Source organism: Pantoea sp. X-Soil-OKNW-713, assembly GCF_059730685.1.
The window spans coordinates 2,577,674-2,635,344 of sequence record NZ_AP035995.1 but is presented as its reverse complement, the minus strand read 5'-3'; the positions used below and the strand labels follow the sequence as shown (position 1 = coordinate 2,635,344).

The 57,671-nt window shown below is 54.9% G+C and carries 48 protein-coding genes and 1 tRNA gene (2 of these 49 running past the window's edge); 30 read left to right on the top strand and 19 right to left on the bottom strand.

Features of this window, described 5'->3' with window-relative positions; genetic code table 11:
• Nucleotides 1–171 carry the 5' portion of an ATP-grasp domain-containing protein gene (locus AC6I8R_RS12455; protein ID WP_497832398.1) on the bottom strand. Its footprint begins 1,011 nt before the window's first position, so 171 of the gene's 1,182 nt are visible here — the first part of the coding sequence; the start codon lies at nucleotides 169–171; its stop codon lies off the left edge, out of view.
• Nucleotides 172–527: 356 nt separating this feature from the next.
• Here AC6I8R_RS12455 and AC6I8R_RS12450 point away from each other — a divergent pair, with 356 nt between their 5' ends.
• The 9 genes from AC6I8R_RS12450 (at nucleotide 528) to AC6I8R_RS12410 (ending at nucleotide 9,166) form a co-directional block, all read left to right on the top strand.
• Nucleotides 528–1,496 carry an HNH endonuclease signature motif containing protein gene (locus tag AC6I8R_RS12450; protein WP_021182891.1) on the top strand — a complete coding sequence of 323 codons (969 nt, stop codon included), beginning with the start codon at nucleotides 528–530 and terminating at the stop codon, nucleotides 1,494–1,496.
• 142 nt (nucleotides 1,497–1,638) lie between these two features.
• A complete protein-coding gene (locus AC6I8R_RS12445; protein ID WP_013509526.1) occupies nucleotides 1,639–2,361 on the top strand; it encodes an RNA polymerase sigma factor FliA in 723 nt (240 codons plus the stop codon).
• A 49-nt stretch (nucleotides 2,362–2,410) separates the two neighbouring features.
• Nucleotides 2,411–2,914, top strand: coding sequence for a flagella biosynthesis regulatory protein FliZ (gene fliZ / locus AC6I8R_RS12440; protein WP_497832397.1), 504 nt, complete (start codon nucleotides 2,411–2,413; stop codon nucleotides 2,912–2,914).
• Nucleotides 2,915–3,045: 131 nt separating this feature from the next.
• Nucleotides 3,046–4,032: a D-cysteine desulfhydrase gene (locus tag AC6I8R_RS12435; RefSeq protein ID WP_021182893.1), complete on the top strand. Its 987-nt coding sequence runs from the start codon at nucleotides 3,046–3,048 to the stop codon at nucleotides 4,030–4,032.
• A gap of 101 nt (nucleotides 4,033–4,133) precedes the next feature.
• Nucleotides 4,134–4,934, top strand: coding sequence for a cystine ABC transporter substrate-binding protein (gene tcyJ, locus AC6I8R_RS12430; RefSeq protein WP_021182894.1), 801 nt, complete (start codon nucleotides 4,134–4,136; stop codon nucleotides 4,932–4,934).
• Entirely contained in the window at nucleotides 4,934–5,602 is a 669-nt protein-coding gene (gene tcyL / locus AC6I8R_RS12425) for a cystine ABC transporter permease (RefSeq protein ID WP_021182895.1), read from the top strand. Before tcyJ ends, tcyL begins: the two co-directional genes overlap by 1 nt.
• The gene (gene tcyN / locus AC6I8R_RS12420) at nucleotides 5,599–6,351 is read left to right on the top strand and encodes an L-cystine ABC transporter ATP-binding protein TcyN (RefSeq protein ID WP_415174489.1); all 753 of its coding nucleotides are present in this window, start codon (nucleotides 5,599–5,601) and stop codon (nucleotides 6,349–6,351) included. The genes tcyL and tcyN overlap by 4 nt, the downstream gene beginning before the upstream one ends.
• Before the next feature lie 225 nt (nucleotides 6,352–6,576).
• The gene (locus tag AC6I8R_RS12415; RefSeq protein ID WP_497832396.1) at nucleotides 6,577–7,668 is read left to right on the top strand and encodes an acyltransferase family protein; all 1,092 of its coding nucleotides are present in this window, start codon (nucleotides 6,577–6,579) and stop codon (nucleotides 7,666–7,668) included.
• 415 nt (nucleotides 7,669–8,083) lie between these two features.
• On the top strand, nucleotides 8,084–9,166 hold the full coding sequence (locus tag AC6I8R_RS12410; RefSeq protein WP_021182899.1) for an acyltransferase family protein: 1,083 nt from the start codon (nucleotides 8,084–8,086) through the stop codon (nucleotides 9,164–9,166).
• 132 nt (nucleotides 9,167–9,298) lie between these two features.
• Here AC6I8R_RS12410 and putA read toward each other — a convergent pair whose 3' ends face one another.
• A complete protein-coding gene (gene putA, locus AC6I8R_RS12405; protein ID WP_497832395.1) occupies nucleotides 9,299–13,243 on the bottom strand; it encodes a trifunctional transcriptional regulator/proline dehydrogenase/L-glutamate gamma-semialdehyde dehydrogenase in 3,945 nt (1,314 codons plus the stop codon).
• 301 nt (nucleotides 13,244–13,544) lie between these two features.
• Here putA and putP point away from each other — a divergent pair, with 301 nt between their 5' ends.
• Both putP and phoH read left to right on the top strand, forming a co-directional pair.
• Nucleotides 13,545–15,029 carry a sodium/proline symporter PutP gene (gene putP, locus AC6I8R_RS12400; RefSeq protein WP_497832394.1) on the top strand — a complete coding sequence of 495 codons (1,485 nt, stop codon included), beginning with the start codon at nucleotides 13,545–13,547 and terminating at the stop codon, nucleotides 15,027–15,029.
• Between the two features lie 726 nt (nucleotides 15,030–15,755).
• Nucleotides 15,756–16,544, top strand: coding sequence for a phosphate starvation-inducible protein PhoH (phoH, locus tag AC6I8R_RS12395; RefSeq protein ID WP_013509516.1), 789 nt, complete (start codon nucleotides 15,756–15,758; stop codon nucleotides 16,542–16,544).
• A 114-nt stretch (nucleotides 16,545–16,658) separates the two neighbouring features.
• Here the strand turns inward: phoH and AC6I8R_RS12390 are convergent.
• Nucleotides 16,659–16,746, bottom strand: a tRNA-Ser gene (locus AC6I8R_RS12390).
• Between the two features lie 245 nt (nucleotides 16,747–16,991).
• On the opposite strand from AC6I8R_RS12390, the gene phoA reads away from it, so the two are divergent.
• Entirely contained in the window at nucleotides 16,992–18,398 is a 1,407-nt protein-coding gene (gene phoA / locus AC6I8R_RS12385; RefSeq protein WP_415174493.1) for an alkaline phosphatase, read from the top strand.
• A 57-nt stretch (nucleotides 18,399–18,455) separates the two neighbouring features.
• Here phoA and AC6I8R_RS12380 read toward each other — a convergent pair whose 3' ends face one another.
• From AC6I8R_RS12380 to pth, 3 genes are all read right to left on the bottom strand, one after another.
• On the bottom strand, nucleotides 18,456–18,878 hold the full coding sequence (locus AC6I8R_RS12380) for an NUDIX domain-containing protein (protein WP_415174494.1): 423 nt from the start codon (nucleotides 18,876–18,878) through the stop codon (nucleotides 18,456–18,458).
• Nucleotides 18,879–19,204: 326 nt separating this feature from the next.
• Nucleotides 19,205–20,296 carry a redox-regulated ATPase YchF gene (ychF, locus tag AC6I8R_RS12375; protein WP_021182906.1) on the bottom strand — a complete coding sequence of 364 codons (1,092 nt, stop codon included), beginning with the start codon at nucleotides 20,294–20,296 and terminating at the stop codon, nucleotides 19,205–19,207.
• Nucleotides 20,297–20,407: 111 nt separating this feature from the next.
• Complete coding sequence (gene pth / locus AC6I8R_RS12370; protein ID WP_013509510.1) at nucleotides 20,408–20,995, bottom strand: aminoacyl-tRNA hydrolase; 588 nt, start codon at nucleotides 20,993–20,995, stop codon at nucleotides 20,408–20,410.
• A gap of 263 nt (nucleotides 20,996–21,258) precedes the next feature.
• Here pth and ychH point away from each other — a divergent pair, with 263 nt between their 5' ends.
• A complete protein-coding gene (ychH, locus tag AC6I8R_RS12365; protein ID WP_021182908.1) occupies nucleotides 21,259–21,534 on the top strand; it encodes a stress-induced protein YchH in 276 nt (91 codons plus the stop codon).
• Between the two features lie 2 nt (nucleotides 21,535–21,536).
• Here ychH and AC6I8R_RS12360 read toward each other — a convergent pair whose 3' ends face one another.
• The 4 genes from AC6I8R_RS12360 to lolB all read right to left on the bottom strand — a co-directional run bounded on the left by AC6I8R_RS12360 (nucleotide 21,537) and on the right by lolB (nucleotide 25,498).
• The gene (locus tag AC6I8R_RS12360) at nucleotides 21,537–22,706 is read right to left on the bottom strand and encodes a GGDEF domain-containing protein (RefSeq protein WP_497832393.1); all 1,170 of its coding nucleotides are present in this window, start codon (nucleotides 22,704–22,706) and stop codon (nucleotides 21,537–21,539) included.
• 228 nt (nucleotides 22,707–22,934) lie between these two features.
• A complete protein-coding gene (prs, locus tag AC6I8R_RS12355) occupies nucleotides 22,935–23,882 on the bottom strand; it encodes a ribose-phosphate diphosphokinase (RefSeq protein WP_021182910.1) in 948 nt (315 codons plus the stop codon).
• A 138-nt stretch (nucleotides 23,883–24,020) separates the two neighbouring features.
• On the bottom strand, nucleotides 24,021–24,878 hold the full coding sequence (ispE, locus tag AC6I8R_RS12350; protein WP_497832392.1) for a 4-(cytidine 5'-diphospho)-2-C-methyl-D-erythritol kinase: 858 nt from the start codon (nucleotides 24,876–24,878) through the stop codon (nucleotides 24,021–24,023).
• Nucleotides 24,875–25,498, bottom strand: coding sequence for a lipoprotein insertase outer membrane protein LolB (gene lolB / locus AC6I8R_RS12345; protein WP_021182913.1), 624 nt, complete (start codon nucleotides 25,496–25,498; stop codon nucleotides 24,875–24,877). The genes ispE and lolB overlap by 4 nt, the downstream gene beginning before the upstream one ends.
• A 217-nt stretch (nucleotides 25,499–25,715) precedes the next feature.
• Here lolB and hemA point away from each other — a divergent pair, with 217 nt between their 5' ends.
• The 6 genes from hemA to kdsA are packed head-to-tail and all read left to right on the top strand — an operon-like array spanning nucleotide 25,716 to nucleotide 31,018.
• Nucleotides 25,716–26,972, top strand: a complete 1,257-nt coding sequence (gene hemA, locus AC6I8R_RS12340) for a glutamyl-tRNA reductase (protein ID WP_208724135.1) — start codon at nucleotides 25,716–25,718, stop codon at nucleotides 26,970–26,972.
• 35 nt (nucleotides 26,973–27,007) lie between these two features.
• The gene (gene prfA, locus AC6I8R_RS12335; protein WP_208724136.1) at nucleotides 27,008–28,090 is read left to right on the top strand and encodes a peptide chain release factor 1; all 1,083 of its coding nucleotides are present in this window, start codon (nucleotides 27,008–27,010) and stop codon (nucleotides 28,088–28,090) included.
• Complete coding sequence (prmC, locus tag AC6I8R_RS12330; RefSeq protein WP_415174497.1) at nucleotides 28,090–28,923, top strand: peptide chain release factor N(5)-glutamine methyltransferase; 834 nt, start codon at nucleotides 28,090–28,092, stop codon at nucleotides 28,921–28,923. The genes prfA and prmC overlap by 1 nt, the downstream gene beginning before the upstream one ends.
• A 10-nt stretch (nucleotides 28,924–28,933) precedes the next feature.
• A complete protein-coding gene (locus tag AC6I8R_RS12325; RefSeq protein ID WP_021182917.1) occupies nucleotides 28,934–29,332 on the top strand; it encodes a SirB2 family protein in 399 nt (132 codons plus the stop codon).
• Nucleotides 29,329–30,138 (top strand): invasion regulator SirB1, encoded by an 810-nt coding sequence (sirB1, locus tag AC6I8R_RS12320; protein WP_021182918.1) that lies wholly within the window; start codon nucleotides 29,329–29,331, stop codon nucleotides 30,136–30,138. Before AC6I8R_RS12325 ends, sirB1 begins: the two co-directional genes overlap by 4 nt.
• Nucleotides 30,139–30,163: 25 nt before the next feature.
• On the top strand, nucleotides 30,164–31,018 hold the full coding sequence (gene kdsA, locus AC6I8R_RS12315; RefSeq protein ID WP_021182919.1) for a 3-deoxy-8-phosphooctulonate synthase: 855 nt from the start codon (nucleotides 30,164–30,166) through the stop codon (nucleotides 31,016–31,018).
• Nucleotides 31,019–31,138: 120 nt separating this feature from the next.
• Here kdsA and chaA read toward each other — a convergent pair whose 3' ends face one another.
• Nucleotides 31,139–32,230 (bottom strand): sodium-potassium/proton antiporter ChaA, encoded by a 1,092-nt coding sequence (gene chaA, locus AC6I8R_RS12310; protein WP_021182920.1) that lies wholly within the window; start codon nucleotides 32,228–32,230, stop codon nucleotides 31,139–31,141.
• A 367-nt stretch (nucleotides 32,231–32,597) separates the two neighbouring features.
• Here chaA and chaB point away from each other — a divergent pair, with 367 nt between their 5' ends.
• Complete coding sequence (gene chaB / locus AC6I8R_RS12305) at nucleotides 32,598–32,828, top strand: putative cation transport regulator ChaB (protein ID WP_021182922.1); 231 nt, start codon at nucleotides 32,598–32,600, stop codon at nucleotides 32,826–32,828.
• 237 nt (nucleotides 32,829–33,065) lie between these two features.
• Nucleotides 33,066–33,743, top strand: a complete 678-nt coding sequence (locus tag AC6I8R_RS12300) for a gamma-glutamylcyclotransferase (RefSeq protein ID WP_021182924.1) — start codon at nucleotides 33,066–33,068, stop codon at nucleotides 33,741–33,743.
• Here the strand turns inward: AC6I8R_RS12300 and AC6I8R_RS12295 are convergent.
• The 8 genes from AC6I8R_RS12295 to AC6I8R_RS12260 all read right to left on the bottom strand — a co-directional run bounded on the left by AC6I8R_RS12295 (nucleotide 33,740) and on the right by AC6I8R_RS12260 (nucleotide 42,722).
• Entirely contained in the window at nucleotides 33,740–35,152 is a 1,413-nt protein-coding gene (locus tag AC6I8R_RS12295; RefSeq protein ID WP_497832391.1) for a serine/threonine protein kinase, read from the bottom strand. The two genes, AC6I8R_RS12300 and AC6I8R_RS12295, sit on opposite strands and share 4 nt — an antisense overlap.
• A gap of 60 nt (nucleotides 35,153–35,212) precedes the next feature.
• Nucleotides 35,213–36,163 (bottom strand): hypothetical protein, encoded by a 951-nt coding sequence (locus AC6I8R_RS12290; RefSeq protein WP_021182926.1) that lies wholly within the window; start codon nucleotides 36,161–36,163, stop codon nucleotides 35,213–35,215.
• A gap of 14 nt (nucleotides 36,164–36,177) precedes the next feature.
• Nucleotides 36,178–36,954, bottom strand: a complete 777-nt coding sequence (locus AC6I8R_RS12285; RefSeq protein ID WP_021182927.1) for a PP2C family protein-serine/threonine phosphatase — start codon at nucleotides 36,952–36,954, stop codon at nucleotides 36,178–36,180.
• Nucleotides 36,951–38,069: a type VI secretion system-associated FHA domain protein TagH gene (gene tagH / locus AC6I8R_RS12280; RefSeq protein ID WP_021182928.1), complete on the bottom strand. Its 1,119-nt coding sequence runs from the start codon at nucleotides 38,067–38,069 to the stop codon at nucleotides 36,951–36,953. The genes AC6I8R_RS12285 and tagH overlap by 4 nt, the downstream gene beginning before the upstream one ends.
• Before the next feature lie 35 nt (nucleotides 38,070–38,104).
• Nucleotides 38,105–38,803, bottom strand: coding sequence for a type VI secretion system-associated protein TagF (gene tagF, locus AC6I8R_RS12275; protein ID WP_021182929.1), 699 nt, complete (start codon nucleotides 38,801–38,803; stop codon nucleotides 38,105–38,107).
• 13 nt (nucleotides 38,804–38,816) lie between these two features.
• Nucleotides 38,817–40,931 carry a type VI secretion system membrane subunit TssM gene (gene tssM, locus AC6I8R_RS12270; RefSeq protein WP_036625092.1) on the bottom strand — a complete coding sequence of 705 codons (2,115 nt, stop codon included), beginning with the start codon at nucleotides 40,929–40,931 and terminating at the stop codon, nucleotides 38,817–38,819.
• Nucleotides 40,931–42,145: a type IVB secretion system protein IcmH/DotU gene (icmH, locus tag AC6I8R_RS12265; protein WP_497832390.1), complete on the bottom strand. Its 1,215-nt coding sequence runs from the start codon at nucleotides 42,143–42,145 to the stop codon at nucleotides 40,931–40,933. Before icmH ends, tssM begins: the two co-directional genes overlap by 1 nt.
• A gap of 85 nt (nucleotides 42,146–42,230) precedes the next feature.
• A complete protein-coding gene (locus tag AC6I8R_RS12260; protein WP_200864649.1) occupies nucleotides 42,231–42,722 on the bottom strand; it encodes an SH3 domain-containing protein in 492 nt (163 codons plus the stop codon).
• 493 nt (nucleotides 42,723–43,215) lie between these two features.
• Between AC6I8R_RS12260 and AC6I8R_RS12255 the strand changes: the two genes are divergently transcribed.
• From AC6I8R_RS12255 to flhA, 9 genes are all read left to right on the top strand, one after another.
• On the top strand, nucleotides 43,216–44,436 hold the full coding sequence (locus AC6I8R_RS12255) for a nitrate- and nitrite sensing domain-containing protein (protein ID WP_497832389.1): 1,221 nt from the start codon (nucleotides 43,216–43,218) through the stop codon (nucleotides 44,434–44,436).
• A 264-nt stretch (nucleotides 44,437–44,700) separates the two neighbouring features.
• Entirely contained in the window at nucleotides 44,701–45,951 is a 1,251-nt protein-coding gene (locus AC6I8R_RS12250; protein ID WP_497832388.1) for a CmpA/NrtA family ABC transporter substrate-binding protein, read from the top strand.
• Between the two features lie 11 nt (nucleotides 45,952–45,962).
• On the top strand, nucleotides 45,963–46,838 hold the full coding sequence (ntrB, locus tag AC6I8R_RS12245; protein ID WP_415174501.1) for a nitrate ABC transporter permease: 876 nt from the start codon (nucleotides 45,963–45,965) through the stop codon (nucleotides 46,836–46,838).
• 12 nt (nucleotides 46,839–46,850) lie between these two features.
• A complete protein-coding gene (locus AC6I8R_RS12240) occupies nucleotides 46,851–47,639 on the top strand; it encodes an ABC transporter ATP-binding protein (protein ID WP_415174502.1) in 789 nt (262 codons plus the stop codon).
• A gap of 10 nt (nucleotides 47,640–47,649) precedes the next feature.
• Nucleotides 47,650–51,714, top strand: coding sequence for a nitrite reductase large subunit NirB (gene nirB, locus AC6I8R_RS12235; RefSeq protein ID WP_497832387.1), 4,065 nt, complete (start codon nucleotides 47,650–47,652; stop codon nucleotides 51,712–51,714).
• Nucleotides 51,711–54,314 (top strand): nitrate reductase, encoded by a 2,604-nt coding sequence (locus tag AC6I8R_RS12230; RefSeq protein WP_497832386.1) that lies wholly within the window; start codon nucleotides 51,711–51,713, stop codon nucleotides 54,312–54,314. Before nirB ends, AC6I8R_RS12230 begins: the two co-directional genes overlap by 4 nt.
• A gap of 11 nt (nucleotides 54,315–54,325) precedes the next feature.
• Nucleotides 54,326–55,141 (top strand): uroporphyrinogen-III C-methyltransferase, encoded by an 816-nt coding sequence (gene cobA / locus AC6I8R_RS12225; protein WP_415174505.1) that lies wholly within the window; start codon nucleotides 54,326–54,328, stop codon nucleotides 55,139–55,141.
• Between the two features lie 192 nt (nucleotides 55,142–55,333).
• The gene (gene flhB, locus AC6I8R_RS12220; RefSeq protein WP_021182940.1) at nucleotides 55,334–56,488 is read left to right on the top strand and encodes a flagellar biosynthesis protein FlhB; all 1,155 of its coding nucleotides are present in this window, start codon (nucleotides 55,334–55,336) and stop codon (nucleotides 56,486–56,488) included.
• Nucleotides 56,481–57,671, top strand: partial view of a flagellar biosynthesis protein FlhA gene (gene flhA, locus AC6I8R_RS12215; protein WP_021182941.1) — the 5' portion only. 897 nt of this gene lie beyond the right edge of the window; the window shows 1,191 of its 2,088 coding nt (coding positions 1–1,191); it begins with the start codon at nucleotides 56,481–56,483; its stop codon lies beyond the right edge, outside the window. Before flhB ends, flhA begins: the two co-directional genes overlap by 8 nt.

Genomic DNA, 57,671 nt, shown 5'->3' with positions numbered 1-57,671 from the left:
CTGCACGTCACCATAGTTAACAGGACTGCTGTCATCTGCAAAACGATGGCCAGGGTCTTGGGTTTTGCTGCCGCACACCGCCGTGCGGTAACCGTGCTGGCGTAATACATCCAGAAAGGGCAGTGAGGCGAATCCCGCATCAAGCAGCAGCGCCCGGGAGGGTGAAGACATGGCGTCCAACCTTAGCCTGAGTAAATTTAACCGTCTTATTTTATTCAGGCTTGGGTCAGTGCAATGGCATAAACAGACAGGGTTTTTGGCTCAATTTGCCTTTTTCAACACGTTTGCTTCCAGCAGTAGAGGGACCACCTCGCTTAAACGGGCGCGCCAATCCGAAGACGGGAAGCCCAGTTCGTCCAGACGTAAACTGCACAGGACTGAATTGCGTGGGCGCTTTGCCGGTGATGGCCACTGTTCGCTACCATAAAAAAGTAACCAACCTGTTACAGAACCCTGCAAATCTGCCGATAACTCCCTTCAGAATCACACGAATTTTTGCCGTACTTTTTCCATTTTCTGGGGTGTCTATGCGCTTCAATTATGACTTGTTACCCGGTGAGCTACTGACTTTCGAAGAGATCGCGTTGCGCTACATGCAGCAAAATCCTGATGAGAAAGAGCTTACCGCCCGTGGGTTGCTGAGCCCGTCAACCAGCTATCGCAATTTGGTGATCCGCGCGGTGTTCGCTCAGCAGGAGATCAATAGCCCGATCGAGGATCTGCTGTTTGTCTCGGACGACAACGAACGCAAAAACTATCTGCGTCGCTTTGAGCATTACCTGAAGAACCAGCAGGCTTTCCTCTATTTCCGCCGCACTGACGAAATAAAGAAAGAAAATCGCTGGAAGGTCGTCGGGGAAACCCGCGTTTACGCGATGCTCGATCCCCATTCGGCAGAGGCGCAGAACCTGCTGGCAAGCCGTGGCTTTAAGCTGGTGCTGATGCGCCAGAATGAAGACGACGAATATTGGCAGTTGTTCGACCCGCAGGCTCATCCCTGTTTTCCATTATCGCGCAAGGTGCAATTCCTGGTGGTGCTGAGTACACCGCAACATAAAGTCCCGATTGCGGTGATGCCCGGTACTGAAGTCGGCAGGCGGGTTAAAGCGCGAGTATTCCAGCGTGCCAGTCAGGCCGAGTTTAGCGCGGCGGTTAAAGCGCGCTACGGCGCTTGCGTGATCACTGGCACGCGATTGACTGAACGACACAGCTGGCCGTGGGTCGAAGCCTGTCATATCGATACTCAGGAAAATGAAGAAGGATTTCTCGCCGATAACAGCGTGGATAACGGTTTGTTCCTGCGTAGTGACTTACAGCGGCTATTTATTAACCGTATGTTAAGCATCGATGCGGAAACCGGTCAGGTGGTGTTCAACGCGCAACTTGAAAGCGATGGCAACATTAGCCCTTTCTATCAGTCGCTTGAGGGGAAAACCTGCGTGTTATGGGACAACGTACCGCCCGGTACGCGCCAGCGCCTGCGTAATCTGCGTTAGGGAAGTCTTGGATGGCGGCCTGCTGTGCCGCCATCAATTACAAATTGAAATAACCGCGCTTTGCCCGCCTATTCCTCCAATCAAAACGCCCTACAGAATTAGATAATCATGCCGATAACTTTACTAACGCAGGGTAGTCAACGTGAACGATCTCTATACCGCCGATGGCGTGATGGATAAACATTCGCTCTGGCAGCGCTACGTTCCTCTGGTGCGGCACGAAGCGCTTCGCCTACAGGTACGGTTGCCCGCCAGCGTTGAGCTTGACGATCTGTTGCAGGCCGGTGGCATTGGCTTACTGAATGCCGTGGAACGCTACGACGCGTTACAGGGCACCGCCTTTACCACCTACGCCGTGCAGCGTATCCGGGGAGCAATGCTGGATGAATTGCGCAGTCGCGACTGGGCACCTCGTAGCGTACGCCGTAATGCGCGCGAAGTGGCTGGCGCCATGCATCAGGTAGAGCAAGCGATGGGGCGCGCGGCTACCGAGCAGGAAGTGGCTGATCAATTGAATGTTTCGCTGGAGGAGTATCGGCAGATTCTGCTCGATACCAACAACAGCCAACTCTTCTCCTACGACGAGTATCGGGAAGAACACGGTGACAGCGCAGAGCTGGTGACGGAAGGGCATGAAGAAGCCAACCCGCTTCATCAACTGATGGAAGGGAATCTGCGTGAGCGCGTAATTGAAGCGATCGAGGCATTGCCCGAGCGTGAAAAATTAGTGCTGACACTGTACTACCAGGAAGAACTGAACCTGAAGGAGATTGGCGCGGTGCTGGAAGTGGGCGAATCCCGCGTCAGCCAACTGCACAGTCAGGCGATCAAACGCCTGCGTGCCCGTTTAACGGGAGCGCGCTGACAGAATCAGTTCCTGGGGATCCAAAAAAAATAAAACCGGGGACTCAGCAATGGGAGCCAAATCCAAAGCCAGACCTTTAAGTCGCTACCTTAAAGACTACAAGCACAGCCAAAGCAATTGTTCACATTGTGGCAAGGTTCTTGACCGTATGGCGTTAGTGTTCCGCGGCCAGACCATCAATAAAGAGGCCATTGCTCGCATGGACCAAATGATTGACGATCAGGTGTGGATGAAACTCCAGCCGGAATTGACTGCGTTGTGCCGTTTTTGCAGCGATATTTTTTGTAATACTCATCCGAATTACTTCGATATCATGGCGTTCAAGCAATACCTCTTTGAACAGACTGAGATGAGTCACAGCACCATCCGCGAATACGTGGTGCGTTTACGTCGACTCGATGACATGCTCAAGGCGAAAAATTTCCCGGCAGAACGTTTGCGGGGCAACAGCTGGCATGAGTGTCTGGAGAACGATTTACCTGATGCCGGTAATAATAATTACCGCATCGCTTTGCGTAAATATGACCAGTTTTTAGGCTGGCAGCGCAGCTAACTGTGATCCTCCCCCTGTTGTTGTCGAAGACGCCAGCAACAGGGACTGCACCCGGTGAATTCCGGGTGCGACTTTTCTCATCTTCTGCAACACTGTAAGAATAATTGCAATTTGCCCGAATGGAGGCTGCATTGTCCTTACATCTTTTGCACCAATTCCCTCGTCTTGAGCTGCTGGGTGCGCCCACGCCGCTAGAGCATTTGCCCCGTCTTTCTGACTATCTTGGGCGTGATATTTTCATTAAACGTGATGATTTCACCCCGGTGGCGCTCGGTGGTAACAAGCTACGCAAACTCGAATTCCTCGCGGCCGATGCGCTGCGCGAAGGCGCGGATGTGCTGCTGACGGCGGGTGCAATACAATCTAACCACGTACGTCAGACGGCGGCAGTGGCGGCACGTCTTGGTCTGAAGTGCGTGGCGTTGCTGGAAAACCCGATTGGAACCACGGCACAAAACTACCTGAGTAACGGCAACCGACTGCTGTTGGATCTTATGGACGTCGAGGTGGTGATGGTCGATGCGTTGCATAATCCGACGGCACAGTTGGCGGAGCAGGCTGAACGTCTCGAAGCACAGGGTTTTCGTCCTTATGTGGTACCGGTGGGCGGTTCCAATGCGCTGGGTGCACTCGGTTATGTGGAATGTGCCCAGGAAATTGCGCATCAAAGCGAAGGCGTGGTGGATTTTGCCGCCGTGGTGGTGGCATCCGGCAGTGCCGGTACCCATGCTGGCCTGGCGGTTGGTCTGGAGCAACTGCTGCCGGACAGCGAGCTGGTGGGTGTGACGGTGTCGCGCAAAGTGGCAGATCAACTGCCCGTGGTTGAGCGCATCCGCACGGCACTGGCGCAGCAGCTGGAGGTTGCAGCGCGCGCGCCCATTACGCTGTGGGATGAATATTATGCTCCGCGCTACGGCGAACCGAACGAAGAGGGGATGGAGGCGGTGAAGCTGCTGGCGCGGCTGGAAGGCATCATGCTTGACCCGGTGTATACCGGAAAAGCGATGGCCGGTTTGATTGACGGCATCAGCCAGAACCGTTTCCGTCGTGAAGGCCCGTTGTTATTTGTCCATACCGGCGGATCACCCGCGTTATTTGCTTATCATCCTTCGGTCTGAGACGCAGGTAAAAAAAGTTTTATAATCCGGCCGTTATTTGCCTGACCCGGTGAAATAACGCACACAACACACACAACTCACAAATAATAAATGGGGTATTTATGGCTTTCTCACAGGTTCGTCGCCAACTGGTGATGGGAGTGATGGCGGTGGCGCTGGTCGCCGGTTTCAATGTGAAAACCTTCGCGGCAGAAAATCTGCTGAATAAAGTGAAAGAACGCGGCACGCTGCTGGTGGGGCTGGAAGGAACCTATCCGCCGTTCAGCTTCCAGGATGAAAACGGCAAACTGACCGGTTTCGAAGTGGAATTCGCCCAGCAACTGGCGCAGCATCTTGGCGTGAAAGCCAGCCTGAAACCAACCAAATGGGACGGTATGCTGGCCGCGCTGGATTCAAAACGTATCGATGTGGTCATCAACCAGGTCACCATTTCGGATGAGCGTAAAAAGAAATATGACTTTTCCACGCCGTACACCATTTCCGGTGTGCAGGCGCTGACGCTGAAGAAAAACGCGGGCAGCATTACTAAGCCGGACGATCTCTCCGGTAAGAAAGTCGGTGTGGGTCTCGGCTCCAACTATGAACAGTGGCTGCGTGATAACGTGAAGGGCGTGGATATCCGCACCTATGATGATGACCCAACCAAATATCAGGACCTGCGTTCAGGCCGCCTTGATGCCATCCTGGTGGATCGTCTGGCCGCGCTGGATCTGGTGAAGAAAACTGGCGATACCATGGCAGTGGCAGGCCCGGCCTTCTCGCGTCTGGAATCTGGCGTGGCACTGCGTAAAGGTAATGATGATCTGCTGAAAGCGATTGATGCGGCGATTGCTGATATGCAGAAAGATGGCTCCCTGAGCAAACTTTCCGAGAAATGGTTCGGCGCGGACGTTACTAAATAATGCAGGAAAGCCTACAACTGGTGCTGGATTCAGCACCATTTTTACTCAAAGGCGCGGTGTTCACACTGCAACTGAGTATCGGCGGCATGTTCTTCGGGCTGATACTTGGTTTTGTGCTGGCATTGATGCGCCTGTCGCACTTCTGGCCGATTAACTGGCTGGCGCGATGTTATGTGTCGATCTTTCGTGGCACGCCGCTTATCGCCCAGCTGTTTATGATCTACTACGGCCTGCCGCAGTTTGGTATCGAGCTGGATCCCATTCCTTCCGCCATGATTGGTCTGTCGTTAAACACCGCCGCTTACGCCTCGGAATCGCTACGTGGTGCGATTGCTGCGATTGAGCGGGGTCAGTGGGAAGCGGCGGCCAGTATCGGTATGACGCCGTGGCAAACGCTTCGTCGCGTGATCCTGCCGCAAGCGGCACGTACCGCGCTACCGCCATTGGGCAACAGCTTTATCAGCCTGGTGAAAGATACCTCGCTGGCGGCCACGATTCAGGTGCCGGAGTTGTTCCGTCAGGCGCAGTTGATCACCTCGCGTACCCTGGAGGTGTTTACCATGTACCTTGCGGCGTCGGTGATTTATTGGGTGATGGCGACGGTACTCTCCGCCTTGCAGAATCGACTGGAAGCGCATGTTAATCGTCAGGATCGGGAGGCGAAATGAGTGCCATTGAAGTACGTCAGCTGGTGAAACAGTTTCACGGCCAGACGGTGCTGCACGGTATCGATCTGGACGTGGCTTCTGGCGAAGTGGTTGCGATTATCGGGCCGAGCGGTTCGGGTAAAACTACCTTATTGCGCAGCATCAACCTGCTGGAAGTGCCGGATAGTGGCACCATCCGGGTGGGCGAGATTGCCGTCGATGCTGCTCTTGGCATCAACAAACAGAAGGAACTGGTGCGCCGTCTGCGTCAGCAGGTGGGATTCGTATTCCAGAATTTTAATCTGTTCCCCCATCGTTCGGTACTGGAAAACATTATCGAAGGGCCGGTGATCGTCAAAGGTGAACCGAAAGCGGAGGCCATTGCGCGTGCACGTTCATTGCTGGATAAAGTGGGGCTGCACGGTAAGGAAGAGAGCTTCCCGCGACGCTTGTCCGGTGGACAACAGCAGCGTGTGGCGATAGCGCGCGCACTGGCAATGCGCCCACAGGTGATTCTGTTCGACGAACCCACCTCAGCGCTTGATCCTGAGCTGGTGGGGGAGGTACTGAATACCATCCGTGCGCTGGCGGAAGAGAAGCGTACGATGGTGATTGTCACCCATGAGATGAGCTTTGCCCGCGACGTCGCTGACCGTGCCATCTTTATGGATCAGGGCCGTATCGTTGAGCAGGGGGTGGCGAAGGCGCTGTTCAGCAATCCGCAACATGCCCGTACCCGACAGTTCCTCGATAAATTCCTTAATCAATAATCTTAAGCGCCGTGGATGATTCACGGCGTTTTCCTTATTTTCCCACATCAGTTTCTTCCGAAAAAAATCAGCCTTATTTTGTCATTGTGCTGATTTTTAAGTATTTATTTTATCTTCATTTACTCTGCTGGGTTCTTGCGGTCTTTTTAAGAGTGGTACTGATTGTGATGAATTAATAAATAAAAATAATTATTTACAAATTCATGACACAATCAGGACTTAACAATGACGTCTGCCAGGCAAGAGGTACTCTGGATCAATACGCTAAAAGGCGGCTGTATTTTGCTGGTGGTTCTGCACCACGCCATCATCACCACCTTTGCCCCATCGTTGCAGTATCTGACCGCCGGGATCATCCCTGCTGAAGGCTGGGTGACCTTTAATAAATACCTCTCCCCGTTACGTATGCCTGCTTTCTTCTTCGTCTCTGGCCTGCTGGCGGCGAGCGCCATCAGTAAAAAAAGCTGGCAGGAAGTGTTTACAAAGAAATTCAGCAACATACTGTATCTTTATCTGCTGTGGGGCGTGATTCAGTGGCTGTGCATCCACTACATTTCAACGCATATGATGGGTGACCGCTTATCGACGGCGAAAAACGCCGCCTACGCGGATTCTCCACTTCAGTTCATCAAGTTGCTGCTGCTGTCGATGACCAGCCTTTGGTATCTTTATGCGCTGGCAGGCTTTTTCCTGTTCACCAAGCTGTTTCACCGCCAGAAGGTGGCGCTGGTGCTGCTGGCAATGGTGGCTAACTATGCTGCACAGCTCAGTCTCATCCCCGGTTGGGGCCCCGCCAGCGTGGCTCAGAACTATCTTTACTTTCTGCTTGGCGTTTTCTTTAGCGAGAGATTGATCGCCATCAGCCACCTTGAGCGGCAACACTGGCTGCTCCTGGCCGGTATCGCGTTAATCGGTGTGGCGCATCATGTCGGTGGTAGTTACAAGAATCCCTTCTATAGCCTGCTGACCATCGTGTTTGGCATAGTGTTGTGCCGCTTCCTCAATCAACGTTGCAATATGGCGTGGCTTAACTGGATTGGCCGGAACACGCTACAGATTTATGTGCTGCACCGCATCTTTATTGAACTGCTGGGATTAAGTGCGCTAACGCTCGCTTTGCACTATGGCTGGTTTGGTAACACCACCTTTAGCTGGGCATGGGCATTACTGATGCCGTTGGCAGGGGTAGCCGCCTGTACTTCGCTGTCATTAGTGGTCTGGACGCTATTAAATCATGGTCCGGGGCGGATGCTGTTTCTCTACCCACGTTTACTGCGTAAGCAAGCCACTGAAGCAAAATCATCGCCGTTATCCTGATGAAATACAGGCCAGTGAAAACTGGCTATTTCGCCATTTATAAGCAGCACAGGCAGAATTTTTTTTCTTAACTCACTGCCACATGCTGTTTATTTTTACTTTTATTTGATTATCGTGTGGATTGAAAGCAGGTGAATAAATCTTAATTATTGACCGCGTTTATTTGCGATTGATGTGTATCAATATTCACTTTAACGTTTAAATAAATGGAGAAAATTATTAGCCTGCTTAGTTATGCTGGCCGGTGTCATGACGTAACGCATTGTTATATAGGGCCAGTAAAAATTTTTTAAGACTTTCGCTACAGTCAGATTGCCCCGCCTGTTTGATAATCCCTCTCACTATTAAAAATGTCATACCTCATTTCTCGGCGTCAAATTTCGCGTTCAAGACTGACACAGCGGGAGTTAATCATATGAATAACACCAGGACCGATGAGATATTATGGGTGAACACCCTTAAAGGCACCTGCATTTTGTTAGTGGTGCTCTACCATACGGTTTTACCCGGATTCGAAAATACCGTGCATTATCTGTCGGCAGGCTGGCTGCCAGCGGAAATTTGGGTGAAGTTTAATACCATTCTGTCGCCACTGCGTATGCCTGCCTTCTTCTTTGTGTCGGGACTGCTGGCGGCGAATGGCATCATGAATCGTCCGTGGAAGCAGGTTTTCACCAGCCGCATTACCAATCTGTTCTATCTCTATATTTTATGGGGATTTATTCAGTGGTGGTCCATCGATGGCATTTCATCGGAAATCACCGGGCAACGTATTTCTGACAATACCAATGCGGCCTATGCCGGATCGCTGTTGGAGTTTCTGAAGCTCACCTTTATGGCGATGAGCACGTCATGGTATCTCTACGGTCTGGGCATTTATTTCCTGTTAGCCAAGATCTTTCGTGAGCAGAGAATGGCGTTGCTGGCGGTGGCGGTGGTGCTGAATTATCTGGCGGTAGTGAAAATTATCCCGTACTGGGGACCGCAGAGTCTGGCGCAATATCTTCTGTTTTTCCTGCTGGGAGCGTTCTGGAGTCCACTGATGCTGCGACTCAGTAGCTGGAAGCGGGAAAATATGGTCCCCTGGGCACTGCTGGCCGCCTTTGCGGGGGTAAACATTATCTTTGGTGTCGGCAGGAACCTGTTTCTGTGCATCATCGCGGTGCTGTTAAGCGTGGCGATTTGTCGCTGGCTGAATGCGCATTTCCGCATGACCTATCTGAACTGGATTGGCCGCAATACCCTGCAAATTTATGTTATTCATCGCATATTTATTGAATATTTTGGCATGTCAGCCATTTTATTTGCGCAGCGCCATCATCTGTACGAGCAGGCGTGGTTCTCGATACTTTGGGCGTGCTTGTATCCCATTGCCATCGTAGCCATCTGTTCGTTGTGTTCGGTGTTGGTGTGGTCACTGACCAATCGAGGGTTGGGGCAGTCGCTGTTTGTGTTCCCGACATTAATTGGTATGAAGCGAAGAAAGACAGCCGCATAACGAAAAGCAAGCACATTCCGAAGCGGCGCGATTTATCGCGTATCTGTTAAAACAGCACGATAAATCGCGCCGCTTCGGGTTTGTCTCTACATGCTTGCCAGCATAACGGGCAAGCATGTTCTGTTTATGATGTTAACCGATGGTCATCAGACTGGCGTTGCCACCGGCGGCTGCGGTGTTGACGCTGAGCGAACGCTCAATCAGCAACCGTTCCAGCAGCAAATTGGTTTCCCCACGGGCGAAGCCCTGCACGGAAACAATAGCACCTTCACGCGCTGCGACCTGCTCGCACAGGCTGCGTAACTGATCGGCATCACCGTGGTAGATCACCGCATCAAACTCTGCGGCCAGCAGATCTTTTGCCAGCGTAATACGCTGCTGTACCGCCGCTGGTAAGGCAGCACGCAATGAACGATGTAGCTCGTCATCCGGCCATAGCGCCTGACTACCGACGCTGGTGACAGCCGCCAGTTGCGTCAGTGCATCCTGTTGGTTGTCGGCAATACACAACACCTGCTCACGCGGCAGCAAAGTAAAGGTATTGCGCTCACCGGTAGGACCTGGCAACAGACGGACGGTACCGGCCTGTGCCAACTGGTCATAGCGTTGCGTCAGGGCCAGCAGCTCGGGTTTGTCCTGCGCCCATTGTTGCAACGCCTGGTGTGCGCTCAGCAGGGTGGTACGCAAGGTGCTATCCACCGGACGTTCAGCATCCTGACGATCAAACGTTGTGAGCAGCGCGCCATCCGGGCGGTTCGCCAGCAGGCGATACAGATACAACGGGCCACCCGCTTTCGGTCCGGTACCCGATAAACCTTCACCACCGAACGGTTGTACGCCAACCACCGCACCCACCATATTACGGTTAACATAGAGGTTGCCGACTTTGGCCCCTGCGGTCACCTGGGCGATGGTTTCGTCAATGCGCGTATGCACACCCAGCGTTAAACCGTAACCGGAAGCATTGATCTGGTCGATCAGCTGCGGCAGATTATTGCGCGCAAAACGCACCACATGCAGTACCGGTCCAAAGACCTCTTTATCCAGATCGCTGACCTGCTCCAGTTCAATCAACGTCGGTTTCACAAAGGTGCCGGTCGCCCACTCTTTCGTGTCCTGCGGATTTTCCTGTGCAGCCTGGTAGATGGTGAAACCTTTATTGCGCATAGCCTGAATATGGCGCTCGATATTGGCTTTGGCTTCGGCATCAATCACCGGGCCGATGTCGGTCGAGAGGCGTTCTGGGTTGCCCATGCGACATTCCGCCATCGCACCGCGCAGCATTTTTAGCGTGTGTTCGGCGACATCTTCCTGCACGCACAGCAGACGCAGCGCCGAGCAGCGCTGACCTGCACTGTCGAACGCGGAGGCGACGATATCGACCACCACTTGCTCAGTCAGTGCGGATGAATCGACGATCATCGCGTTCATGCCGCCGGTTTCCGCAATCAATGGAGTAGGGCGGCCCTGTGGATCAAGACGTCCGGCAAGATTGCGTTGTAACAGCGTCGCGACCGCGGTGGAACCGGTAAACATCACGCCGCGCACACGGTCATCACCGGTCAACTGTGCGCCGACGGTTTCACCGAGTCCTGGCAGCAGCTGCAACACGCCAGACGGCACACCGGCATCCAGCATAATCTGTACCGCCTGGGCAGCAATCAGCGGCGTTTGCTCGGCAGGTTTCGCCAGCACGCTGTTGCCTGCGGCGAGCGCGGCGGCAATCTGCCCGCTGAAAATCGCCAGCGGGAAGTTCCACGGACTGATACACACCACCGGGCCGAGTGGACGGTGGGTTTCGTTGTCGAAATCGTCACGCACCATACCGGCGTAGTAATAGAGGAAATCAACCGCTTCGCGGACTTCGGCGATGGCGTTGTTATAGGTTTTACCCGCCTCACGCACCAGCAGGCCAATCAGTTGCTGCATCTGGCTTTCCATCATCTCAGCAGCGCGCTCCAGAATGGCGGCACGCTCCTGGGGTGGGGTGGCGAACCAGATCGGGCCGGCATTCACTGCCGCATCCAGTGCTTGTGAGACTTCTTGCGGGGTGGCTTCACGTACGTGGCCCACCACATCGGCTGGCGCAGATGGGTTAAGTACCGGGTTGCTGCTGCCGACAGCCAACTCACCTTCAATCAGCGGTTGGGCCTGCCACGGCTGGCTGGCGCTGTTGAGCAAAGCACTGGAAAGCGAGGCCAGACGGTGTTCGTTGGCCAGGTCCAGGCCGGCAGAGTTAACACGCTTCTCTCCGTACAGCTCACGCGGTAACGGAATTTTGGCGTGAGGCAGCCCCATTGCGCCTTCGCTGGCGCCCATTTTCTCCACTGCCGTCACCGGGTCAGCGACCAGCTCATCAATCGGCAATGAGGTATCGGCGATGCGGTTAACAAATGAAGTGTTGGCACCGTTTTCCAGCAGGCGACGTACCAGATAGGCCAACAGGGTTTCGTGCGTACCTACCGGCGCATAAATACGGCACGGACGATTGAGTTTGCCATCGGCGACTTTACCCACCACCTGTTCGTACAGCGGCTCACCCATGCCATGCAGGCACTGGAATTCGTACTGGCCCGGATAATAGTTATTCCCTGCCAGCTGATAAATGGCCGCCAGGGTGTGAGCGTTGTGGGTGGCAAACTGCGGATAGATCAGATTCGGCACCGCCAGCAGCTTGCGTGCGCAGGCCAGATAGGAGATATCGGTGTACACCTTACGGGTATAGACCGGATAACCTTCCAGTCCGTCCATCTGGGCGCGTTTGATTTCGCTGTCCCAATAGGCACCTTTCACCAGACGAATCATCAGTCGGCGACGGCTACGCTGTGCCAGATCGACCAGGTAATCAATGACGAACGGACAACGCTTCTGGTAAGCCTGGATAACAAAGCCAATGCCGTTCCAACCTTCCAGCTCCGGCTCGAAGCAGAGTTTTTCCAGCAGATCGAGCGACAGTTCGAGGCGGTCAGCTTCTTCTGCATCGATGTTAATACCGATGTCATAAGAGCGAGCCAGCAGCGTCAGGGATTTCAGCGTTGGATAGAGTTCTTCCATGACGCGTTCATATTGCGCACGGCTGTAGCGCGGATGCAGTGCCGACAGTTTGATCGAGATCCCCGGACCTTCATAAATACCACGGCCATTGGACGCTTTGCCGATGGCATGGATCGCCTGCTGATAAGACACCAGATAGGCTTTGGCATCGCTGGCAGTCAGCGCTGCTTCGCCCAGCATGTCATACGAATAACGGAAACCTTTCTCTTCCAGTTTCCGTGCATTAGCCAGGGCTTCGGCGATAGTTTCGCCGGTGACGAACTGCTCACCCATCAGGCGCATCGCCATATCCACGCCTTTACGAATCAACGGCTCGCCGCTTTTACCAATAATCCGGTTGAGTGATCGCGATAAATTCGCTTCGTTATGAGTCGAAACCAGACGGCCAGTGAACAGCAGACCCCAGGTGGCGGCATTTACGAACATCGACGGGCTACGACCGAGGTGGGATTGCCAGTTACCGTTGCTGATTTTGTCGCGGATCAACGCGTCACGCGTGGGTTTGTCCGGAATACGCAATAAGGCTTCCGCCAGACACATCAGCGCGACCCCTTCCTGCGAGGAGAGGGAAAACTCCTGCAACAGACTTTGCACCATCCCGGCGCGACCGGTTGCACCTTTCTGATGCCGTAATTTATCCGCGAGGCTGTACGCCAGTTGATGCGTTTTCTCCGCCAGTGGGGCAGGGAGACGGGCCTGTTCCAGCAGCATTGGCACTGCATCGGTTTCCGGGCGACGCCAGGCGGCGGTGATGGCTGCACGCGTCACCGACTGCGGCAGAATGTGTTCGGCAAAATCGAGGAAAGGTTGCACCGACTCTTCTGACGTTTGTTCTTCCGTCGCGCCCTCGATGAGTTGTAGCGGAATTTCCGGTAATGCGTCACCGGATTCCAGCTGTGTCAGGTAATTAAAAATTGCCTGTTTAATCAGCCAGTGCGGCGTGCGATCAATCTTCTGTGCTGCCAGTTTAATGCGATCGCGGGTAGCTTCATCCAGCTTCACCCCCATCGTGGTGGTTCCCATGCTTGCCTGTTCCTCAAAAGAGTAGAGAGAGTTCTGAAGTGATCTGCACTATTACCCATGTTGCAACTTTGTGCAACCGTGTTAAATGTGTGCCATGTCGTTAGTAGGATGTCTGTTGCAAAATTCTCGCCAGGGTTGCAACTCATCTGCTGGAGGTTTATTTCGGTGCAACCCGCTGTTGCCCCGATCACAACCTGTGAAACGTCGTTAACTCCGCGTATTCAAAGGCATTGTGCCAGACGCCGCTTTGCGGCAGGATACCGCGCCTTTATGGAGATCCAATAACAAGTGGAGAGACGAAATGAGTGTCAGTACACCGATGCTGGTGACTTTTGTTGTATATATCCTTGGGATGGTGTTGATTGGTTTCGTTGCTTACCGTTCAACCAAAAACTTTGATGACTATATTCTCGGTGGGCGCAGCCTCGGAAGCGTAGTCACCGCGCTTTCAGCCGGTGCATCAGACATGAGCGGCTGGTTACTGATGGGCCTGCCTGGGGCGATTTTCCTGTCGGGTATTTCCGAGAGTTGGATTGCAATCGGTCTGACCATTGGTGCCTGGCTGAACTGGAAAATTGTCGCCGGACGCCTGCGTGTGCAAACCGAGCATCATAATAATGCGCTGACGCTGCCGGACTTCTTTACCAGCCGTTTTGAGGATCACAGTAAGATTCTGCGCGTTATCTCGGCGCTGGTTATTCTTATCTTCTTTACCATCTACTGCGCCTCGGGTGTGGTGGCCGGTGCCCGTCTGTTCGAAAGCACTTTCGGCATGGATTATCAGACCGCGCTGTGGGCGGGCGCTGCCGCAACCATTCTGTATACCTTAGTCGGCGGTTTCCTGGCTGTTAGCTGGACCGATACCGTGCAGGCCAGCCTGATGATTTTCGCGCTGATCCTGACCCCGGTGATTGTGATTATCGCGGTGGGTGGCTTCTCCGATTCACTGGCGGTGATTGAAGCGAAAAGCCTCGAAAACCTGAATATGCTGAAAGGCCTGAATTTTGTGGCGATTGTGTCGCTGCTGGGCTGGGGGCTGGGATACTTTGGTCAGCCCCATATTCTGGCGCGCTTTATGGCGGCTGATTCGCATCGCTCCATCCGAACGGCGCGCCGTATCGGCATGACCTGGATGATTCTGTGCCTGGCGGGTGCGGTTGCGGTCGGTTTCTTCGGTATTGCCTACTTCCAGAACCATCCGGAGCAGGCGAGCGGCGTCAGCCAGAATGGTGAACGCGTGTTTATCGAGTTGGCACGTATTCTGTTTAACCCGTGGATTGCCGGTATTCTGCTGTCGGCCATTCTGGCGGCGGTAATGTCAACCCTGAGCTGTCAGTTGCTGGTCTGCTCCAGCGCGCTGACGGAAGATCTCTATAAAGGTTTCCTGCGCAAAAATGCCAGCCAGAAAGAGTTGGTATGGGTTGGGCGCTTGATGGTACTGCTGATTGCGCTGATCGCCATTGCGCTGGCGTCAAACCCGGATAACCGCGTACTCGGTCTGGTCAGTTATGCCTGGGCGGGCTTTGGTGCGGCTTTTGGTCCGGTGGTGTTGTTCGGTGTGTGCTGGCAGCGTATGACACGCAACGGTGCTCTGGCTGGCATGGTGATTGGTGCCGCCACGGTATTGGTGTGGAAACAATATGGCTGGCTGGGTCTGTATGAAATCATCCCGGGCTTCCTGTTTGCCAGCATCGCGATTGTCGTTGTTAGCCTGCTGGGCCGCGCACCCTCGCAGATGGCTCAACAACGCTTTGCCGCAGCGGAAGCGGAATATCTGACCAAATAAATCCTTCTCCCGAGATGTCACCCGCCTCATTAATGAGGCGGGTTTATTGTCGCACGTTTTGCACAAGAAACGTTTCAGTGAGAATAGAAGCCGGGTAAAGGCCATTTACCTCAGTAAGCTCATCCTTTTTCCTTCTTACACCCGATTGATTAATAAATGTACTTTCCACTGACCAGACTGCGAAAACGGAGCAGCGATCTTTCATGTTTTTAGTTGGATTAACTGGTCAGAATGATTTCCGAATCCTCCTAAAAACTTCATGCGCAGTCGAATTAATCAATTACATGATAAATAAAACAAATTTAATTTAAGCTGTGAACTGCTTACGGAGCCTGGTCACTTTTTGTTGGTCACCAGGTAAAATTACTGTTGCAAATTACCGCAAATATGATGCATTTTAATCATAAGCGTTGTCAGATGTGTGGCTAAGGTCACTGGAGTTCGCGCATGATTCGGTCCTTCAAAGGACAGGTAAATACCCTTCAACATACGCAGTTCACTGCGGGGGATTTTTTCCCTCGAAAGTTTCCTCTTCACTTTTCAAGCTTCGTTCTTTTTCAATCTCATATTTCTTACCGGTGCGTAACAGCGTTTGCGCGTTGTTGCACACTATTCTCAATGGCTCGAAACGGCTCTAAAGGAAGCCACGTCAACCTCTAAAGCGTTCACGTCATCGCAACAGGATAATCCTGAAGCGATAAATGAAACCAACTGTAAGGTGCCACTATGGGAAGACAGAAAGCAGTGATCAAAGCGCGTCGTGAAGCCCGCAGAGTGCTTCGTAATGACTCTCGCAGTCATCGTCAGCGTGAAGAAGAATCGGTCACTTCGCTGGTGCAGATGGGTGGGTTGGATGCAATTGGCATGGCACGCGATGTGCGAGACAGTTCACCAATTGAAGCCAGAAATGATGCTCAGGCGCACTATCTTAAAGCCATAGAAACGAAACAGCTTATTTTCGCGACCGGAGAAGCGGGCTGCGGAAAAACCTGGATTAGCGCAGCCAAAGCGGCTGAGGCCCTGATACATAAGGATATCGACAGGATAATCGTTACACGCCCGGTCCTACAGGCGGATGAAGACCTCGGTTTCCTCCCCGGAGACATTTCCGAGAAATTCGCCCCGTATTTCCGACCGGTCTACGACGTTCTGGTTAAACGTCTCGGCTCTTCCTTTATGCAGTACTGCCTGCGCCCGGAAATCGGCAAGGTAGAGATCGCGCCCTTCGCTTATATGCGAGGACGTACTTTCGAAAATGCCGTGGTGATTCTCGACGAGGCACAAAACGTCACCGCTGCGCAGATGAAGATGTTCCTGACGCGTCTTGGTGAGAACGTGACCGTCATCGTCAACGGCGATATTACCCAGTGCGATTTACCGCGCGGAGTGACATCCGGACTCGCGGATGCATTGGGACGATTCGAAGAAGATGAGATGATCGGCGTGGTTCGTTTTGGCAAAGACGACTGTGTCCGTTCGGCCTTGTGTCAGCGTACGCTACATGCTTACAGTTAACCATTGAGATTTGATACACAAAACCCGGCTGCGGCCGGGTTTTTTTGTGCACAACGTATGGTGCACGGGCAAAAAAAAAGTCTGAACGTTAGTTCAGACTCTTCTTCAGAATGATGGCGGTGAGGGGGGGATTCGAACCCCCGATACGTTGCCGTATACACACTTTCCAGGCGTGCTCCTTCAGCCACTCGGACACCTCACCACATTTTGTTTGCCAACCTCAGCGGGTCAACGGGGCGCTACTATAGGGAGTTAGCTGAAAAGGGTCAAGCTCTATTTTCTCCTTTTTTTCTATTCGCTTAAGCTCTGAGCGGATTGCATTAGCCTTGTTCGTTTTGCCGATCCTGTCATCAAAATATTGCGTGCCAGTCACAAAAGTGTCACGGCATTGTCGCAGACTTGTCAGCGGAAACATTTGGTTATATTTGTGAATAAGGATGCTTATAAATGAAAAAGATACCTTTGATTACGGTTCCGCTTATCACTTCATTGTTCGCGACGGCAGCACTTGCTGATGCAACCAGCTACTCGCGCGCCGCCACCGGTGACCTGACTCAGCATGGTGGTGCGCGTCGACTGACCGGTGATCAAACGGAAGCGCTCAAAGCTTCTCTGAGCAACAATACGGCGAAGAATGTCATTCTGTTGATCGGTGACGGCATGGGGGACTCAGAAATCACTGCTGCACGTAATCAGGCAATGGGCGCAGGCGGCTTTTTCCCCGGGATTGATGCCTTACCTTTAACCGGTCAGTACACCCATTACTCGCTGGATAAGAAAACCCACAAACCGAACTACGTCACGGATTCAGCAGCGTCTGCGACCGCGTGGGCCACGGGGACCAAATCCTATAATGGCGCGATTGGCGTCGATGTGAATGGGAAAGACCAAACCACGCTGCTGGAACTGGCGAAAGCTGCCGGTAAGGCCACCGGTAACGTTTCAACTGCGGAGCTACAGGATGCAACACCTGCGGCGTTGATCGCTCATGTCACTTCACGTAAATGCTATGGCCCGGAAAAAACCAGCGAGCTATGCCCGAGCAACGCGCTGGAGCAGGGTGGCAAAGGTTCCATCACCGAGCAGATGCTGAAAACTCGTGCGGATGTCACGCTGGGTGGCGGTGCCAGGACCTTCAGCGAAGTGGCGAAGGCAGGTGAATATCAGGGTAAAACCCTGCGTGAGCAGGCGCAGGCACGAGGTTATCAACTGGTAGATAATCTCGACGGCATGAATGCGGTCCAGCAGGCGGACCAGCGTAAACCGTTGTTAGGGCTGTTCTCTGAAGGCAATATGCCAGTGCGCTGGCAGGGGCCGAAAGCCAGTTATCACGGCAATCTTGATAAGCCGGTAGTCACCTGTGAAGTGAATAAGGATCGTCCGTCCAGTACGCCAACACTGGCGCAGATGACCAAAAAAGCGCTGGATCTGTTGAGCAAAAATGACAAGGGCTTCTTCCTGCAAGTTGAAGGTGCCTCCATTGATAAACAGGATCATGCCGCTAATCCTTGTGGGCAAATTGGTGAAACCGTTGACCTTGATGAAGCGGTACAACAGGCACTGGCTTTTGCTCGCGAGCATGGCAATACCCTGGTCGTGGTGACGGCAGATCACGCGCACAGTAGCCAGATCGTAGAAAATGGTACCAAAGCACCAGGCTTGACTCAGGCTCTGAACACCAAAGATGGCGCGGTGATGACCATCAGTTACGGTAACTCAGAAGAAGATTCACAGGAGCATACCGGTACGCAGTTGCGTATTGCTGCCTATGGCCCGCATGCGGCGAATGTGGTTGGTCTGACTGACCAGACGGACCTGTTCTTCACCCTGAAAGATGCGATGGGAATTAAGTAAGCTAATCCACCCAAAAAAATCCACGCGCAAGCGTGGATTTTTACGTTGGGAAAACAATTATCGCTGATGTGACAAATAGCAACGGATATAGTGCCGATACTCTTCAGTCATATTAATGGGCAATTCTTCGGAGGAAAAAAAAGTCAGCCCATCACTTTCGCTGGGATCATGGATCATCACGCCGGACCATTCATCAACCCGATAGAGAGCAGTGACTACATCGTTATGCTCTTTATTTATCTGACTGAAAGTGTATTCAGGCCCGGAAAAATAACCCAATAGCTGTATTCGATGCACATCCAGGTTAGTTTCTTCTTTTACTTCTCGTCTCACCGTTTGTTCCGGTGGTTCGCCGGGTTCCAGCCATCCTCCAGGCAGTCCCCAACTCCCATCCTTCCGCAACTGCAACAGGATGCGTGCACCTGCCAACAATAATAAACGATGGCCAACCTGGGCAGGCGTTATTTCAATGTGATTCACTTCACTTTCCAATCAGAGGATAATTAATGTAAATTGCAACAGGTCTGATCACCCAGGCCAAAAAATTGCATGTCTCTTTTAAATGTTATTTCGATTGAATGAATATGGCAGGTAAGTGCCAGAATAAATTCGGCTTTAAGGTATAACAAGGGCGTGTGAGATTGAATAGAGAATGTTCTGGCGAACGCTGAGGAGATTCCCTCGAGTGTATTTAATCAGTAAACTGCCATTGAAGATAATTGACAAACCGAAGTGGTATTGTTGATTGAATAAAAAAGCCCATGCACATGCATGGGCTTTTAATTAACGTCTGTTGCTGAAAATAATCAGACGTTAAACAGGAAGTTCATTACATCGCCATCTTTAACGATGTATTCTTTACCTTCAGAACGCATTTTTCCTGCTTCTTTCGCGCCTTGTTCGCCTTTGTAAGCGATAAAGTCATCAAACGCGATAGTCTGGGCACGGATAAAACCTTTCTCGAAGTCGGTATGGATTTTACCAGCCGCCTGCGGTGCAGTGGCACCGACCGGGATCGTCCAGGCACGCACTTCTTTTACACCGGCGGTGAAGTAAGTTTGCAGGTTCAGCAGAGTATAACCAGCGCGAATCACGCGGTTCAGACCGGGTTCTTCCAGACCCATCTCAGCCATAAACTCCGCACGCTCATCATCTTCCAGTTCAGCGATATCGGATTCCACTGCGGCGCAAACCGGCACAACCACTGAACCTTCTGCGTCGGCAATCGCACGAACCTGGTCGAGATAAGGATTGTTCTCGAAGCCATCTTCGTTAACGTTGGCAATGTACATGGTGGGTTTCAGCGTCAGGAAGCTGAGATAACGAATAGCCGCTTTCTCATCAGCATCCAGATTCAGTGAGCGCAGCATCCCGGCATTTTCCAGATGCGGCAGACACTTCTCCAGTGCCGCCAACTCAGCTTTGGCGTCTTTGTCGCCGCCTTTGGCTTTCTTCTGTACACGCTGGATAGCACGTTCACAGGTGTCGAGATCCGACAGCGCCAGTTCGGTATTGATGATATCGATATCTTCCGCCGGGTTAACTTTGCCCGCGACGTGAATGATGTTCTCATTTTCGAAGCAGCGAACCACATGGCCGATGGCATCCGTTTCACGGATATTGGTCAGGAATTTGTTGCCCAGGCCTTCACCTTTAGAAGCACCTTCCACCAGACCGGCGATATCAACGAACTCCATGGTGGTCGGCACAACGCGCTGTGGCTTCACGATCTCGCTCAGTTGGTCAAGGCGCAGATCGGGCATTGGAACGACACCGGTGTTTGGCTCGATGGTGCAGAACGGAAAGTTGGCTGCTTCGATACCCGCTTTGGTCAGCGCGTTGAACAGGGTGGATTTACCGACGTTCGGCAGGCCCACAATACCGCATTTAAATCCCATGATCTGATTACCTTTCTCGCTGAGTGTGCAGCGTTGACCGGCAACGCTGACGATTCAAAAAATTTCGCGCATTATACACAGATTTCCCGGTCTGCGGCGCGGGATTTGGCCTTAACCGGCTTTGAAGGCGTGCAGACGGTTCATTGCCTTAATCTTATCTTCTTTCAGCCACAGTTCCGTACAGCGCACCGCTTCATCTACGGCATCATCGATCAGCTTCTGTTCACTGGCAGGAGGTTTACCCAGTACAAATCCGGTCACTTTATTGCGATCGCCCGGATGACCAATGCCGACCCGTAAACGGTGAAAATTATTGTTGTTACCCAGCTTGCTGATGATGTCTTTCAGACCGTTATGACCACCGTGGCCGCCACCCTGTTTAAACTTCGCCACGCCAGGAGGCAGGTCCAGTTCATCGTGTGCCACTAAAATTTCCTCTGGCGCGATGCGGTAGAACGTCGCCATTGCTGCGACCGCCTTCCCACTCAGGTTCATAAAAGTGGTGGGGACCAGTAGCCGCACATCTTCGCCCGCCAGCGATAAGCGAGCGGTGTAACCAAAGAATTTGGGTTCGTCTTTCAGAGACTGATTGTTGCGCTCTGCCAGCAGATCCACATACCAGGCACCTGCGTTATGGCGCGTAGCGGCATATTCCGCGCCGGGATTAGCCAGTCCCACAATCAGTTTAATGCTGCTCACGATGATTATCCTGTCTCGAAATCGAAAGGGCGTTAGTTTACTGCCTGACAGGGGAGATGACAAAGGGCGCAGACCGTGAATAGTGCCGCTACGTTATTTATCATTTTCTATCGAAATCAACCCGATAAGCGGTAAAGTTTCGTCAGGATTGTGAAAGATGTGTGATCATGCACGCATCTTAACCCCGGGTCATTGCCTAAACTTATAGCAAGTTAACGTTATGTGCTGTTTTTGGCATTACTAAAAAAGGATGGAGGTGAATTATGAAACGTCATCACTCTCGTTATATCGGTAATGGCCTGATGTGTCTCGGTTTACTCACCATGGTGCTTGGCGTCGGTTACTCGATCATCAATCAAATACCTTCGTTAAATCTGCCGCAATTCCTGGCGCATGGCGCAATGTTTAGCATCTTTATTGGTGCGCTGCTCTGGCTGGTGGGTGCGCGTGTCAGTGGGCGGGAAAAAGTGGAAGACCGCTATTTTTGGTTGCGCCACTACGGTGATAAACGTTGCCGTCGTAACACGCATCACCCATAAGACTACACCAGCGTAGCCTGATTCAACGGCTGTAACTGTGTCAGATATTGTTCAGTACGGTTACGGCCGCTGGCTTTTGCGCGATACAACGCCTCATCAGCCAATGCCAGTAATGTCGCGAAGTGGAGTTCTTCCTTGCTGGATGTTGCATAGCCGATACTGACGGTGTAGCTGATATTATCCGGCAGCGATAACTGCGTTGCGACGCGAATACGTTCACATACCAATTGTGCCTGCTCACTGTCGCCGGGCAATATGGCGGCAAACTCTTCACCTCCCAACCGGGCAAACTGCCCCTCGTCAGGCAATAACGCTTGGGCAATCTGGCAAAAATCAATTAATACCCGATCACCTTGTTGGTGGCCGTAGCGATCGTTAATGCTTTTGAAATGGTCGAGATCGAATAATATCGCCGTGAAGGGTTGTTGTTGCCGTAAGCGTCGGGCGATGATTTTTTCCGCCTGCTCGAATAATGCGCGGCGGTTCCACACACTGGTTAAGGGATCGTGCAGTGATGCCAGTTTATGGGCGATCTGGGTACGTTCATTGACCATCGCCAGAATCGTAAACGTCAGGCCAATAACGAACAAAATCGATTCAAGCATGACGTACACGGAAAAACTGGAACCACCAATTGCACCATGCACCGGGGTGGCAACGGCGTCATCAAAGAAAATTCGTGCGACGTGAAACAGCAAATGTATCCACAACAACATCTGCGCGGGCCAGAAGGTGACGGTGAGCGCGGCGCGTGCCCGCCACAGCAGCTGAATCAATGCGCCGGTGTAGATGATGCACAGCAGACAAACGACCAAAACACGTTTTGGCAGACTGAAGTAAAACGCCGGGAAAATACACAGAATCGCCCATAGCAATGCCCCCGCCAGCCAGCTCATGCCAAGCGGTTTTTTACAAAACACCCGGAAAGCATTTAACAGGTTGCCATAAGCCAGCATCATCACCACATTACCCACCGCAATGGGCAGGAACTGTAATCCTGCGGCACGCAGGCTGCTCAGAAACACGGCTGTAAGGGTTAACACCAGCGTCAGAGTGGTGAAACCCAGTACCCGATCATATTGTGAGCCAATCCAGGCAAATACCATAATGATGCTTAAAAACCCCAGGACATAGAGCTCGCAAACAAAAAGTGTGTAGATGTCGAGAGCCATAGTGGTCGGAGTTCTCAAAAAAAGTGTGGTGAAAAATACCACTAAACCCTGGACGGCTAAAGTCCGGATAGTAGTGTTAGTTGAAAACAGTGAATGGCAACGCGAATAGCGAATTTTAACGAAAATTATCGCGAAAATATCTGCGCCCGAAGCGGCTTAATCGGTAACTGAACTTAAACGTGTGGCAGGGAAATAAAACCGGGCCAGAGGTGGCCCGGTTTCGTTCGATTAATGCTCGAACATGGCTGAAATGGATTCTTCGTTGCTGATACGACGAATCGCTTCGGCCAGCATACCGGACAACGTCAAAGTACGTACGTTCGGCAGAGATTTCATCTCGTCAGACAGTGGGATGGTGTCGCAGACAATCACCTGATCGATCACTGACTTGCGCAGATTTTCCACCGCGTTACCGGAGAAGATCGGGTGAGTGGCGTAAGCGAAAACGCGTTTCGCGCCACGCTCTTTCAGCGCTTCAGCCGCTTTGCACAGCGTACCGCCGGTGTCGATCATATCGTCGACCAGTACACAGTCACGGCCAGCGACGTCACCGATGATGTGCATCACCTGAGAAACGTTAGCACGCGGGCGACGTTTATCGATGATAGCCATGTCAGTGTCGTTAAGCAGTTTGGCGATGGCACGGGCGCGCACCACACCACCAATGTCAGGAGAAACGACAATCGGGTTCTCCAGACCAATTTGCAACATATCTTCCAGCAGGATCGGGCTGCCAAATACGTTGTCTACCGGGACATCAAAGAAGCCCTGGATCTGCTCGGCGTGCAGGTCAACCGTCAAAACACGGTCAACACCAACGCTGGAAAGGAAATCCGCGACTACTTTAGCGGTAATCGGCACACGCGCGGAACGCACACGGCGGTCCTGACGGGCATAGCCAAAGTAGGGGATAACGGCAGTAATACGACCAGCAGAAGCCCGACGCAGCGCGTCGACCATCACTACCAGCTCCATCAGATTATCGTTGGTGGGGGCACAGGTGGACTGGATGATGAAAATATCACCACCGCGTACATTTTCGTTAATCTGTACACTCACTTCACCGTCGCTGAAACGACCGACAGCGGCGTCTCCGAGGCTGGTGTAAAGGCGGTTGGCAATACGTTGTGCTAGTTCCGGGGTGGCGTTACCAGCAAATAGCTTCATATCAGGCACGAGAAGAACCTCAGGCTTTGCGTCCAGCGAATGAACGACGTTGCGATAACCGGCGAATATCGCAAAGCGTGTTCAGACAGGTGTGTTGATGCGTCGCGTGCTGTGCCTGGAACAGGGGTGACACAGTCACGCATACGCTTAAATCCCGGAAAGAGTACGCTGTAACGGCGAGACATTCAGCCCGCGCGCCACAAATCCTCGTATCCATTCCGGGGCAAGCTCCAGCACCTGACGAGCTTCGGATTCGGTGTTAAATTCAGCAAACACACAGGCCCCGGTCCCAGTCAGGCGCGACGGCGCGTATTCTAGCAGCCAGGAAACCAGCTCATCAACCTCGCGAAAACGTTTTCTTGCCACAGACTCACAATCATTGTGGAAAGGGCGCTGCAAAAGTTCATCAAGTGAGCGTATCGGTGAATCGCGCGTCAGTTCAGGATCGCCAAAAATGACCGGGGTGGCGATACTTACGCCAGGATGCGCAACCAGATACCATTTTTCATCTGGCTCTGCGGGTTGCAATTGTTCACCTACGCCTTCCGCAAAGGCGGCATGACCGCGCACAAACACCGGAACGTCGGCACCGAGTCGTACGCCAAGGGTTGCCAGCTCATCTACGCTAAGTCGCGTTTGCCACAAATGATTCAGCGCCACCAACACTGTCGCCGCATCCGACGAGCCGCCACCCAGGCCTCCTCCCATTGGCAGCCGCTTTTCCAGCGCAATCGCCGCACCGGCCTGGGGCGGTAACGTACCGCGTGCTTCAGCCGCATGTATCAGGGCACGAGCGGCACGAACGATCAGGTTGTGTTCATCCGGCACACCCGCTAACGGTGTCAACAGACGAATGTTGCCGCTGCTATCCGGGGTGATGGTCAGCGTATCGCCGTAATCTAAAAACTGAAACAGGGTTTGCAGGTTGTGATAGCCGTCAGGACGACGGCCGGTGATGTAAAGAAATAAATTCAGCTTTGCCGGGGCAGGCCAGGAGGTAATCATTGTACGGTCCAGCTATCCATCCGCAGCTTAATACGCTGTCCACCTTCGGTCAGCTCCAGATTGGCAGGCAGAGGAGGGGTGACTTTGCTGTCATAATCTGAGATGGCAACGTGCCATTGCTGGCCGTTACGGCTGTAATTCAGGCTCTGCAATTGATACTGGTCGTTTAACTGATAGTCGCTGGCATCGCCGGGCAGACCCATCATCCACTGACGCAGGTTGGCGAGGGGGATGTCCATCCCGGTGAGCTGAGAAATCATCTTTTCAGCGTCATTGCTGACATAGCGTTTGCCCTTGTTATCGACCACCTGCACCACGGAACCCTGGGCATCAAGTTGTAACTCGGTGCTGCCCAGCGGATTGGTCAGTAGCAAACGATAACGGTCAGCGGCAGTTTGCTGCCAGTTAAAGCGGGCATACACCTTCTGACGGTCAGAAATATAGGCGAAGGCACCGCGTGTCTCATAATGGCTGACTTTAGCCACCGCCTGCTGATGTTGCTGCCACTGGGGTGCGGTGGTGCTTGGGCCTGGTCCCTGCGGTTTGTTGACGCTACAGGCAGCCAGCAATACGCTGGCAAGGGGTAAAAGGCGCAACAGCTTGCGCGAAGGCATAGGCATCACCTGGTCATCTCCTCAGACAGGTTTTTACTTCGTAACCGGTAACGCTAACCATCCGCATCTAAGCCGTCAATGCTGTTGTACCGATTATTGCGCACGATCAGTTTAATCTTATTACAGTCATAGGCTTTGTATGGCTTTTCTTGATCTGTGGCATCTTGTAGAATGCGCTTCACAAAACCCTGACAATAATTGGGATATCCCAACCAGAACCACCATGACGCTGCTCGCTCTCGGAATCAACCATAAAACCGCACCCGTTGCACTGCGCGAACGTGTTTCGTTCACGCCGGACACGCTGGATCAGGCGCTTAGCAGCCTGCTGTCCCAGCCGATGGTGCAAAGCGGAGTGGTGCTTTCCACCTGTAATCGCACTGAACTCTACCTCAGCGTAGAGCAGCAGGCCGATTTGCAGGAGAAGCTGGTGCGCTGGTTGTGTGACTATCACCAACTGCGTGAAGAAGATGTGCGTAAGAGCCTGTACTGGCATCAGGACAACGCGGCAGTCAGCCATCTGATGCGTGTTGCCAGTGGTCTGGATTCTTTAGTGCTGGGTGAGCCGCAGATTCTCGGCCAGGTAAAAAAAGCCTTTGCCGATTCACAACGTGGTCAGGCGTTGTCCAGTGAACTGGAACGGATGTTCCAGAAAACCTTCTCCGTCGCCAAACGGGTGCGCACAGAAACTGAAATCGGTGCCAGTGCGGTATCTGTGGCGTTTGCCGCCTGTTCTCTGGCACGTCAAATTTTCGAATCTCTCAGCACGGTTAACGTGTTGCTGGTGGGCGCGGGCGAAACGATTGAATTGGTCGCGCGTCATTTGCGTGAGCATCATGTGCAAAAGCTGATGATTGCCAACCGCACGCGTGAACGCGCGCAGTTGCTGGCTGATGAGGTCGGGGCAGAGGTCATCGGGTTGGCGGATATCGATTCGCGACTGGCTGATGCTGATATTATTATTTCTTCCACCGCGAGCCCGTTGCCGATTATTGGTAAAGGCATGGTCGAGCGTGCATTGAAAGCCCGCCGTAACCAGCCGATGCTGCTGGTGGATATCGCAGTACCGCGCGATGTGGAGCCGGAAGTCGGCAAGCTCGCCAATGCTTACCTGTACAGCGTGGATGACCTTCAGGCGATCATTGAGCAGAACATGGCCCAGCGTAAAGCTGCGGCGGTGCAGGCTGAAAGCATCGTGGTGCAGGAAAGCGGCGAATTTATGGCCTGGCTGCGTGCGCAAAGCGCGGTCGACACCATTCGTGAATATCGCTCGCAGGCCGATGATGTACGCCTTGAATTGCAGGAGCGCGCGCTGGCCGCACTGCGTCAGGGAGCGGATGCCGAAAAAGTGTTGCAGGAACTGGCGCACAAACTTACCAATCGTTTAATTCACGCTCCAACCAAATCACTACAGCAGGCCGCGCGCGATGGCGACAGCGAACGCCTGCAAATCTTACGTGACAGCCTCGGTCTCGATTAGGCTGTCACGACCTTTTACGGGATACCCTCAATTACATGAAGACCTCTATTGTTGCCAAGCTGGAAGCTCTCCAGGAACGCCACGAAGAAGTGGAAGCCCTGCTGGGCGATGCTGGCGTGATCGCCGATCAGGATCGTTTCCGTGCCCTCTCGCGCGAATATGCGCAACTGTCTGATGTGACCCGCTGTTTCCGTGAATGGCAGCAGGTGCAGGAAGATGTTGAGACAGCGGAGATGTTGCTCGACGATCCTGAAATGCGCGAGATGGCGCAGGATGAACTGAAAACCGCACGCGAAAAACGTGAAGTGCTGGAGCAGCAGCTACAGGTATTGTTGCTGCCGAAAGATCCTGATGATGAGCGTCCGTGCTTTGTCGAAGTGCGTGCTGGTACCGGTGGCGATGAAGCGGCAATTTTTGCCGGCGACCTGTTCCGCATGTACAGCCGTTATGCCGAGTCTCGCCGCTGGCAAGTGGAAATTATCAGCAGCAATGACGGTGAGCATGGCGGGTATAAAGAAGTCATCGCCCGTGTGACGGGTGATGGTGCCTATGGTCGTTTCAAGTTCGAATCGGGTGGTCATCGCGTACAGCGTGTGCCGGAAACCGAATCACAGGGGCGTATTCACACCTCGGCCTGTACGGTGGCGGTAATGCCGGAACTGCCGGAAGCCGAGCTGCCGGATATCAACCCCAGCGACCTGAAAATTGATACCTTCCGCTCCTCCGGTGCGGGTGGTCAGCACGTTAACACCACTGATTCCGCCATCCGTATTACCCACCTGCCGACCGGCATTGTGGTGGAGTGTCAGGATGAGCGTTCGCAGCATAAAAACAAAGCTAAAGCGTTGGCAGTGCTGGGCGCGCGTATTCACGCGGCGGAGATGGCAAAACGCCATGAAGCGGAAGCGTCCACTCGTCGTAACCTGCTGGGCAGCGGCGACCGTTCGGACCGTATCCGTACTTACAACTTCCCGCAGGGGCGCGTTACCGATCACCGCATTAACCTGACCATCTATCGTCTGGATGAGACGATGGAAGGCAAGCTGGATAGCCTGATTGAGCCTATCGTGCAGGAATACCAGGCCGACCAGTTGGCCGCGCTGGCTGGACAGGATTAATGGATATTCGCCACTGGCTGAAGGATGCCGTTGCCACCCTGAGCGGCGGCGACAGCCCCAAGCGCGATGCCGAAATTTTGCTGGCGTTTGTTACCGGCAAATCCCGTACCTGGCTGGTGGCGTTTGACGATACAGTGCTGGATGAGAACCAGTTACAACAACTGAATGCGCTCCTGGCTCGACGTGCGCAGGGTGAGCCGGTGGCGCATCTGGTGGGTGAACGTGAATTCTGGTCGTTACCTCTGCGCGTCAGCGATGCGACCTTGATCCCGCGTCCTGACACCGAGGTGTTGGTCGAGCAGGCGCTGGCTCATCTGCCGACCCGTGCCGCCACTCTCCTTGACTTAGGTACTGGCACCGGAGCCATCGCGCTGGCGCTCGCCAGCGAACGGCCTGATTGTCAGGTCATCGGCTGTGATCGCATCGCAGCTGCCGTGGCGCTGGCGCAGGAAAACGCGCAGCGTTTGCACATCAGCAATGCACAATTTCTCCTCAGCGATTGGTTCGACAATCTCACCCCGCAACGTTTTGATCTGATTGCCAGTAATCCCCCCTATATAGATGCTACCGACCATCATTTGCAGCAGGGTGATGTGCGGTTTGAACCGCTCAGTGCGCTGGTGGCCGATGAGGCGGGATTAGCCGATCTGCGGGTGATTATTGCAACGGCACCACACTGGCTGCTCGCTGGCGGTTGGTTGTTGCTGGAACATGGCTGGCAGCAGGGCGAGGCGGTGCGAGAATTGATGGTTCAACATGGCTATCAACAGGTCAACACAGTGGACGATTACGGCGGCAACCCGCGCGTTACACTTGGGCAATTTTTCTTATAAAGGAAGCAAGATGGCTAGCTGGTATCCGCTGATTAAACATTTTCATCTGCTTACAGTGCTGATTACTGTCAGCCTGTTTCTGGTGCGTTTTTACTGGAAATGCACCGGCTCAGCACAGCTCGATCGCCGCTGGGTGCGCATTGCTCCGCACATCAACGACACGTTTTTGTTGCTGAGTGGTGTGCTGCTGGTCGTAATTACGCACTTTTACCCGTTCACACCACAAGGAAGCTGGCTGACTGAGAAGCTGTTAGGGGTTATTATCTACATCGCCTTAGGTTCCGTGGCCTTGAGTCGTCGCCCGCGAAAGATGAGCACCCGCTGGATTGCCTGCCTGGTCGCGATCGTTGCGTTACTGGTAGTGATTAAGCTGGCGATGACCAAAATGCCGTTATTGGGGATAGTATGACCTCGCCAGAGCAACTCGATTACAGTCAAACACCGTTATGTGAAGCGGTTATTGGTGCAACCTGTGCCATCCGCGAAGATTTTTCTGCTCAATCCGTAGAGCAACAGCTGGCAGCGTTAGTGGCGGAAGCGCGTGCGTATGTCAGCAGTGCCAGTGATGCTGACCTGCAACTGGAGAAGTTGCTGGAACTGTTCTACCGCCAGTGGGGTTTTGGCGGTGCCAGTGGCGTCTACAATTTATCCGATGCCTTATGGATCGATAAGGTGTTGAAAAGCCGCCAGGGCACTGCGGTGTCACTGGGCGTGATCCTGCTGCACATTGCCGAAGAGCTGGAGTTGCCGCTGATGCCGGTCATCTTCCCGACCCAGATGATTCTGCGGGCCGACTGGCTGGATGGTGAGATGTGGCTGATTAACCCGTTTAACGGTGAAACCCTCGATACCCACACGCTGGAAGTCTGGCTGAAGGGCAATATCAGCCCGACGGCTAAGCTCTATCAGGACGATCTCGATGAAGCGAAAACGGTCAGCGTAATGCGTAAGATGCTGGACACGCTGAAAGCGGCGCTGATGGACGAGAAAAAGATGGAGCTGGCGTTAAATGTTAGCCAGGTGCTGTTACAAATCGATCCGGATGACCCCTACGAAATTCGCGACCGTGGTTTGATTTACGCGCAACTGGAGTGCGAACATATCGCGCTAAACGATCTTACCTACTTCGTTGAACAGTGTCCGGAAGACCCGGTTAGCGAAATGATTAAAGTGCAGATCCACGCAATTGAACAAAAACAGGTCACGCTGCACTAAGCGTACCTCTGAAAAAGGAAAGGGCATGACACAGAAAGTAGTCAGTATTGGTGATATCAAGGTCGCAAACGATCTGCCATTTGTTCTCTTTGGCGGCATGAACGTGCTGGAGTCGCGCGACCTCGCCATGCGTATCTGCGAACATTACGTAACCGTGACCGACAAACTCGGTATCCCCTACGTGTTCAAAGCCTCTTTTGACAAAGCCAACCGTTCCTCCATCCACTCTTACCGTGGTCCGGGCCTGGAAGAGGGGATGAAGATTTTCCAGGAGCTGAAGCAAGCCTTCGGCGTGAAAATCATTACTGACGTCCACGAACCGGCGCAGGCACAGCCTGTGGCTGAAGTGGTAGATGTCATTCAGCTGCCGGCCTTCCTTGCACGTCAGACTGACCTGGTTGAAGCGATGGCGAAAACGGGCGCAGTCATTAACGTGAAAAAACCCCAGTTCGTCAGCCCGGGTCAGATGGGTAACATTGTCGATAAATTCGCCGAGGGCGGTAACGATAAAGTGATCCTGTGTGACCGTGGTAGCAACTTCGGTTATGACAACCTGGTCGTGGATATGCTGGGCTTTAACGTGATGAAGAAAGTCACCAATAACTGCCCGGTGATTTTCGACGTGACTCATGCGCTGCAAACTCGTGATCCGTTTGGTGCTGCCTCAGGCGGTCGCCGTGCGCAGGTGGGTGAACTGGCGCGTGCCGGTATGGCGGTCGGCATTGCTGGTCTGTTTATCGAAGCCCACCCGGAGCCAAACAGCGCCAAATGTGATGGCCCGTCTGCACTGCCGCTCGACAAACTGGAGCCGTTCCTGGTACAGATGAAAGCGATTGATGACCTGGTGAAAAGCTTCCCGGAACTGGATACCAGCAACTAAATCGTTGGTTGGTAAAAAGGCGTCGAAAGACGCCTTTTTTATTGGCTTGCTATCCGTAGCGGCGGGATTTATCGCGCAGGTATTACCGATAGCGTTAAAGGCGTGCGATGAATCGCACCGCTACAGCATAATCGTCATCAAATAGCCGACAAACAACGCCAGGTGCGCCGCGCCATTCAACACATTGGTTCGTCCGGTGGAAAATGAAATATGGCACAGGATCAGCACCGCACTCATCACCACCATATGCGGTGGTTCCAGACCGAACACCAGTTGCTGCCCGGTCAGCGTGGCTATAATGGTCACCGCCGGTACGGTCAGTGAAATGGTGGCCAGTACTGAACCGAAAAACAGGTTCATCGCACGCTGCACCTGGTTCATCAGCACCGCTTTAATCGCCCCCAATCCTTCCGGTGACAGGATCAGCAACGCCACAAGAAAGCCAGTAAACTGCTGCGGTGCGTTTAATTCGGTTAACAGATGCTCCAGCGTGTTGGCATTCATCTTGGTTACGCTGATAACCGCAATCAGATGCACAATCAGCCAGGCGGTATGCCATAACGAGCTGTGCGCTGAAGGTTTTCCGTGGTGCGGGTCGCCATCATCGCTCTCATCCTCGTGTTCGTAGACAAACAGGTTTTGATGCGTTTTGGTCTGAATCAACAGAAACACGCCATACATTGCGGCAGAAATCGCCGCAATCAGCAAAGCCTGTGCGGTTGAAAAATTACCGCCGGGCAACGCATTCGGGAACACCAGCACCAGGATGGCGAGTGGGAAAATGGCGATCAGATATTGCTTCACCCCCACCAGATTGACGTATTGCGTTGCGAATTTGCGTCCACCCAGCAGCAGGGCAAATCCCACCAGCCCGGCGGTAACAATCATAATGATCGAATACAGGGTATCACGCATCAATGCGGGAGCGGCGTCGCCGGTTGCCATCAGCGCCGATATCAGGCTGACCTCAAGGATCACCACGGAAAGGCTGAGTATCAGCGAACCATAAGGCTCACCCAGTCGATGCGCCAGCACATCGGCATGGCGTACCACGCTGAACGCACTACTCAGAATGGCCACCAGGGCCAGCAAATTAATGCCAATCACCACTGGCAGGCTGGTTTGTGCACCAAAAAAACTCAGTACGCCCAGTGCGACGATGGGGAAAATCAGGGAATATTCAGTGTGACGGGTTTTCTCATGTACAGCCATTCGCCATCCTCTCCGAAAAAAAGAATAAAATCAGGCAGTCAGTGCCTGATAAATATACTTACTTTTACAGCGTTGCGCAGTGTAACTTTTCATCACGCCTGGTGCCGGGTTTTTACGATTATTTACTTTAGAAGAAAAAATAAATCTCATCACTAAAAAACCTGGTTATTTCTCTTCATATCATTATTTTCATCACGTTAATCATTGCTGATTCTCATCTTATTCTGGAGAAAAGGCGTTTTTTTCACGTTTTGGTTTGAGTAAATGCTGGTTCTGAACTTTTAATTCACTTAACACGATAAAAGTGATGATTTGCGTTTTTTACTATCTGTTCCAGACTTACCCTGTGGTTAGAAAAGGAGGATGTATGCCTTACTCATCAACACATGAACTACCTGACAGTGTACGCCACGTACTACCGGCGCATGCGCAAAAAATCTACCAGAAAGCATTTAACAGCGCCTGGGATGAATACCGTGATGAGGATGATCGCTTCGGTAACGACTCGCGCGAAAAAGTGGCCCACAAAGTTGCCTGGGCTGCGGTCAAAAAAGATTATCAAAAAGGCGACGATAACAAGTGGCACCCTAAACACTGATCCCTGCGGGCCATTGCGGCCCGCTTCACACTTCCTGTCTCCCCCGGTCAAGTTTCATGCCAGGCAGCCGATGCTATTTACGGGCAATTTACCCTTTGTGATCGGCATCAACCTTGAAAAAATTGTGACAAATGCATTAATGTCTTCTGATAAGGCGGTGCATCAGCATCCGCTGTGATGAAATCAGTATCTCAGGAGCTAAACCGACTGGATGTCAGGGCAGTTGAGGAGGTCGCATTGCTAACCCGGGAATTCTTATTAAAAGCAGATTGTAAAACCTCATTCGGTGATATCGAAGAGACGTTGCTGTGGAGTTGCGAACAGCGAGCTGCTTCGCTTGCCGCTACGCTTGCCTGCCGTCCTGACCACAGTCCGGTATGGATTTTTGGTTATGGCTCGCTGATGTGGAACCCGGTGTTTGAGGCGGAAGAAGTCGCTTCTGGTCAACTTGATGGCTGGCACCGGGCATTCTGCCTGCGGTTAATTGCCGGGCGTGGCACGGCAACGCATCCCGGACGTATGCTCGCGTTGAAAGAGGGTGGCAGCACCAGCGGCCTGGCGTTTCGTCTGCCCGAAGCGCGTCTGCATGACGAGCTGGAATTGCTGTGGAAGCGGGAAATGATCACCGGTTGCTATCTGCCTACCTGGTGCGAACTGAAGCTGGATGATGATCGCAGGGTGTCGGCGCTGGTATTTATTATGGACCCGCGTCATCCGCTGTTTGAAGCAGACTCCTGTCCGGGCACCATTGCGCCATTAATTGCCCAGGCCAGCGGTCCGCTGGGCACCAATGCGCAATATCTGTTCTCGCTGGAGCAGGAGCTGGCAAAACGCGGCATGCAGGAAGAGGGCCTGACGGTTCTGGCTACCCAGGTCAGAGCGCTGCAACAGTGCACAGCGCGGGTATCCTCTTAATTACCGGGATTAATCAGCCAGGTACCAGGTTTATCAATCGTCAGTGACTGACTGTGAACCTGGCTACCGTTGTGCACTTCAATATGATACTGACCTGCCGCCAGACTCAATGACGCAAAGCCGTTACTGGCGGGTTTCACATTCTGCGCTTTACCATTCACCACAATATTTTCCCCGTCCTGCAACCGCAGATAAAGGGTTGCCAACACCGGCGTACTGCTGGCAGATTTGCTGGCGTCAGCGGAGGCTGCGGCATTTGATGCGGCTATTTCTGGTTCAGCGCTACGATGGTTGACCTTCCACACGGCAACGATCACCGCCAGAATAGCCACCGCAGCGACGGCCAACAGACCGGGTGACAAACGACGTACATTGCGCGGGGTGACCGGTTCAATAACCGCAGCCGCGTGGTTAACGGCCATTACCTGTGGTTCGGGTAAGCTAATCGGTACTTCTGGCTCGATGGGCGTGTCGTTAACCGGGGTAATCTGGGTAACCAAGGCTTCCACATCGCTCACCGGCAGATCGATCAGGCTGGCAAACGCATCAATGGTCTGTGGCCGATCTGCTGGCTTCATCGCCAGCGCACAATCAATCGCATGCAGCAGTGGCAACGAATAACCTTCAGGTTTACGTTCAACCAGCGGCTGATAGTTGTCTTCAATGCAGCGTACCACGGAAACCGGGGGGGCATAGCCGGTGATCAGATTGTGCAACACCGCGCCCAGCGCATAGATATCCGTCCAGGGACCTTGTTCGCCTTCACCTTCTTCACTGTATTGCTCGATCGGTGCGAAGCCCGGCTTCAGCATGATTTCGGTTTCGTCGGAAAGGTTACCAATCTCCTTGCGCGCGGAGCCGAAATCGAGCAGCACCGGCAGCTGATTTTCCTGAATCTGGATGTTGTCCAGGGAGATATCGCGATGCAGATAACCCGCCTGATGAATGGTATTGATCGCGCCAAACAGCGGTGGTAACAGTCGGCGTATCCAGGCTTCATCGATGCTTTCCGGGCTGGTGACTTGCCACTCTTTAAGCGTCATCCCGCTGTAGTAGAGCGTGCCCATATAGGCAGTGCCATTTTCTTCCCAAAAACGCAGAACGTGTAGCAGGCCAGGATGATTAAAGCGCGCCAGCAGGCGGGCTTCCTGAATAAAACTGTTGCGACCGGCGTTGAACAATTTTTGAAAACGTTCGCCACGCAGTTCCAGCGACAGATCGGCAGCGCGCACTGCCAGCGACACCGGCATATATTCTTTAATGGCGATGGTTCGCTCCAGTTGATGATCCCAGGCGCGGTAGACAATGCCAAAACCACCGCCGCCAATCACATCTTTGATTTCGAACTCATTGAACCGGTAACCCGCAGGCAGGGCGTTGGGTATCTTTAGATTATCGTTTGCCGACATAGTGAACTCTCTGAACACGTCCTGTAGCCCGCCCGGGAAATACACGGGCAACGGCCGCTATTAATTAATGTTACGCCAGGCACCAATGGCAGGATCTGCGAGATCCGCATGCAGGGTGTCAATCAGTAACACAGTCACTTTTTGCTGTGGCATAAACTGCGGCGACCAGACGCCACGTAAAGTTTCAACGCGTTTTTTAACCACATCGGCATCCTGTCCCGTGGTCTTGTCCATTTTGACCAACAGCGTTCCGTTGAAACGCCAGAGGTGCTGTTTGGCATCGAAGGGCAGCACCAGCCAGCTGTCGGCAGCATCCGGGCGCGTCACGATCATGCGTTGGTTATTGACGGCGATCACCTGCAACGGTGGGCCGCTGACATTGAGATTGGCGATCGGATAACCCTGGTAAAAATTGACCGCCAACTGCTGCGGCTGACCGTTGATCACCTGGGTCAGCTCGCTGCTGCCTTCCAGCCAACCTTCAGACGAGCAATGCTGCTGCGTCATTTCAGGGATAAACAGCGATGCGCCTTTATCATCCCACCAGGTGCGGAAATGACAGCCACCCGGCAAGGCAAATTGTTGCAGTGGGCTGCTGTCTGCCGGGCGTGATAAATCGAGAGGAGCAGCATTGTTGGCGCTGGCATTGGCGGTGGCATCATTCAGCACAATAGGCCGCCAGTTCTGTAATTTGGTGGCGCTGCCGTTAGCCAGCACGTTGCCATCTTTGTCGGTCATCTGCCAGGGAATCACATCCAGTGTGCCGCACTGATTCGCCAGCAGCGTGCCGACACGCGGCAAAAAGCTGGTGAGCACGCTGGAGTCGGTACCTTTGCCGGAGACAATACGCAGCGGCAGTGTCTCTTTACACCAGTCGTTTGGGGCGTTACTTGCCACGTCATCGATATACACTTCCAGCGCGAGGCTCGGGGAGTACACCACCCGATAATCTTCAGCCTGTGCATTCAGGGCCAGCAGCAGCGTCGCTAAGCCCGACAACCACAATTTCATATGAATCCTTGGAATCAATAACGTGACGGCAGAAAACGTGCCGCATCGGCCTGGGAATAAAGCAGCGTTGCTTCCTGTGGCTCACCAATCCAGATCGCCAGAGCGCTCAGATTGTCGCTTTTTACGCTGCGGTTAACGGCTTGTTCCATCAATGCCAGCCACTCTTCGCAGGCATTAACCATGCGCAGGGCCTGTTCCATTTCGTCAGTCGTCAGGTTGAGCCAGAATCCGTCGGTACAGACCAGAAAGGCATCGCCATCTTCCAGCGCAATTACCTCGCTAAAAGTGGCCGGACGCGCCGGTTCAACGCCGAGCGCATTATAGAGTAAATTACTGTTAATGCCGGTATTTTCATAGCCAGCCTCACGCAATTGTTGGGCCAGGCTATGATCGCGTGTTACCTGAAAAAGAGAACCGTGGCGAAAGTGATAAACCCGGCTATCACCGGCGTGCGCCCACCATGCCCGTTGTTTTTCCCGATCAATAAATAGCGCGGCCAGCGTGGTGCTCATGCGGGAAAAATTCGGATTCTTTCCCTGCTCCTCCAGCAGCACGCGCTGGCAAAGTTTGATTGCCTCCGCCGTCACCGCAGGTGTGAAGGCCGCATCTTGTTGTACTGCGTCGAGCAGGGTATCACGTACCAGTTGTGCCGCCCGATCTCCGCCCGGCAGGCCCGCCACGCCATCACACACCACAAAACAGGCCTTGCGATCGTCCAGTTGCGCACCGGTACGATCCTGATTTTCATCGCGCATACCTTGCTGGCAGCGGCTGGCAAACATCATCTTCATGAGTCTTCCGTCCGCGTCTGTGAATCTTTGTATTGGTTGACTTCCATATCGTAGGCGTGCAGAAAGGCTTCACCGAACAGGGTGTGGAAGTCATCCTCAATCTCGCCAGCAGTGCGTTGATAATGACGGGAAAAATGGTCCCATAGCGCGGCCTTACGTGTATTCGCAAACGGCATTTTTGGCATGACGCCATCTTGCCGTGCCTGATCTTCCAGCCGCTGGGGATTAAATGATTGCAGCATCGCCGCGATGATGGCGCGAATACCGGCAATCATCCCTAATTGATGGGCCTGTAAATCCACCAGGGCATCACGCACGGCAGTTTCCGGCGGCATAAAGCCCGGCATCTGGCTTTGGTACATCTGCATCAGCACCGTTTTGCCAGAAGGAAGAATTTTGAACGGGTTATTGGCCTCGTTGAGGATCATCGTCATATCGGCTTTGACACCGCGTTTCAGAATCGATCGCGAGGAGAGAAGCGCGACTGTGCCCTGCGAAAACAGACTCAGCATCCGTCCGGTGATGCGCATCTGTTCTTCGTTCATGGGCGTTTGATGGCCGTTGTTCAGGCCCATTCCTTCCAGCAACGCGATAATCAGCTTATCCTGGTCCGTACCGGGCAGCACCGTGGGCAGGGCTGGTGAACTCTCCTGTGGGTCGATCGCCAGGCGTGCATCATTATGACGTTCAGGGCGCGGCGCTGCGGGTTCAGGGATGACATGCTGGATGCTTTCCAACATGCCAAGCGGGTCACTTTCTGCCGGGGAAAAAAACGCCAGTGGATCGTCTTTTTGCGCCGTGGTGCGTGCCGGGTCGCGTACCTCCAGCCCGTATTCTCCAATCGTTAACGCATCACCATGTTGCAATGACGCCTGCGCACCGCGTGGCAATGGCACGCCATTCAGCACCACTGAGGTGACGCTGCCCTGGTTGGTCAAACGGCATTCGCCTTCGGGCGACAGATGTACCAGTGCCTGTAGGCGAGAAATGGCCCGCGATTCATCCGGCAGCACCAGATCATTATCCTGACTACGGCCGATGGTGCCGCCTGGCGGCTTAAAGGCCACCGTTTTTGCCGGCACATCCGTATTGCACTGCACAATGGTAAATTCCATGAGTCTTCCCGTTTACAGAGGGCAAACGTCGCGGTCTATTCGAACATGGGCGGATAGAGACCGTTACGTCCCGGCTGCGCACCTGACGCCGGGTTAAACAATAATGCAAAAAGCTGCGCGGTGAGCGGGCCACTGTGTTTATGTGTGGCGTGTGCAAAACCGTCACTGCGGTTACTCCACCAGTAGCTGATATGCTCGTGGGGATCAAAATGGTCGGCCACCTCACGCCAGCTTAACGAGCTGGGCAGGTCAGCGAAACCAATCACGTCCATGATGTCGGTACGACGTTTTTCCGGGACCAGCAACGGTGACATCTGTTGTATAGCCAGCTCCAGCATGTCTGCGGTCTGGGCATCCCGCACTGCACGCAACAACGTCATCCCCAATTCCTGAAACCAGTCGCCAGAGAGCGCCAGTTGCGCAGGATGCCACTGGCTCACGGGAAAACTGCGCAACGCCAGCAACGGCCAGGCGCGCCCGACACGGTCACAGGAGGGCAGCAGGCAACCCATTTGTACCTGGGGGCGCAGCGGTGAAATCGGTAAAACAAAATTCCACACCGGTGCCGCCAGAAAGTGCTGGGTCGTGGCATTCTCCTGCTGATGCCAATGCAGTAAACCTTGCTGAAACCAATGGCTCCAGGATGTCACGCTATTCTCACTGAGTCGCTGGCGCAGGAAATCACCGGTTGTCGGCAACTTCCCGTACCAGCCAGGGGCGGTATGTGTCGCCATCATTACCTCACCATTACTCACTGTGTCCGGTCAATCGCTGTGCAGCGTTTAACGGTGCGAGCGTCAGCGTATTGCCGTTCTGACCGGCATTTTTCAGATTTTCCGCAAGCTTACGCATCATCAGTGCGTTGTCGCGGGCATAAGGCGAAGACTGAATCTGCTGATCCAGCAATTGACTGAGGTGCCAGTCCAGCTGCTGTAAATCGCGTGCACTGACGTTATCCGGCAGGGTGCGTTGCAGATTTTGCATCAGCCAGCCACGCAAAAACTCGCCATCATAATTGCGTGGCTGATACAACATCTGATAGGCCCGGAGCGCATTACGGCTGTATTCATTATCAGTACCGGGATCGTCGCGCAGCAGATTGGTGATCTGCTGGGCCACGCGCGGCAGTAATAAAGACTTAAGGGCGTTTTGATAAAGCACCCAGGCTGCATCGCTTACCTGATTACCGCGATACAAGCCGACACGCATGGTAAGCGGAGGATTATCGAGGGAAAAGCGATCCGAAAGCGGCAACTTCACCAGATTATTTAAGAAGGGTAGCAGATCAAAAATATTATCCGCAGGCTGATGAATAACTTGCTGGCTCTGCTGGGTGATCGGTGCGATACGTGCGGCGACCTGATCAAGATAGCGCTGATTCTGGAGATAGCTGGCGAGCCACAGGCAGGAAAGCAGCAGCAAAGCGCCGGTCAGCACGCCATAGCCAATCCAGTGGAACAAGCGATTGCGGTACTCCCAGTGACGGTTGCTGCCTGCCAGACCGCTCTCACGAAACACTAAATCGCTCAACAGGTTGCGGATAAAAAAGCTTTGCCCACGCGTGCCAGGGATGGGGCTGCTGCGATTGACGCTATCCCAGGCGGCGATGGTGTGCTGGCCTGCTTGCGGCAACTGAAGTTTGCGGTTTAGCTCGCCCATGATGCGATCAAAAGGCAAGCCTTCCTGGGTGCCGCTGGTGAAAAACAGGCCGCGTGCCGACCAGGCCACGGCGTCCTGATGGCCGGAAAATACCACATCAAGGTACTCGTTCAGCAAGGGTCGCAATGAGCTGAATTCCTGTGGAAACAGGAAGCTATCGGCGCGCTGGGTCAGGTCACGATCCTGCGCCATCACACCTGCCAGCTGCTGATGCAGGCGCTGTTCGAGCAGATGATATTGTTGGCTGAAGCTGCGGTGCCAGTCATCCTTGTGTGGTTTACCCGGTTCCCAGGGAAAGGTAAAACCCCAGATAGCATCGCGTTGCTGTTTATTCAGGCCACCATAGAAACTCATAAAACCTTTCAACAGATCGGTTTTCGTCACCATCACGTAGACCGGAAAGTGGATGCCGGTTTGCTGGTGCAATTCCACCATCCGCTGGCGTAACGCGGTGGCCTGCGCGTGGCGTGCTTCGGCGGAGTCGGTCAGCAGATCGGCCACGCTGATGGTCATGATCACGCCATTGATGGGTTGCCGGGTACGGTAACGCTTCAACAACTGGATGAAGTTATGCCATTCGCTGGCATCGCGTGCCCGTTGGCTTTCCTGCAACGCATATCGGCCAGCGGTATCAATCAGCACTGCACTGTCAGTAAACCACCAGTCACAATGACGTGTACCACCAACCCCGCGCACAGCGGCATTGCCGAGGCTGTCGGTAAGGGGAAATTCCAGTCCGGCATTGAGCAACGCGGTGGTTTTTCCGGCACCAGGCGCGCCAATAATGACGTACCACGGTAGCTGATAGAGATAGTGACTCTGGAAGCGCGCCAACCAGCCTTGCCGCTGACGGCGGCCAAATTGGGTGCGTTTCAACCGTTGGGCTGCTTCGCTAAAGCGTTGAGTCAGCAGCGTCTCCGTCATCTGGCGATCGGAAAGCTCCTCACTGCTGACTTGCTGCAAGCGGGTCAACAGTTTGCTGTTAAACCAGGCGCGCCAGATGGCAGGGATAAACTGGAACAGCACCCAACAGAAGTAGAGCAATCCCACTACCAGTTGCCGTGGCAATAAGGGTTCGAGTGGTCGGGTATCGCCCCAGCTCCACAGTGGGCCGAGAATCCACAACACGCAGCTCAGTGCAGTGATGCCAATAAAACTCCACAGCAGACGGTGCGTTAATAAATGCTGAAGTGATGCGCGCATCATTGGCCTCCCTGATGATTGCTAAGGGTTTCCGGTGCCGCAAACAGGGTGATTTCTACCCGGCGATTGCGGGCGCGATTTTCATTGCTGTCGTTTGGCAACAGGGGATTACTGTCGCCACGGCCCTCCGCCTTCACGCTATGTCCCTCAGCGAGTTGCGGATTGAGCAACTGGGCGACGGCGCGGGCGCGGGCAAAGGAGAATTCATAACTGGAAGCAAAACGGCCATCCACCGGGCTGTTATCGGTATAAACCGACACCAGCACCGTGCCCTTCACGGTTTTCATCGCACTGGCAACATGCGCCAGTAGCGCACGTCCCACCTGATTGACCACGGTGCCATCAGGGATAAACAACTTGTCAGCCGGGATGATAACTTTGCTGCCGAAGGCCCCATCGCTCACTTCAAGTTGCCCCGCCGCGATGACATCATTGAGACGCTGATGCAAATCAAGCAAGGCCTGCGGTGACGTTGGGCGACGCCCTGGGGTGATTTGCGGTAAAGGGGTTTCGTAGATGGCACGTAACAGCGGTTCCGCCGCATTGCCGAGACGCCAGTTTAGACCACTATAAATCAGACACGCCACCAGCGCTGCCAGGGTGATGCAGGCCCACAGCGGCACCATCGGGCGAGATAAGCTGCTCACCAGCGGATGCACCTCAACCAGTCGGGCGCTGGCCGCGCCAGTATCGGGTCGGGTTTCTGCAATCAGATGCGCCAAACGTTTCCGAATGATTTCGCACTGCGCCTGGCCATTTTCGCTACCGCGATAGCGTCCTTCATAGCCTAACAACAGGCAGTAGTGGATCACTTCCAGCAACCACAAATGTTGCTGCGGATTTTGTGAAATGCGCGATAACAGCTGGAACACCTTCTCGCCGCCCCAGCTTTCGTTGTGGAATGTCACCAGCATACCGTTACCTGACCAGACGCCGCGCGTACCCCACGGGGTCTGTGCTGCCGCTTCATCCAGCAAGCTGCACAGGCAATAGCGTGCGCCAATGATCATCTCGAAAGGTAAACCGGACATTTTACAGCGCTGTTCAAACTGACGAATTTCATCGATCAACAACTGACGTAAACCGGCGGGGTCATCGTGTGTAGCGGCCTGCCGTATCTGAACGACGGCATTGAGGATCGGGGCTGCGGCAGTCAATAACAGGTTATCATTGCCCGCGACGGTAACGTCTCGTGCCAGGGCTTCCTGAGTCATTAAATCTCGTTCTTCCAGGCAATAGTGGAACCCTCTGCCCGCAGAGAGTAAGGCTTCTGCGGGCAATATGCGCCGGATTTCATGATCAGTCTAAGATCCAGGTCGCGGTATCGTTGGTGCGGCACGCTTTGCTGGCGCCCCCCACGTCTACACAGACCTGTTTGCTGCGGCGGGGACGGGGGCGGTCACTACGCAGGGTGGCATCATAACGGCTGCTCTCTACGCCCGCTTTCGGCGGCACGTAGCCAATCAGCGTGCCCTGGGGTTCATCAGCAATCGCCAGCCAGCTATGCTCAACACGACCCAGAACTTCAAAGGTTTTACCCGTCTCCAGGTAGCGTACCACTTTGCCGCTGTAATCTGGCGTGGTCATGATTGAAGCGCCATAGAGCGCCCGGAAGCTCTGATTGACCGGCGTGAATTCGCCAGGTGCTGCCACCGCATGACGATGAACCAGTTTAACCCCATTCACTTCACTGGTTACCAGGGTGTCATCTGTGACTGGCGGCGGTGGTGCTTTGCAACTTGCCAAAGTCAGCACCGCCAGCAGCGTTAGCACAAGACTCTTATTCACCATGATCCTCAAATTTCATCAGATTAACTGCATAATGCATTGCCCTTTACGGCGAAAATCAGGCGCAGGCGGCCAGATTATGCAGTGAGAATGCCTTCAAAAAAACAGTCAGATTACAGAAAGATAGTGCTCCCGTCAGTCTACCTAAGACTTTTGAGAATTCAAACTATTGCACCGTGGGAAATCCCGTGCTACCGGGTAAAACGGCGTTGTTTACCGGTGATAAAAAAAGCGTACCTTCAGGGATAGTTAAGCCAATTTAACTTATTTGTTGCCATTCAGCGTCTAAGGCTGCGTAGCCGCTTTTGACTCAAGTTAGTACCAAAGAAAATTGGTAAATAAGATTAATCTATTTTCTATCATAAAAAAAGATTGCGGCAGTAAACAATTTTCTTACTTTCAGAATATCCGTGCCTGATTCAGCCAGTTGCAAATCCAGTTCCGGCATGGCTTTTGCTAAGACTTTTACTCAAAAGGGGAATGCCAGGAGAATGCGATGACTCAGGCTGTAGATTACCTGCATGCCAGCCGCGCCAGTGAAATTGCCAGCCTGCAACGGCTGCTGCGTACCGGTGAATTGATCACTGCTATCAGTGAGTTAATTCATCGGTTACAGCGCGAGAGGGGCGTCAGCAATATCTGGTTATGCTCAACCGGACGCGTGTTTGGTGATGAGCTGGAAGCGCGTGCGCAAGATGTGCAATCAGGACAGTGTCACATGCTCTCGGTTCTACCGGCGGCAGATGCGCAACCCGGCTACAGCCGTTTCTGCCTGTTAATTGCCGCCGCATTGCAGGCGCTGGAAGGGCTGCCGGCGCTGCGGGCGCAGGTGCGCAGCCTGCAATTGTCCCATGCGCAGGCGATGGACGCCTTCAACCACATCATTCGCACCTTATTGAATCTGGTGTTTGAAGCGGCAGATACCGCCAGCGAACCGGATATCTCACGGGCGCTGATCGCGTTGTTCAGCTTTATGCAGGGCAAAGAGCTGGCTGGTCAGGAACGGGCAACCGGCTCAGCGGGCTTTGCTGCCGGGCAATTTACCCCGGAGCAGCGGCAGCGCGTTCAGGCGCTGATTGAAGCCCAGGAGCAAAGTTTTGCCACCTTCAGTCAGTTTGCCGATGCACAGAATCTGCAACGCTGGCGTCGGATGAGTGATGCGGGCAGTGAAGTCGAACGTCTGCGCCGTATCGCCTGTACCGGTGCGCACTGCGGTGATAACGGCGTATTGCAGTGGTTCTCTTTGCTCACGGCGCGTCTGGACAGTATGAAGCAGGTCGAAGATGGTCTGAGCGCGGCTTTAATGAGCTGCTGCCGCCGGGCAATGGCCGAAACGCAGCAACACGATGCTAATGCCACCCTGCTGGCGGATGAAGCAGGTTTTACCTTGTATGTCGCCGGGGCCAACTGGCTGGCAGGGCAGGATGTCACGCTGGACAGCAATGGTCTGGCGCCACAACTGGGACGCTCGGTCCTGTCGCTCATCCGTGAACAGGCACAGCGTTTGCAGGCGCAGGCCGATGAGCTGGCCAGTATGCGTGCGTCACTCGATGAACGAAAAGTCATTGATCAGGCCAAAGGCTGGCTGATGCAGCAGCATGGTTACAGCGAGCAGGATGCCTGGCAGACACTACGCAAAAGCGCCATGAACCAGAACAAACGCATCCTCGAGATCGCCCAGGCGATTCTCGCTGTCGCCGCCACATTGAAGGTCTAACCCATTGGAGTTATCTGCACAAAGAATGTGCGTATTTTGCGTCAACGCGGTGCGTGTCAAGGGGTGGCGCGGAAGCTGATGCTGATAAATAGCTGAAAATTCTCCCTCCGCCATCCTGGCACACCCTTTGCAACATCTTTATGACATTGCGCATTTGTTGTGCCAACGGCGGCAGAACGAGTGCTTTGGATAAAGGCGTCCGGCCCCATGCGATTGCATGTGGGAGGACGCCTTTTTTTATTCCTTTTTTTCAGGGTGATGCGGATGAGCAGAACGCGGTTTTCGATTTCCCGTCGGCAGTTTTTGCTGGGCAGTGCGGCGGTAGGGGGGAGTTATCTGCTGCCGGGGCTACGCAATGCCGTCTGGGCGGCAGGTAGCGATGCGCCGGAGAAAAGCACGGTGCGAGTTGGTTTTATCCCACTGACCGACTGCGCGCCGGTGGTGATGGCAGCGGTGAAAGGCTTCGACAAAAAATACGGTATCAGTCTGCAACCCAGCAAAGAGGCGAGCTGGGCGGCGGTGCGCGATAAGCTGACGGCTGGTGAACTGGATGCTGCCCATGCGTTGTACGGCATGATCTATGGACTGCAATTGGGCGTTGCCGGTCCACAACATGACATGGCAAACCTGATGACGTTGAATAACAACGGCCAGGCCATCACCCTGTCGAATCAGCTCAAAGAACAGAAGGTGACGGATGCAGCCAGTCTGAAAACCTTTATCGCAGGCAGCGCCAAAGGCACTTACACCTTTGCTCATACCTTTCCCACCAGCACACACGCCATGTGGCTTTACTACTGGCTGGCGAATGCCGGTATCGATCCCTTTGAGGATGTGCGTACCGTCGTGGTGCCGCCACCGCAGATGGTGATGAACATGAAAATCGGCAATATGAGCGGTTTTTGTGTTGGTGAACCGTGGAACCAACGTGCCATCAGCGACAACATCGGCTTCACTGCCACCACCTCCCAGCAAATCTGGCCGGATCACCCGGAAAAAATCCTCGCCACCCGCGCGCAATGGGTGACGGAGAATCCCAACACCGCCCGCGCCCTGACTGCTGCGGTGCTGGAAGCCGCACGCTGGATTGATGCGTCGGATGACAACCGGCGCGAAACAGCGCAAACCCTGGCCGGACGGGCATGGATCAACACCAAACCTGAAACACTCGAAGGACGCATGCTCGGCCAGTACCAAAACGGCCTCGGTCAGCAATGGCAGGATGCCCATGCGATGCGTTTCTTCCACGACGGTGAAGTCAGCTTCCCGTACTACTCCGACGGCATGTGGTTTCTGACACAGATGAAGCGCTGGGGACTAGTGAAAACTGACCCGGATTACCTTGGCGTGGCGCAAAAAATCAACCGACTCGACATCTATCAACAGGCGGCAGCGGCGGTGGGGAACGTGACCGTGCCCGCCAACGCCATGCGCCGCAGCACCCTGATGGACGGCAAAGTGTGGGACGGTAGCAACCCCGCCGCTTATGCCGCCAGTTTCGCCATTCACCGTTAAGAGGAATTACCATGAAATCTGAAGCGCGTTCCCTGACACCACCGGTCAGCGCTGCCGCCCCCACGGCGCAGGTGATCCCCCTCAAGGCCCAAAGTCGGTCCGGCGCACGTCAGCCCTGGCTGCGGCCGCTGCTGCAACGGTTGATCCCGGCGAGTTGCGGCATCCTGTTGCTGCTGTTGGTATGGCAAATTGCGGCCATGTCGAGCAAGGGTTTCCCCACGCCGTGGGCCACCTGGCAGGCGGCATTAACCTTGTTTGCTGATCCCTTCTACAACAATGGCCCCAACGATCAGGGTATTGGCTGGAACGTGCTGGCCTCACTGCAACGCGTGGCGGTGGGCTTTGGGCTGGCGGCGCTGGTGGGGATTCCGGCAGGGTTCCTGCTGGGTCGTTTCACCTTTGTCTCACGCATGTTCAACCCGATTATCGCGCTGCTACGTCCGGTCAGCCCCCTCGCCTGGCTACCGATTGGCTTGCTGTTGTTCCAGCGCGCTGAACCGGCCTCAAGCTGGACCATTTTTATCTGCTCGATCTGGCCGATGGTGATCAATACCGCCGAAGGGGTGCAGCGCATTCCACAGGACTACCTCAACGTGGCGCGGGTGCTGCAACTCTCGGAGTGGACGGTGATGCGCCGCATCCTGTTTCCGGCAGTGCTGCCTGCGGTACTGACCGGCGTTCGTCTCTCAATCGGCATCGCCTGGCTGGTGATTGTCGCTGCCGAGATGCTGACCGGTGGTCTGGGGATCGGCTTCTGGATCTGGAATGAGTGGAACAACCTCAATGTGGAAAACATCCTGATTGCCATTGTCATCATCGGTGTGGTCGGGCTGCTGCTCGAACAGGCGTTGATGTTACTGGCCCGTCGTTTTAGCTGGGAAAAATAAGGAGCCATGACGATGAATCCAATTATTCGTGTGCAGCAGGTGAGTCAGCGCTTTGCCACCGCGCAGGGGGATTTCCTCGCGCTTGATAATGTCAGTTTCGATATCCATCCGGGGGAAACCCTCAGCCTGATCGGCCATTCCGGCTGTGGCAAATCCACCTTACTGAACCTGATAGCCGGTCTGACGCGCCCGAGCAGCGGCGTGCTGTTGTGCGACAACCGTGAAGTGACCGGCCCTGGCCCGGAACGTGCGGTGGTGTTTCAGAACCATTCGCTGCTGCCGTGGCTGACAGCGTATCAGAACGTCGAACTGGCGGTGCAGCAGGTGTTTAAAGGCAAGATGAACCGGAGCGAGATGGCGGAGTGGATCGAGCACAATCTTGGCCGGGTACAGATGAGCCATGCGCTGCACAAGCGGCCTGGAGAAATATCCGGTGGCATGAAACAGCGGGTGGGCATTGCCCGGGCGCTGGCAATGAAACCGCGCGTGTTGCTGCTGGATGAACCCTTTGGCGCGCTGGATGCCCTGACGCGCGCCCATCTTCAGGACAGCGTGATGCGTATCCAGCAGGAACTGAACACCACCATCGTGCTGATTACCCACGATGTCGATGAAGCGGTGTTGCTCTCCGATCGCGTGTTGATGATGACCAACGGTCCGGCGGCGCGCATCGGTGAGATTCTGCCGATTGACCTGCCGCGTCCACGTTCCCGCGTAGCGCTGGCGGAGGAGCCGCGTTACCACCATCTGCGCCAGCAGGTACTGCATTTCCTGTATGAAAAGCAGACGGCAGTGGCGTAAGGAGCCGGGCATGCAGCAACTGATTGTCATTGGCAACGGTATGGCGGGTATGCGCATGGTGGAAACTCTGGTGCAGCAAGCACCGGGCCGCTACGCCATCACGGTGATAGGCCGTGAACCGCACGGCAACTACAACCGGGTGCTGCTGTCGCCGGTGCTGGGCCGGGAGAAGACCTTCGCCGACACCCTGATCCATACGCCAGAGTGGTACGAAGAACACGGAGTCAGGCTGCTGGCGGGGGAGGAGGTGCGTGCCGTTGATGTCGCCGGGCGTCAGCTCCATACCGACCAGCGCAGTCTGCACTGGGACAAGCTGGTATTTGCCTGTGGTTCCCAGCCACGGATGCCGACCTTACCGGGCATTGCATGCCCGCACGTATTGGGTTTTCGCACCGTGCGCGATGTGGAGCGGATGCAGGCGCAGCAGGGACCGGTCGTGGTCCTCGGTGGCGGGCTGGTGGGGGTAGAAGCGGCGGCGGCCCTGCGGTTGCTGGGGCGCGAAGTCACGCTGCTGCATCATCGCCGCTGGCTGCTCGATCGCCAACTCGATGCGCAGGCGGGAGCGTTGTTGCAACAACATCTGACGGCGCGCGGCATCGATTGTCAACTCGGCGTCTCGTTGCAGCGGATTGATGCGCAGCAGGTCACGCTGACCGATGGTCGCTGTCTGGCAGCACAACAGGTGGTGATCGCCATTGGCGTGGTGCCGGAAATCGCGCTGGCGCAGGCGGCGGGTGTGCCTTGCCAGCGCGGCATTCAGGTCGATCGTCAACTGCATACCGCCATTCCCGATGTGTACGCGCTCGGCGAATGCTGTGAAATCGACGGCGAAACTTTCGGGTTGATCGCCCCCTGTCTGGCGCAGGCGTTGGTCCTGGCGGCCAGTCTGGCCGGGCAACCGATTGACGATTTCCACTATCAGGAGAATGGGACGCGACTCAAGGTCAGCGGTATTGACGTCTTCAGCGCCGGAGACATCCGCGATGCCCCCTCTCTCACCAGTTTCGACCCGCTGTCCGGACACTACCGGCGGCTATTTCTACGCGACGGCGCGCTGGCGGGGGTGTTGCTGTTTGGCGATAGCTCCCCGGCCTCCCGTTTACTGACCCGACTTCAGCGGGCCGAACCGGTGGATCTCAATGCGCTGTTCGGTCTGGACAATAACAAGACGCAGCCCCGTGCTGTAGGAAAGGCAATGATGAGCAAACCGATTCTCGCGCTGGTTGGTCACGGTATGGTCGGCCACCATTTTCTCGAACAACTGGTCAGCCGCGATCTGCACCAGCAGTACCATATCGTGGTGTACGGTGATGAACCGCAGATGGCCTATGACCGCGTACACCTGACGGAATATTTCAACGGCAAGAGCGCTGATGACCTGTCGTTAGTCAGTGACAACTTCTTTGAACAGCACGGAATTGAGCTGCGTTGCGGCTGTGAAGTGCTGGCGATTGACACGCAACGCCGCAGCTTGCGCGATAGCCACGGCAGCGAACTGGCGTGGGATAAACTGGTGCTGGCGACCGGCTCGGTGCCTTTCGTGCCACCGCTGCCAGGGCGTTTCCATCCGCGTTGTTTTGTCTATCGCACGCTGGCGGATCTGGATGCGATCGCCGATTGCGCCCGGCAGGCAACGCGCGGCGTGGTGATTGGCGGCGGTCTGCTCGGTCTGGAAGCCGCCAATGCGTTAAAACAATTGGGACTGGAAACCCATGTGGTGGAGTTTGCGCCACGGCTGATGGCGGTGCAGCTGGATGACGGCGGCGCGCAGATGCTGCGCGGTAAAATTTCCGCGTTAGGTGTACAGGTACACACCAGCAAGGCGACGGAAGCGATTGAAAACCAGCCGGACGGTAGCATGCAGTTACGCTTTGCGGATGGCAGCCTGCTGGCAACAGACCTGGTGGTGTTCTCTGCCGGGATCCGCCCGCGTGATGCGTTGGCACGGGCGGCGGGCATCAGCATGGGCGAGCGTGGTGGCATTGTGATTGATGATGGCTGCGCCACCAGCGTCAGCGACATCTATGCTATCGGCGAGTGCGCGTTGTGGCAGGGACAAATTTTTGGTCTGGTGGCGCCGGGCTACCAGATGGCGCGCGTACTGGCGGGGCAGTTAGCGCAAGAGACAACCGCGTTCAACGGTGCCGACATGAGCACCAAACTCAAGTTGCTCGGTGTTGAGGTGGCGTCATTTGGTGATGCACATGGACGAACACCCGGCAGCCAGAGTTATCAGTGGACGGATAACCCGAAAGGTATCTACAAAAAGTTGGTGATTTCAGACGACGGTAAAACCCTGCTGGGTGGCGTGCTGGTGGGCGACAGCAGCGACTATGCCAGCCTGTTGCAGATGATGCTGAACAAAATGGCGCTGCCGGAAGCAGCGGAAAGTCTGATTCTACCGCAGCTGGCAGGCGCACCCGGCAAAGCATTGGGTGTGGCGGCGCTACCGGACAGCGCGCAGATCTGTTCCTGCCACAATGTCAGCAAGGGGGATATTTGCGCGGCAGTGCAAAGTGGTTGTGGCGATATGGCTGCGCTGAAAAGCTGCACCAAAGCCGCGACCGGCTGCGGTGGCTGTAGCGCGCTGGTGAAGCAGGTGATGGAGCATCAACTTGCCAGCCAGGGTGTCGAGGTGAAGAAGGATATTTGTGAACATTTTGCCTGGTCACGGCAGGAGCTGTATCACCTGATTCGGGTGGGTGAGATCACCACATTCGACCAACTGCTGGCACAGCATGGTCGTGGTCACGGTTGCGAAATTTGCAAGCCGCTGGTCGGATCGCTGTTAGCCTCCTGCTGGAATGATTACCTGCTGAAACCGGCGCATCTGCCGTTGCAGGATACCAACGATCGCTACTTTGCCAATATCCAGAAGGACGGAACTTATTCAGTGGTGCCGCGGGTGCCCGGTGGTGAGATTACGCCCGAGGGCTTGATGGCGATTGGCGCGGTGGCGGCGCAGTACCGTCTCTACACCAAAATCACCGGCGGCCAGCGCATCGATCTGTTTGGCGCACGCCTTGATCAGCTCCCGGCGATTTGGGAAGCGCTGATCGCTGCCGGATTTGAAACCGGCCATGCCTATGGCAAATCACTGCGCACGGTGAAATCCTGCGTGGGATCGACCTGGTGCCGCTATGGTGTACAGGATTCCACTGCGTTTGCCATCGCCCTCGAGCATCGCTACAAAGGGCTGCGCGCACCGCACAAAATCAAAATGGCCGTCTCCGGCTGCACCCGTGAATGTGCGGAAGCGCAAAGCAAAGACATTGGGGTGATCGCCACCGATAAGGGCTGGAATCTGTACGTTTGCGGCAACGGGGGAATGAAACCCCGCCATGCCGACCTGTTTGCCAGCGATTTGGATGATGCCACGCTGATCCGCTACGTCGACCGCATTCTGATGTTCTATGTCCGCACCGCTGACCGGCTGCAACGCACCAGCGTGTGGATGGACAACATGGAGGGGGGCCTGGCTTATCTGCGCCAGGTGGTGATTGACGATTCGCTCGGCCTGGGTGCCACGCTGGAACAGGAAATGCAGTGGGTGGTCGATCGTTATCAGTGCGAATGGCAGACCACGCTGGAGAACCCCTCGCGTCGGGCGCTGTTCACCGCCACCATCAACAGCGACCAGCCGGATGAAACCCTGCATTACGCCGAGGTGCGGGGGCAGCGCCAGCCGCTGGAGACGCTGACTATCCCGAGTGTGACCCTGCCTGCGGAGCCGTGGAGCGCCATTTGTGAGCAAAGCGCCATTCCTGCCTCAGCGGGGATGGGTGCCCGGCTTGGCAACCAGCGCGTGGCCCTGTTCCGCTTCGGCGACACCGTTTATGCCCTGGAAGATATTGAACCCGGCACTCAGGCCAGCGTGTTGTCACGCGGCATCCTGGGCGATGTAGCCGGTGAGCCGGTGGTGATTTCACCCTTGTATAAACAACGCATCCGGTTGCGGGACGGCCAGAGCCTGGATAATCCGCAGCATCAGTTGCGTTGCTGGCCGGTGCGTCTGGAAGGCGGTCAGGTGTGGTTGGGTAATCAGCCGCTGTTGGCGCTGGCGGCGGCATCATGAAAACGACCTGTCCCTACTGTGGCGTGGGCTGTGGCGTTGAGGTCGACGCAGCGGATAGGTCAGTGAGTGGCGACCGTCAGCATCCGGCCAATTTGGGCCGCCTGTGCGTCAAAGGTTCGGCGTTGGGTGAAACCCTCGGACAGGAAGGGCGTTTGTTGTGGCCGCAGGTGCGGGGGCAGCGGGTGAGTATCGATCGCGCGTTGGATGTGGTTGCCAGCGAATTGCAGACGATCATCGCGCAGCACGGGCCACAGGCGGTGGCGTTTTATGCCTCCGGGCAGTTGCTGACCGAGGATTACTACGTTGCCAACAAGCTGATGAAAGGCTTTATCGGTGCCGCCAATATCGATACCAATTCGCGGCTGTGTATGGCGTCGGCGGTGGTGGGCTATAAACGGGCGTTCGGTGCTGATGCGGTGCCCTGTTGTTATGAAGATCTTGAGCAGGCCGATGTCGTGGTTCTGGTGGGTTCGAATGCCGCCTGGGCGCATCCGGTGGCGTGGCAGCGTCTGGTACAGGCGAAACAGCAGCGTCCTGAGATGAAGCTGGTGGTGATCGACCCACGTCGTACCGCCAGTTGCGAGCTGGCTGACCTGCATCTGGCGCTCCGCCCCGGCAGCGACGGCGCGTTGTTTGCCGGATTGCTTAACTGGCTGGCGATTCAGGGCGGGATCGATCAGACAATGTTGCCGCATCTTGCCAACGTGGATAGCACGCTGGCGGCCTGTGCTGACTGGGATCTTGCGGCGGTGGCCCATACCTGCCAGTTAGCAGACGCTGACATTCTCGCCTTCTGGCAGCTGTTCACCACCCAACCCCGGGTACTGACCTTATGGTGTATGGGGATCAACCAATCGCAAACCGGTAGCGACAACAACAACGCTATCCTCAACGTTCATCTGCTGAGCGGTAAAATTGGCCGACCTGGCTGCGGGCCGTTTTCGTTGACCGGTCAGCCCAATGCGATGGGCGGGCGTGAAGTGGGCGGTTTAGCTAACCAGTTAGCGGCGCATATGGGGTTTAGTCCGCAAGAGGTTGATCGGCTTGGGCGTTTTTGGCATAGCGATCGTGTAGCGCATCAGCCGGGTTTGATGGCGGTCGATCTGTTCCGGGCGATTGAACGTGGCGAGGTAAAAGCGGTATGGATCATGGGTACCAATCCGGCGGTGTCGATGCCGGAGGGCAACCGCGTCGCCGAGGCGCTGCGGCGCTGTCCGTTGGTGATCGTCTCGGAGGTCAGTGCCGTGACCGACACCAGCGCCTTTGCCGATGTGCTGTTGCCTGCCCAGGCCTGGGGTGAAAAAAACGGTACCGTGACCAATTCAGAACGACGTATCTCGCGCCAGCGCAGTTTTGTCGCCCCTGTCGGGGAGGCGAAACCGGACTGGTGGTTATTGGCACAGGTGGCGCAGCGATTGGGTTATGGCGCAGCCTTTGACTGGCAGCATCCCCATGAAGTCTTTGTCGAACATGCGGCGTTATCAGGTTTTGAAAACGCCGGTAGCCGTGCGTTTGATATCAGCGCGCTGGCGACCTTAAGCCGTGAGCAGTATGACCAACTCACGCCGGTACAATGGCCGGTGAATGCCGCCGCACCGCATGGCTCGTCGCGCTTGTTCGCCACGCGCCACTTTTATCATCCGGATGGTAAAGCCCGCTTGTTGCCAGTGGGCATCCCGATCCTCAGTGCACCCGCCCGTCACTATCCCCTCCTGATGAATACCGGGCGTATCCGCGATCAATGGCACACCATGACACGCACCGGTAACGTCACACGCTTGATGCAGCATTATGACGAACCTTTTGTATTGCTCCATCCGCACGATGCCGCCGCCCACGGGCTGGGGCAGGGCGATCTGACACGGGTGCAATCCACATTAGGCTGGTGGTGTGGCCGGGTGATGATCGACAACGGCCTGACCCGCGGCCAACTGTTTATCCCGATGCACTGGACGCGTCAATTCAGTGCCCAGGCCAATGTCGATGGCCTGGTGGCGGCGCGTAGTTGTCCGGTGTCCGGGCAACCGGCGCTGAAGCAAACCGCGGTGCGCCTGCAACCGCTGCGCCCGCAGTGGCAGGGGTGGCTGTGGCAGCGCGCGCGATGCGACCCGCAGCAACTGGATTATTGGTCGCGCGTGCCGCAGTCCGGTGTGCAACGTTACGTATTGGCCGGTCAGGGGGATCCGGCGGCATGGCTGCATCAGCAGCCCGGCATGGATGAGCTGCAATGGCAGCAGGCGCACGCCGGTCAGCAGCGACATATGCTGGGCTGGCGCGATGGGGTACTGGAGCGGGCGTTCTATGCTGCGCCCTGGCTACCTGAAATCGACCACGCTTTTGTCGCACAGGCATTCAGCCTCCCGCCGACCTCGGCGCATCAGCGCCATGCGCTGCTGGGTGGACGGCCGGAACAGGGGGAGAGTCAGGGACGTACCCTGTGCAGCTGCTTCGGGGTGGGCGAACGGGCGATCCGCCGCGCCATTGATCAAGGCTGCCAGACAGCCGCCGCCCTCGGGGCGGCGCTGAAGTGCGGCACCAACTGTGGCTCCTGTATCCCGGAGCTGAAACAACTTATCGCGGCGCACACCGTGGCGCAGTAATGGAGGTCCACATGACACAGGCAATTGAGACGCTGGATAAACTGTTCAACCCACAGGGCGCAACCGGCCAGGATGGGGGGGTGTGGCTGGTGGGGGCCGGGCCGGGCGATGTCGAGCTGCTGACGTTGAAAGCGCTTCGGTTGATTAAAGTGGCCGATGTGGTGGTGTATGACCGACTGGTGAGTGATGAGGTGATGGCAGAGGTGCCGGCGGGAACGCTGGCGATCGACGTCGGCAAAAAGCCGGGGAGTCATGGATTAAAGCAGGGACAGATTAACCAGTTGTTGGTGGATCTGGCGCGCAGTGGTCGCAACGTGGTGCGGCTCAAAGGGGGCGATCCCTTTATTTTTGGCCGGGGTGGCGAAGAGATGGCATTTTTGCAGCAGGCGGGGATTGCTTGTCAGGTGGTACCCGGCATTACGGCCGCGGCGGGTTGCGCGGCTGCCAGTGGCATTCCGCTCACCCATCGTGATTGCGCGCAATCCTTGCGTCTGATCACCGGTCACGGCAAATCCGGCGAGCCATGCCTGGAGGATAAAAGTCTGGCAGCGGCTAACCAGACGCTGGTGTTCTACATGGGGCTGAAGTGGAGCAGTAGCATCAGCAGCCAGTTAATGGCGCAGGGGCGTGATGCGGCTACCCCAGTCGCCATCATTGAAAACGGCACCAGAGCTGACCAGCGGGTGCTGATCACTACGCTGACTCAACTAAGCGAGACGGTGGCACGCGAACAACCTCAGTCACCGGCGTTATTGCTGGTGGGCGAGGTGGTGCGGTTTTATCAAGAAGCCAGCATCCGGGCGACTGAAACTCACATAAGCCCGTAGCGACGCGATTTATCGCGCAATCCTGCGCGCTGCGGGAAAAAACGTGCGATAAATCGCGCCGCGACGAGATCTGTGCTGGCGACAATTTCCCTTATGGCTAAATAAACTGACGTTTTCTCCCCTTAATCCACGCTTTAGCTTCGTCGCCTTTTGGCATTCTATGCTCAGAATTCCTGCCAGCAGAGGTATGCCGTGGCTGACGAGAGTAGCGACGAGGACAAAACAGAATCGCCCACAGCGCACCGACTTGAAAAAGCACGGCAGGACGGGCAGATTCCGCGTTCGCGCGAGCTGACATCGTTATTGATGATGTTGTCCGGCATCATGATTCTGTGGCTGGGTGGCACCAGCATCGCGCGTCGTCTGGCTTCGATGGTGGCGACCGGTTTTCGTTTTGATCATGGCATGGTGACCGATGACAAGGTGATCGTGGCGCATATCAGCAGTCTGATTGGTCAGGCGGTACTGGCCGTGCTGCCGCTGATGGCCGGACTGGTGCTGGTGGCGATCGCGGCACCTATGCTGCTGGGCGGCATTGTGATCAGCGGCAAATCCCTCAGTCCGGATTTCACCAAACTCAACCCGTTAAGCGGCCTGAAGCGTATGGTTTCCGGGCAGACCTGGGCGGAGTTGTTGAAGGCGATCCTGAAAGCGGTGTTAGTGGGTACGGTCGCGGGTTGGTACATCTGGTCGCACTGGCCGGAGATGCTGCGTTTAATCAGCGAATCCCCGATGAATGCGCTGGAACATGGCATGAACATGATTGCCATCTGTTGTGCGCTGGTGATGCTTGGCTTGATCCCGATGGTGGGATTTGACGTTTTCTGGCAGTTGTACAGCTACTTCAAAAAGTTACGTATGTCGCGCCAGGATATCCGCGATGAATTTAAACAGCAGGAGGGCGATCCGCACGTCAAAGGGCGTATTCGCCAGGCCATGCGCGCGGCGGCTCGCCGCCGCATGATGGCTGACGTCCCGAAGGCGGATGTGATTGTCACCAACCCGACACACTACTCCGTGGCCCTGCAATATAACGACAAGAAGATGAGCGCCCCGAAGGTGGTTGCTAAAGGTGCCGGAGAAGTGGCGCTGAAAATTCGTGAACTGGGCAAGGAACATCGCGTCCCGATTCTTGAGGCACCGCCGTTGGCGCGTGCGCTGTACCGCCATACCGAAATTGGTCAGTTCATTCCCGGCGCGCTGTATGCGGCGGTAGCGGAAGTGCTGGCGTGGGTCTGGCAGCTGCGACGCTGGAAGCGTGAAGGCGGCCTGATACCGAAGAAACCTCATAATCTGTCGGTCCCGGCAGAGATGGACATTCCAGGAGAGAACAGAAACGATGGCTAATCTGGCCGAAAAGCTGCGGTTACCGGGCAATTTTAAAGACACGCAATGGCAGGTACTGGCGGGTCCGGTGCTGATCATGATGATTCTGTCGATGATGGTGCTGCCTTTACCGGCGTTCATCCTTGACCTGCTGTTCACTTTCAATATTGCGTTGTCCATTATGGTGTTGCTGGTGGCGATGTTCACCCAGCGCACGCTGGATTTTGCCGCATTCCCCACCATTCTGTTGTTCTCTACGTTGTTACGCCTGGCGTTGAACGTGGCCTCCACCCGTATCATCCTGCTGGATGGTCACACCGGCGCGGCCGCCGCAGGTCGCGTGGTTGAAGCCTTTGGTCACTTCCTGGTCGGCGGCAACTTCGCCATCGGTATCGTGGTGTTCATCATCCTGGTGATCATCAACTTTATGGTCATCACCAAAGGTGCCGGACGTATCGCCGAAGTCGGGGCGCGTTTTGTGCTCGATGGGATGCCGGGTAAGCAGATGGCGATCGATGCCGACCTCAACGCCGGTCTGATTCGTGAAGATGAAGCGAAGAAGCGTCGCGCAGAAGTGACGCAGGAAGCCGACTTCTACGGTTCAATGGACGGTGCCAGTAAGTTTGTGCGTGGTGATGCCATCGCCGGGATCATGATCATGGTGATTAACGTCATCGGTGGTCTGCTGGTGGGCGTGGTGCAGCATGGTCTGGATCTGGGGCACGCGGCGGAAACCTATACGCTGCTGACCATCGGTGACGGTCTGGTGGCGCAGATCCCGGCGCTGGTCATCTCTACCGCCGCCGGTGTTATCGTCACGCGCGTCAGCACCGATCAGGATGTGGGCGAGCAGATGGTCGGGCAGCTGTTTAACAATCCGCGCGTGCTGATGCTGAGTGCCGGGGTTATTGGTCTGCTGGGCCTGGTGCCGGGCATGCCGAACTTTGTCTTTCTGCTGTTTACCGCCGCGCTGCTGGGACTGGCCTGGTGGCTGCGTGGACGTCAGATGCAGCCGAAGAAACAGCCGGAAGCGTCCAGCGTGGTGAAAAATCAGGAAACCCCGGCGACAGTGGAAGCCTCCTGGACCGATGTCCAGTTGGAAGATTCGCTCGGGATGGAAGTAGGCTATCGTCTGATCCCGATGGTCGATCACCTGCAAAATGGTGAGCTGCTGGGACGTATTCGTAGTATCCGTAAAAAAGTG

What these genes read in the sequence shown, in the direction of transcription:
- AC6I8R_RS12230 (WP_497832386.1), top strand. Translation starts at nt 51,711, where the DNA reads ATGAAAACGACCTGTCCCTACTGTGGCGTGGGCTGTGGCGTTGAGGTC.
- AC6I8R_RS12360 (WP_497832393.1), bottom strand. Translation starts at nt 22,706, where the DNA reads ATGGCTCTCGACATCTACACACTTTTTGTTTGCGAGCTCTATGTCCTG.
- AC6I8R_RS12260 (WP_200864649.1), bottom strand. Translation starts at nt 42,722, where the DNA reads ATGGTGAATAAGAGTCTTGTGCTAACGCTGCTGGCGGTGCTGACTTTG.
- ispE (WP_497832392.1), bottom strand. Translation starts at nt 24,878, where the DNA reads ATGATTACCTCCTGGCCTGCCCCGGCAAAGCTGAATTTATTTCTTTAC.
- hemA (WP_208724135.1), top strand. Translation starts at nt 25,716, where the DNA reads ATGACGCTGCTCGCTCTCGGAATCAACCATAAAACCGCACCCGTTGCA.
- cobA (WP_415174505.1), top strand. Translation starts at nt 54,326, where the DNA reads ATGACACAGGCAATTGAGACGCTGGATAAACTGTTCAACCCACAGGGC.
- ntrB (WP_415174501.1), top strand. Translation starts at nt 45,963, where the DNA reads ATGAAATCTGAAGCGCGTTCCCTGACACCACCGGTCAGCGCTGCCGCC.
- ychF (WP_021182906.1), bottom strand. Translation starts at nt 20,296, where the DNA reads ATGGGATTTAAATGCGGTATTGTGGGCCTGCCGAACGTCGGTAAATCC.
- AC6I8R_RS12295 (WP_497832391.1), bottom strand. Translation starts at nt 35,152, where the DNA reads ATGTCGGCAAACGATAATCTAAAGATACCCAACGCCCTGCCTGCGGGT.
- prfA (WP_208724136.1), top strand. Translation starts at nt 27,008, where the DNA reads ATGAAGACCTCTATTGTTGCCAAGCTGGAAGCTCTCCAGGAACGCCAC.
- phoA (WP_415174493.1), top strand. Translation starts at nt 16,992, where the DNA reads ATGAAAAAGATACCTTTGATTACGGTTCCGCTTATCACTTCATTGTTC.
- tcyL (WP_021182895.1), top strand. Translation starts at nt 4,934, where the DNA reads ATGCAGGAAAGCCTACAACTGGTGCTGGATTCAGCACCATTTTTACTC.
- AC6I8R_RS12250 (WP_497832388.1), top strand. Translation starts at nt 44,701, where the DNA reads ATGAGCAGAACGCGGTTTTCGATTTCCCGTCGGCAGTTTTTGCTGGGC.
- AC6I8R_RS12415 (WP_497832396.1), top strand. Translation starts at nt 6,577, where the DNA reads ATGACGTCTGCCAGGCAAGAGGTACTCTGGATCAATACGCTAAAAGGC.
- kdsA (WP_021182919.1), top strand. Translation starts at nt 30,164, where the DNA reads ATGACACAGAAAGTAGTCAGTATTGGTGATATCAAGGTCGCAAACGAT.
- chaB (WP_021182922.1), top strand. Translation starts at nt 32,598, where the DNA reads ATGCCTTACTCATCAACACATGAACTACCTGACAGTGTACGCCACGTA.
- AC6I8R_RS12255 (WP_497832389.1), top strand. Translation starts at nt 43,216, where the DNA reads ATGACTCAGGCTGTAGATTACCTGCATGCCAGCCGCGCCAGTGAAATT.
- tagH (WP_021182928.1), bottom strand. Translation starts at nt 38,069, where the DNA reads ATGGAATTTACCATTGTGCAGTGCAATACGGATGTGCCGGCAAAAACG.
- phoH (WP_013509516.1), top strand. Translation starts at nt 15,756, where the DNA reads ATGGGAAGACAGAAAGCAGTGATCAAAGCGCGTCGTGAAGCCCGCAGA.
- AC6I8R_RS12325 (WP_021182917.1), top strand. Translation starts at nt 28,934, where the DNA reads ATGGCTAGCTGGTATCCGCTGATTAAACATTTTCATCTGCTTACAGTG.
- AC6I8R_RS12285 (WP_021182927.1), bottom strand. Translation starts at nt 36,954, where the DNA reads ATGAAGATGATGTTTGCCAGCCGCTGCCAGCAAGGTATGCGCGATGAA.
- sirB1 (WP_021182918.1), top strand. Translation starts at nt 29,329, where the DNA reads ATGACCTCGCCAGAGCAACTCGATTACAGTCAAACACCGTTATGTGAA.
- AC6I8R_RS12240 (WP_415174502.1), top strand. Translation starts at nt 46,851, where the DNA reads ATGAATCCAATTATTCGTGTGCAGCAGGTGAGTCAGCGCTTTGCCACC.
- putP (WP_497832394.1), top strand. Translation starts at nt 13,545, where the DNA reads ATGAGTGTCAGTACACCGATGCTGGTGACTTTTGTTGTATATATCCTT.
- tcyJ (WP_021182894.1), top strand. Translation starts at nt 4,134, where the DNA reads ATGGCTTTCTCACAGGTTCGTCGCCAACTGGTGATGGGAGTGATGGCG.
- tssM (WP_036625092.1), bottom strand. Translation starts at nt 40,931, where the DNA reads ATGCGCGCATCACTTCAGCATTTATTAACGCACCGTCTGCTGTGGAGT.
- ychH (WP_021182908.1), top strand. Translation starts at nt 21,259, where the DNA reads ATGAAACGTCATCACTCTCGTTATATCGGTAATGGCCTGATGTGTCTC.
- tcyN (WP_415174489.1), top strand. Translation starts at nt 5,599, where the DNA reads ATGAGTGCCATTGAAGTACGTCAGCTGGTGAAACAGTTTCACGGCCAG.
- nirB (WP_497832387.1), top strand. Translation starts at nt 47,650, where the DNA reads ATGCAGCAACTGATTGTCATTGGCAACGGTATGGCGGGTATGCGCATG.
- AC6I8R_RS12290 (WP_021182926.1), bottom strand. Translation starts at nt 36,163, where the DNA reads ATGAAATTGTGGTTGTCGGGCTTAGCGACGCTGCTGCTGGCCCTGAAT.
- AC6I8R_RS12410 (WP_021182899.1), top strand. Translation starts at nt 8,084, where the DNA reads ATGAATAACACCAGGACCGATGAGATATTATGGGTGAACACCCTTAAA.
- lolB (WP_021182913.1), bottom strand. Translation starts at nt 25,498, where the DNA reads ATGCCTATGCCTTCGCGCAAGCTGTTGCGCCTTTTACCCCTTGCCAGC.
- icmH (WP_497832390.1), bottom strand. Translation starts at nt 42,145, where the DNA reads ATGACTCAGGAAGCCCTGGCACGAGACGTTACCGTCGCGGGCAATGAT.
- tagF (WP_021182929.1), bottom strand. Translation starts at nt 38,803, where the DNA reads ATGGCGACACATACCGCCCCTGGCTGGTACGGGAAGTTGCCGACAACC.
- putA (WP_497832395.1), bottom strand. Translation starts at nt 13,243, where the DNA reads ATGGGAACCACCACGATGGGGGTGAAGCTGGATGAAGCTACCCGCGAT.
- fliZ (WP_497832397.1), top strand. Translation starts at nt 2,411, where the DNA reads ATGGGAGCCAAATCCAAAGCCAGACCTTTAAGTCGCTACCTTAAAGAC.
- prmC (WP_415174497.1), top strand. Translation starts at nt 28,090, where the DNA reads ATGGATATTCGCCACTGGCTGAAGGATGCCGTTGCCACCCTGAGCGGC.
- AC6I8R_RS12450 (WP_021182891.1), top strand. Translation starts at nt 528, where the DNA reads ATGCGCTTCAATTATGACTTGTTACCCGGTGAGCTACTGACTTTCGAA.
- chaA (WP_021182920.1), bottom strand. Translation starts at nt 32,230, where the DNA reads ATGGCTGTACATGAGAAAACCCGTCACACTGAATATTCCCTGATTTTC.